This is a genomic window from Nostoc sp. DedQUE09 (assembly GCF_034530915.1).
Taxonomy (GTDB): domain Bacteria; phylum Cyanobacteriota; class Cyanobacteriia; order Cyanobacteriales; family Nostocaceae; genus Nostoc.
In genome coordinates, this window is record NZ_JAVRCE010000040.1 from 1 (window position 1) to 57,671 (window position 57,671).

At 41.6% G+C, this 57,671-nt stretch carries 46 protein-coding genes and 1 tRNA gene; 20 read left to right on the forward strand and 27 right to left on the reverse strand.

The window, feature by feature from the left end:
- Window positions 1-215, forward strand: a 215-nt coding sequence (locus RMY27_RS22585; RefSeq protein ID WP_322666981.1) for a hypothetical protein, incomplete at its 5' end; no start/stop codon positions are given.
- On the opposite strand, the gene RMY27_RS22590 is transcribed toward RMY27_RS22585, so the two are convergent.
- The gene (locus RMY27_RS22590; RefSeq protein WP_322666982.1) at window positions 200-4,360 is read right to left on the reverse strand and encodes a PAS domain S-box protein; all 4,161 of its coding nucleotides are present in this window, start codon (window positions 4,358-4,360) and stop codon (window positions 200-202) included. The two genes, RMY27_RS22585 and RMY27_RS22590, sit on opposite strands and share 16 nt — an antisense overlap.
- A 1-nt stretch (window position 4,361) precedes the next feature.
- Window positions 4,362-4,682, reverse strand: a complete 321-nt coding sequence (locus RMY27_RS22595) for a helix-turn-helix domain-containing protein (RefSeq protein ID WP_322666984.1) — start codon at window positions 4,680-4,682, stop codon at window positions 4,362-4,364.
- A gap of 472 nt (window positions 4,683-5,154) precedes the next feature.
- On the opposite strand from RMY27_RS22595, the gene RMY27_RS22600 reads away from it, so the two are divergent.
- Window positions 5,155-6,186: a 1-acyl-sn-glycerol-3-phosphate acyltransferase gene (locus RMY27_RS22600; protein WP_322666986.1), complete on the forward strand. Its 1,032-nt coding sequence runs from the start codon at window positions 5,155-5,157 to the stop codon at window positions 6,184-6,186.
- Between the two features lie 737 nt (window positions 6,187-6,923).
- Here the strand turns inward: RMY27_RS22600 and rppA are convergent.
- Window positions 6,924-7,622: a two-component system response regulator RppA gene (gene rppA, locus RMY27_RS22605; RefSeq protein ID WP_322667078.1), complete on the reverse strand. Its 699-nt coding sequence runs from the start codon at window positions 7,620-7,622 to the stop codon at window positions 6,924-6,926.
- A gap of 76 nt (window positions 7,623-7,698) precedes the next feature.
- Here rppA and hisG point away from each other — a divergent pair, with 76 nt between their 5' ends.
- The 3 genes from hisG (at window position 7,699) to RMY27_RS22620 (ending at window position 11,367) form a co-directional block, all read left to right on the forward strand.
- Entirely contained in the window at window positions 7,699-8,343 is a 645-nt protein-coding gene (gene hisG, locus RMY27_RS22610; RefSeq protein WP_322666988.1) for an ATP phosphoribosyltransferase, read from the forward strand.
- 536 nt (window positions 8,344-8,879) lie between these two features.
- A complete protein-coding gene (locus RMY27_RS22615) occupies window positions 8,880-10,334 on the forward strand; it encodes a sensor histidine kinase (RefSeq protein ID WP_322666990.1) in 1,455 nt (484 codons plus the stop codon).
- A 337-nt stretch (window positions 10,335-10,671) separates the two neighbouring features.
- Complete coding sequence (locus RMY27_RS22620; protein ID WP_322666993.1) at window positions 10,672-11,367, forward strand: hypothetical protein; 696 nt, start codon at window positions 10,672-10,674, stop codon at window positions 11,365-11,367.
- 97 nt (window positions 11,368-11,464) lie between these two features.
- On the opposite strand, the gene RMY27_RS22625 is transcribed toward RMY27_RS22620, so the two are convergent.
- Both RMY27_RS22625 and RMY27_RS22630 read right to left on the reverse strand, forming a co-directional pair.
- Window positions 11,465-12,544, reverse strand: coding sequence for a tetratricopeptide repeat protein (locus tag RMY27_RS22625; RefSeq protein WP_322666994.1), 1,080 nt, complete (start codon window positions 12,542-12,544; stop codon window positions 11,465-11,467).
- An 89-nt stretch (window positions 12,545-12,633) separates the two neighbouring features.
- The gene (locus RMY27_RS22630) at window positions 12,634-13,272 is read right to left on the reverse strand and encodes a sigma-70 family RNA polymerase sigma factor (protein WP_322666996.1); all 639 of its coding nucleotides are present in this window, start codon (window positions 13,270-13,272) and stop codon (window positions 12,634-12,636) included.
- Between the two features lie 196 nt (window positions 13,273-13,468).
- On the opposite strand from RMY27_RS22630, the gene RMY27_RS22635 reads away from it, so the two are divergent.
- Window positions 13,469-14,065, forward strand: a complete 597-nt coding sequence (locus RMY27_RS22635) for a glyoxalase-like domain protein (protein ID WP_322666999.1) — start codon at window positions 13,469-13,471, stop codon at window positions 14,063-14,065.
- 81 nt (window positions 14,066-14,146) lie between these two features.
- Here the strand turns inward: RMY27_RS22635 and RMY27_RS22640 are convergent, their stop codons facing one another.
- The 5 genes from RMY27_RS22640 to RMY27_RS22660 all read right to left on the reverse strand — a co-directional run bounded on the left by RMY27_RS22640 (window position 14,147) and on the right by RMY27_RS22660 (window position 20,072).
- Window positions 14,147-17,554: a CHAT domain-containing protein gene (locus tag RMY27_RS22640; RefSeq protein WP_322667001.1), complete on the reverse strand. Its 3,408-nt coding sequence runs from the start codon at window positions 17,552-17,554 to the stop codon at window positions 14,147-14,149.
- Between the two features lie 38 nt (window positions 17,555-17,592).
- The gene (locus tag RMY27_RS22645) at window positions 17,593-18,069 is read right to left on the reverse strand and encodes a hypothetical protein (protein ID WP_322667003.1); all 477 of its coding nucleotides are present in this window, start codon (window positions 18,067-18,069) and stop codon (window positions 17,593-17,595) included.
- A gap of 64 nt (window positions 18,070-18,133) precedes the next feature.
- The gene (locus RMY27_RS22650) at window positions 18,134-18,829 is read right to left on the reverse strand and encodes a hypothetical protein (RefSeq protein ID WP_322667005.1); all 696 of its coding nucleotides are present in this window, start codon (window positions 18,827-18,829) and stop codon (window positions 18,134-18,136) included.
- Between the two features lie 134 nt (window positions 18,830-18,963).
- Complete coding sequence (locus RMY27_RS22655; protein WP_322667007.1) at window positions 18,964-19,668, reverse strand: helix-turn-helix domain-containing protein; 705 nt, start codon at window positions 19,666-19,668, stop codon at window positions 18,964-18,966.
- On the reverse strand, window positions 19,668-20,072 hold the full coding sequence (locus tag RMY27_RS22660; RefSeq protein ID WP_322667010.1) for a type II toxin-antitoxin system RelE/ParE family toxin: 405 nt from the start codon (window positions 20,070-20,072) through the stop codon (window positions 19,668-19,670). The genes RMY27_RS22655 and RMY27_RS22660 overlap by 1 nt, the downstream gene beginning before the upstream one ends.
- Window positions 20,073-20,219: 147 nt before the next feature.
- Between RMY27_RS22660 and RMY27_RS22665 the strand changes: the two genes are divergently transcribed.
- Window positions 20,220-20,786, forward strand: coding sequence for a Uma2 family endonuclease (locus tag RMY27_RS22665; RefSeq protein ID WP_322667012.1), 567 nt, complete (start codon window positions 20,220-20,222; stop codon window positions 20,784-20,786).
- Between the two features lie 46 nt (window positions 20,787-20,832).
- Here RMY27_RS22665 and RMY27_RS22670 read toward each other — a convergent pair whose 3' ends face one another.
- The 5 genes from RMY27_RS22670 to pstS all read right to left on the reverse strand — a co-directional run bounded on the left by RMY27_RS22670 (window position 20,833) and on the right by pstS (window position 25,278).
- Window positions 20,833-21,114: a hypothetical protein gene (locus RMY27_RS22670; RefSeq protein ID WP_194044112.1), complete on the reverse strand. Its 282-nt coding sequence runs from the start codon at window positions 21,112-21,114 to the stop codon at window positions 20,833-20,835.
- 125 nt (window positions 21,115-21,239) lie between these two features.
- A complete protein-coding gene (gene pstB / locus RMY27_RS22675) occupies window positions 21,240-22,046 on the reverse strand; it encodes a phosphate ABC transporter ATP-binding protein PstB (protein ID WP_322667016.1) in 807 nt (268 codons plus the stop codon).
- Window positions 22,047-22,102: 56 nt separating this feature from the next.
- Window positions 22,103-22,984, reverse strand: coding sequence for a phosphate ABC transporter permease PstA (gene pstA, locus RMY27_RS22680; protein ID WP_322667018.1), 882 nt, complete (start codon window positions 22,982-22,984; stop codon window positions 22,103-22,105).
- 19 nt (window positions 22,985-23,003) lie between these two features.
- Window positions 23,004-23,954: a phosphate ABC transporter permease subunit PstC gene (gene pstC / locus RMY27_RS22685; RefSeq protein WP_322667020.1), complete on the reverse strand. Its 951-nt coding sequence runs from the start codon at window positions 23,952-23,954 to the stop codon at window positions 23,004-23,006.
- A gap of 142 nt (window positions 23,955-24,096) precedes the next feature.
- Window positions 24,097-25,278, reverse strand: a complete 1,182-nt coding sequence (pstS, locus tag RMY27_RS22690) for a phosphate ABC transporter substrate-binding protein PstS (RefSeq protein WP_322667022.1) — start codon at window positions 25,276-25,278, stop codon at window positions 24,097-24,099.
- A 588-nt stretch (window positions 25,279-25,866) separates the two neighbouring features.
- Between pstS and RMY27_RS22695 the strand changes: the two genes are divergently transcribed.
- From RMY27_RS22695 to RMY27_RS22710, 4 genes are all read left to right on the forward strand, one after another.
- Window positions 25,867-26,454: a biotin transporter BioY gene (locus RMY27_RS22695; protein ID WP_322667024.1), complete on the forward strand. Its 588-nt coding sequence runs from the start codon at window positions 25,867-25,869 to the stop codon at window positions 26,452-26,454.
- A 94-nt stretch (window positions 26,455-26,548) separates the two neighbouring features.
- Window positions 26,549-27,025: a signal peptidase II gene (gene lspA, locus RMY27_RS22700; RefSeq protein ID WP_289795760.1), complete on the forward strand. Its 477-nt coding sequence runs from the start codon at window positions 26,549-26,551 to the stop codon at window positions 27,023-27,025.
- Between the two features lie 218 nt (window positions 27,026-27,243).
- A complete protein-coding gene (locus tag RMY27_RS22705) occupies window positions 27,244-28,005 on the forward strand; it encodes a hypothetical protein (RefSeq protein WP_322667026.1) in 762 nt (253 codons plus the stop codon).
- 401 nt (window positions 28,006-28,406) lie between these two features.
- A complete protein-coding gene (locus RMY27_RS22710; protein ID WP_322667028.1) occupies window positions 28,407-30,677 on the forward strand; it encodes a transglycosylase domain-containing protein in 2,271 nt (756 codons plus the stop codon).
- A gap of 178 nt (window positions 30,678-30,855) precedes the next feature.
- Here the strand turns inward: RMY27_RS22710 and RMY27_RS22715 are convergent, their stop codons facing one another.
- Window positions 30,856-32,289, reverse strand: a complete 1,434-nt coding sequence (locus tag RMY27_RS22715) for a DUF4335 domain-containing protein (protein ID WP_322667030.1) — start codon at window positions 32,287-32,289, stop codon at window positions 30,856-30,858.
- The gene (locus RMY27_RS22720; protein WP_322667032.1) at window positions 32,286-32,912 is read right to left on the reverse strand and encodes a DUF3038 domain-containing protein; all 627 of its coding nucleotides are present in this window, start codon (window positions 32,910-32,912) and stop codon (window positions 32,286-32,288) included. Before RMY27_RS22720 ends, RMY27_RS22715 begins: the two co-directional genes overlap by 4 nt.
- A gap of 499 nt (window positions 32,913-33,411) precedes the next feature.
- Here RMY27_RS22720 and RMY27_RS22725 point away from each other — a divergent pair, with 499 nt between their 5' ends.
- Together RMY27_RS22725 and RMY27_RS22730 are read left to right on the forward strand one after the other, a co-directional pair.
- A complete protein-coding gene (locus tag RMY27_RS22725) occupies window positions 33,412-33,930 on the forward strand; it encodes an adenine phosphoribosyltransferase (protein ID WP_322667034.1) in 519 nt (172 codons plus the stop codon).
- Between the two features lie 113 nt (window positions 33,931-34,043).
- Entirely contained in the window at window positions 34,044-35,090 is a 1,047-nt protein-coding gene (locus RMY27_RS22730; protein WP_322667036.1) for an ABC transporter permease, read from the forward strand.
- Window positions 35,091-35,352: 262 nt separating this feature from the next.
- Here RMY27_RS22730 and RMY27_RS22735 read toward each other — a convergent pair.
- The 3 genes from RMY27_RS22735 to RMY27_RS22745 all read right to left on the reverse strand — a co-directional run bounded on the left by RMY27_RS22735 (window position 35,353) and on the right by RMY27_RS22745 (window position 40,261).
- Window positions 35,353-35,423 (reverse strand) — tRNA-Gly (locus RMY27_RS22735).
- Window positions 35,424-35,474: 51 nt separating this feature from the next.
- A complete protein-coding gene (locus RMY27_RS22740) occupies window positions 35,475-36,662 on the reverse strand; it encodes a hypothetical protein (protein ID WP_322667038.1) in 1,188 nt (395 codons plus the stop codon).
- A gap of 68 nt (window positions 36,663-36,730) precedes the next feature.
- On the reverse strand, window positions 36,731-40,261 hold the full coding sequence (locus RMY27_RS22745; protein ID WP_322667040.1) for a response regulator: 3,531 nt from the start codon (window positions 40,259-40,261) through the stop codon (window positions 36,731-36,733).
- Between the two features lie 1,030 nt (window positions 40,262-41,291).
- Here RMY27_RS22745 and RMY27_RS22750 point away from each other — a divergent pair.
- Window positions 41,292-41,930: a GNAT family N-acetyltransferase gene (locus RMY27_RS22750; protein ID WP_416211720.1), complete on the forward strand. Its 639-nt coding sequence runs from the start codon at window positions 41,292-41,294 to the stop codon at window positions 41,928-41,930.
- An 897-nt stretch (window positions 41,931-42,827) separates the two neighbouring features.
- Entirely contained in the window at window positions 42,828-43,382 is a 555-nt protein-coding gene (locus RMY27_RS22755; protein WP_194043947.1) for a hypothetical protein, read from the forward strand.
- An 8-nt stretch (window positions 43,383-43,390) separates the two neighbouring features.
- Here the strand turns inward: RMY27_RS22755 and RMY27_RS22760 are convergent, their stop codons facing one another.
- The 4 genes from RMY27_RS22760 to RMY27_RS22775 form a co-directional block, all read right to left on the reverse strand.
- A complete protein-coding gene (locus RMY27_RS22760) occupies window positions 43,391-44,539 on the reverse strand; it encodes a histidinol-phosphate transaminase (protein WP_322667079.1) in 1,149 nt (382 codons plus the stop codon).
- A 105-nt stretch (window positions 44,540-44,644) separates the two neighbouring features.
- Window positions 44,645-45,280, reverse strand: a complete 636-nt coding sequence (locus RMY27_RS22765; RefSeq protein WP_322667044.1) for a YqiA/YcfP family alpha/beta fold hydrolase — start codon at window positions 45,278-45,280, stop codon at window positions 44,645-44,647.
- 111 nt (window positions 45,281-45,391) lie between these two features.
- Complete coding sequence (gene gor / locus RMY27_RS22770; protein ID WP_322667046.1) at window positions 45,392-46,768, reverse strand: glutathione-disulfide reductase; 1,377 nt, start codon at window positions 46,766-46,768, stop codon at window positions 45,392-45,394.
- A gap of 330 nt (window positions 46,769-47,098) precedes the next feature.
- Window positions 47,099-48,541 (reverse strand): FecR family protein, encoded by a 1,443-nt coding sequence (locus tag RMY27_RS22775; protein ID WP_322667048.1) that lies wholly within the window; start codon window positions 48,539-48,541, stop codon window positions 47,099-47,101.
- Window positions 48,542-49,100: 559 nt separating this feature from the next.
- On the opposite strand from RMY27_RS22775, the gene RMY27_RS22780 reads away from it, so the two are divergent.
- The gene (locus tag RMY27_RS22780; protein WP_322667081.1) at window positions 49,101-50,402 is read left to right on the forward strand and encodes a hypothetical protein; all 1,302 of its coding nucleotides are present in this window, start codon (window positions 49,101-49,103) and stop codon (window positions 50,400-50,402) included.
- Window positions 50,403-50,478: 76 nt separating this feature from the next.
- Here the strand turns inward: RMY27_RS22780 and RMY27_RS22785 are convergent, their stop codons facing one another.
- The gene (locus RMY27_RS22785; RefSeq protein ID WP_322667050.1) at window positions 50,479-51,324 is read right to left on the reverse strand and encodes a sulfurtransferase; all 846 of its coding nucleotides are present in this window, start codon (window positions 51,322-51,324) and stop codon (window positions 50,479-50,481) included.
- 26 nt (window positions 51,325-51,350) lie between these two features.
- Here RMY27_RS22785 and RMY27_RS22790 point away from each other — a divergent pair, with 26 nt between their 5' ends.
- The 4 genes from RMY27_RS22790 to RMY27_RS22805 all read left to right on the forward strand — a co-directional run bounded on the left by RMY27_RS22790 (window position 51,351) and on the right by RMY27_RS22805 (window position 56,146).
- On the forward strand, window positions 51,351-52,274 hold the full coding sequence (locus RMY27_RS22790; RefSeq protein ID WP_322667052.1) for a tRNA (5-methylaminomethyl-2-thiouridine)(34)-methyltransferase MnmD: 924 nt from the start codon (window positions 51,351-51,353) through the stop codon (window positions 52,272-52,274).
- Between the two features lie 507 nt (window positions 52,275-52,781).
- A complete protein-coding gene (locus RMY27_RS22795) occupies window positions 52,782-54,026 on the forward strand; it encodes a two-component system response regulator (RefSeq protein ID WP_322667054.1) in 1,245 nt (414 codons plus the stop codon).
- A 202-nt stretch (window positions 54,027-54,228) separates the two neighbouring features.
- On the forward strand, window positions 54,229-55,608 hold the full coding sequence (gene glmU, locus RMY27_RS22800; RefSeq protein ID WP_322667056.1) for a bifunctional UDP-N-acetylglucosamine diphosphorylase/glucosamine-1-phosphate N-acetyltransferase GlmU: 1,380 nt from the start codon (window positions 54,229-54,231) through the stop codon (window positions 55,606-55,608).
- A 115-nt stretch (window positions 55,609-55,723) separates the two neighbouring features.
- A complete protein-coding gene (locus RMY27_RS22805; protein WP_322667058.1) occupies window positions 55,724-56,146 on the forward strand; it encodes a DUF29 family protein in 423 nt (140 codons plus the stop codon).
- Here the strand turns inward: RMY27_RS22805 and RMY27_RS22810 are convergent.
- Together RMY27_RS22810 and RMY27_RS22815 are read right to left on the reverse strand one after the other, a co-directional pair.
- Complete coding sequence (locus RMY27_RS22810; RefSeq protein ID WP_094350217.1) at window positions 56,137-57,090, reverse strand: isoaspartyl peptidase/L-asparaginase; 954 nt, start codon at window positions 57,088-57,090, stop codon at window positions 56,137-56,139. The genes RMY27_RS22805 and RMY27_RS22810 overlap by 10 nt on opposite strands.
- Complete coding sequence (locus RMY27_RS22815; RefSeq protein WP_289799005.1) at window positions 57,090-57,284, reverse strand: DUF2256 domain-containing protein; 195 nt, start codon at window positions 57,282-57,284, stop codon at window positions 57,090-57,092. Before RMY27_RS22815 ends, RMY27_RS22810 begins: the two co-directional genes overlap by 1 nt.
- Window positions 57,285-57,671: the final 387 nt, after the last annotated feature.

The following is a 57,671-nucleotide window of genomic DNA, read 5'->3' on the forward strand; positions in this document are numbered from 1 at the left end:
GCGGCAACGATAGTTTAGGGGTTGCCCTACGCAAAAATAGCTCGATGCCAGGTCTTATTATTCATACAAAAGCCCCAGTCCTTCTAAGGATGGGGCTTTTTGTTTATTACGACTTGTTGGGTAATCTAATAAGCTCAAAAATCCTTGAAACCTTCCTTGAAGTTAAGGAAAGAGTTATAAAATTAATTGAGTCTCTAAATCAACAATTACTATAACTATAAACAAGGTTGGCGATCGCACGAAGTAATTTAGCTGGCTCCACTGGTTTGGTGATATGCTGGCCAAATCCGGCGGCAATTGCCTGTTGATAATCGACCTCACCAGCATAAGCTGTAAGGGCGATCGCTGGAATTTCCCCTCCTTGTTCTGGAGACATAGCTCTAATTTTACGAATTAGCATATAGCCGTCTACTTCCGGCATTCCAATGTCGCTTAACAGCAGATTTGGCTGGAACTGAGGCATAACTTGTAGTGCTTCCATTGCACATGCGGCCTGGATTACTACCGCACCAGACTGCTCCAAAATGAAAGCAATTAACTCTCGCGTATCACGCTCATCATCTACAAGCAGAACTTTCAACCCATTGAAATCGGGCAAATCATCAGGTAGAGAGGCAATCTGATGGCTATTTAGATCGACCTGGTTCAGCGGTAACATGACTGTAAAGGTTGCTCCCTGTTCTTCACCCAAACTTTCTGCCTTAACTGTGCCACCATGTAGCTCGACAATGTGACGAACAATAGCTAATCCTAAGCCCAGTCCGCCGAATTTTCTAGTGGTTGCACCATCAGCTTGTCGAAAGTAGTCAAAGACGAATGGTAAAAAATCAGGGCTAATTCCCTTACCTGTATCACTGACTCGAAGTTGAACTTGAGAACCAACAGACTCTAAACTGATTTCTACCTGTCCACCTTGGGGTGTAAACTTAATAGCATTGGAAACTAGATTCCAGATAACTTGCTGCAAGCGACTGGAATCACCTCTGACTAAAAATTTAGAATTTGAAGTTTGGCATTTTAAATTGTTAAGTTGCTTATTAAAATCGATAGAGTCTAAATTGATTTGGTAATTGTCTAATCCAAAATCGTTCGATGGTTCCTGAGCCTTGTCATTCGCGTAGCGTCCCGCAGGGAAGGACTGAGCGCTTACACCAAAGTCTAAAATCGTAAATCGTAAATCGATCGATTTGGCTTCAGCGGCTAGACGTACAGTTTCTATTGCTGCGGCGATCGCAGTTTCTAGATTTACAGGAGCAATATTCAAACTCAGCTTACCTTGCAGAATACGAGAGACATCCAGTAAATCTTCAATTAATTGGGTTTGCAGCTTGGCATTGCGCTCAATGGTTTCGAGAGCGCGAGTGGTGGTTGCTTCGTCATACTTTTTCGTTTGCAGTAACTTCGACCATCCCAAGATCGGGTTTAGCGGTGTGCGAAGTTCGTGGGAAAGCACTGCCAAAAATTCATCTTTGATCCGATTAGCTTGAATTAATTCTTCTTTCCGTCGCTGTAATGAAGCCATTAACTGAGCGCGTTCCAGAGCAACTGCCACCTGATCGGAGGTTGCTTGTAATAAAGCTATTTCCCCAGAAGTAAAATGAGTACGGGTGCGACTGGCAAAGGAGAGGACACCAAGCAGCTTTCCTTGAACAATTAACGGTTGACCTGCATAGGCTGTAATTCCTAAAGCATGGAGAGTGTGGGCATGGGGATGAGTAGAGTGCCGCACATTATTAACGACGATTTGACGGCGTTCTTGCACCACTAGTCCGCATATCCCTTGATTAAATTCCACGTATTCAATTGCTTGAAATACTTCATCAGTAATGCCGTTCCAAGCTACTAACCGGAGTTTCTGCTTATTTTCGTGTGTATCGATTAAATAGTGAAAGTAACAATGCAAATCCATTTGCGCCGAGAGTTTGCTAAACAAGCTGTTCATTAGATCCAAGGGGCGCTCGGTTGAAAGCAAATCACTGGTTGTTTCCAAAAGCAGTTTAAGTCTTTCACTGCGCTCTTGTAAGGCTTGTTCTGCAAGCTGACGTTCGCGAAGAGCACGTTCGCGTTCGGTAATGTCAATTGCAACCCCTCCTACCAGGCATTGGCTAGACGCATCGGCAATGGGAAACTTATAGACCAAAAATTCGCCAAGAGTGCCATCTGTGCGTGGGGCAGACTCAATCGTTTGAACAACTTGATTCCTCTCGGCAACTATTCTAATGTTATCCAGAAGGGGTTGAGCGATTTGAACTGGGTATAGGTCAACAATGTTTTTATTGATCGCCTTATTTGTTGGGACATTGAATGTGCTGAAATAAGTTGGACTGAGGTAAAGTACACGTCCCTCTGCATTCGTAATCCATGCAGCAGCGGGAATATTGTCCATAAAAGCTTGAAATTGCTCTTGACTCTGACTCAGCGCTTTTTTAACTTGTTTGAGATCGCTAATATCCAGAATGAATGCGACTGATTTGTGCCGAGATTCTCCTAAAAGGGAGTAGCCAACTACAACTGGGACGCTGGAACCATCTTTGCGAATAAATTCCTTCTCGTAAGGAGTACAGGTTCCCTTTGCTGTTGCCTCGGCAATAGCCAGTTCATCTAAATATTGATACTCAGATGGCGTGATATCAGTCCAGCTTAATCTACCTGCTTGGATATCTTCTTGGGTATAGCCGACAATTCGCAAAAACTCGTCATTGGCTTCAGTGATGCTACCATTCACATCACCAAAGAGAATGCCAACTATATTCGCTTTCACAAAACTCCTGAGCCGTTCCTCACTTGCTTGGATTGCTGCTTCTGCCTGTTTGCGTTTGCTGATATCTGTAGTGCTGCCAACTAAACGTAACGGGTTTCCATCTGCATCCCGTTGCACCACTATCCCTTGATCTAATACATAGATATACTGATTGTTTTTGTTGCGAATTCGGTACTCGGCAGCATAGCGATCGCTATTTCCCAAAGCAAGTATTGCTTCTTGTACGCTTGGCAAATCTTCTGGATGGACAAGCTCAAACCACCAATTACCAGTTGCTTCAGCTTCTGCGAGGGAATAGCCCAAAATTCGAGTTAATCCTTCGGTTCTTTCAACGCTATCCTGTTCTATATTCCAGTCATAAATCAGACAGTTTACCGCAGATGCTGCTAACTCAAACCGTTCGTTAGCTAACTTTAGACGCTCTTCTTTCTCCCGCAAAGTTCGTTCTACTTGTTTGCGTTCGCTGATATCGCGGAAGAAAATGTCAAGACCGTCTTCACTAGGATAGGCGTGAATCTCCAGCCACAAATCATACTTGGGCGGTAAGTAGTAGTGATACTCGAAGTGGACGGGAATCTGTTCTGCTACTGCCCGTCGGTACTGACGCTCTAAATTCGTACCTAATGATATAGACCACTCCTCCCAGTGTGACTTACCAATGATCTCTGTGCGGGGTTTACCATTAATTCGCTCTGCTTCGGCATTTTGGTAGATAATTCGCCAGTCTCGATCTAGAGTAATAAATGCATCACTCATGTTTTCTAGAGTGCGTGTGTTGCGCTGATTGGCTTGCTGTAATGCCGCTTCTGCTTGTTTGCGTAAGCGAAGCTCGTCGTAGACATTGCGTAGTGCTGCTTGCTGTTGGCTCAAATCAACAACAAAAGCAATGACCGTTTCTTGAGTATCTCCCAGCATCACAGAACCGAGCAGAACGGGAATGCGATCGCCATCTTTACGAATGTATTCTTTCTCAAAAGGCTTACATCTTCCAGTAGTTCTCACTTCTTCCACTGAACGTTCGCTCAAAAGAAGATACTCCGGTGGGGTAATCTCCCGCCAGTTTATTTTGTTAGCAGAAAAATCTTCTCGCGTATAGCCAATCGTGTTCAGAAAAGCATCATTGGCTTCTATAATGAAGCCGTTATTAATATCAGTGACAATGACTCCAATGATGTTGGATTCTGCCAGTTGCCCAAACCGCATTTCGCTATTTTGCAACAACTTAAGGCTTGTCTCTGCCTTGCGTCTAGCAGTTCGTAACTCTGAAGAGAGCGCAGTAATTAAGAAGGATACTAGTGAGAATGTGGTTAATCGTACCAGGACTTTGAAGCTGAGGAAATCGAAAGAGTAGACTGGATCGATCAAAAAGTAGAGCGCAGTTGTCACAGATAAAGCGATCGCTAGCACTCCAAGCCTCATACCGCCATACCAAGCGCTGACTGCCACAGCAGCATAAAATAACGTAAATACGCTCGGATCAAAAACTGGCAGTAAGACTTTTGTCAAAAGCAGTGCTGTTGTGACTGCTAAAATCATCACACTAAAAGCTATGAACCGATAACGCATTATCAAAATTTTTTCAGGTACTTTCACCGTCATCCTAAGAGTCCTCCCGTTGCTCCGATTTTGGGAGATACTCCTTCACTAATCTTGTATCTGCTTTGCCCATCCTCTCTAACATTTCTTCAATCAGCTTTAGTGCCATCTGTGAAGGCACTGTAGATCCGTTCTCCCAACGATTGATTGTTCGTAGAGAAACTCCTAACTTGGCTGCAAACTTTTCTTGAGAAAGATGGAGTTGCTGCCGAAGTTCACGGATCAAATCTGGAATTTTGAGTGATTTTCTTAGTTCCATAGTAGGAAGAGTAGGACAGATGTCTCGCCATTCGTCTCCAGCTTGAGGATGAATTTTAATAATCATCAGTCGTTACCAATTTCATCTTTTGGCGGAATATTAATATTCAGTTATCAGTGTTCGCGGCTTACTGTTGGCTGTAGAAGGTATATCTAAAATAAATATTAAGTTTTGCCCGATATAAGATTCACAATAGTATTATTTAAGACGATTTAATTAAATGATTACCAGCGATCGCACACAGCCAAAAAATTGGTAGTGCGTGATATCTTCATAAAGTGCATTGAGATTAATTTTTCATATTTTTTATATAAAAAGTATCTATAGACAAGCTCGTTTTGTATTTAATGAAAGCTTTTATATCGCTAATTTGGCAACTACGGCAGATTGCCAAATGGTGAGTTACAGATAATCGTAGGGGCACAATATATTGTGCCCCTAGCCGCGTACTTCTATGGTAAGATGGCAGTTACAAAACTAAGAAGTTATAATGCGGTTTTAATAAAATTATTTTGCCTAACCAGAATCTTTAACTGTTTTGATTAATCAACGCTCCGAAAAGTTAGTAAACAGTCAACTAGAAAATGCACCAGGTGAAGGCTATATATTTAACTGGTTTGATTGGTTTTGTCTTTGGTATCCTCCAGGGTGGCTAATTTTATTCAATCGCCATTGGCAGCACTATCACCCAGATCCAGATGGTTGGAATTGGCTAGAATATGGATTATTTTTAATTCCTGGCGGATTTTATCTAGCGTTGCTGAGTCGTTGGTTGCGTCTGGGTTTTCGTTCACCCCGAAAAGAAGTTGGTGAATTCGATCCTAAATATCAACAAGCTTTTGGCAAAGAAATTCTAGCCCCTATCGTTAAATACTATTTTCGGGGAGAGTTGCAACAAGTTGAAAACTTGCCGCCAACAGGGCCATTGATTGTGGCAATGAATCATGCAGGGATGTGTTTTCCTTGGGACTTTTTAACCTTGGCTTATTTATTAAGTGAAGCTAAAGAATGGGTAGTGCAACCCATCGCAAATCCAGTATTATTTGAGCATCCTTGGATGATTTGGTGGCTACCACCTCAATGGTCGCAGGTTTTAGGTGGTGTGCGAGCCGAATTAGATGATTTTGAGTCAGCTATCGCTCAAGGTAAAATTCTTTTATATGCACCCGAAGGTATTCGCGGGCCTGGTAAAGGTTGGAGAAGACGCTATCAACTAGAAAAGTTTAATGTCAGCTTTATTCAGTTGAGCGATCGCTATCATATTCCCATTCTGCCAGTATTTTGCATCGGCAGTGAATCTCTGCATCCTTGGGCTATTAATTTCACCAGATTACAACGACTAGTCAAACTACCATTCTTACCTTTGTCGCTTTTAATGTTTGCCCTACTTTTGTTTCCCTCAATGGGAGTTTGGGCAATGAAAACTCGTTTGCGTTACTTTATTCAACCTTTGGAACCAGTGGAATTGGACAATCACTCAAAGAAAGGGCGTGCAGTAGCCTATGAACAAGCGCAACAATTAAGAGAAAAATTGCAACTTCAAATTAATCAGTTTTTGGGTAAATTTTAATAGTACAAGCTGAATTTTTTTGATTTTAACAGGTTTACACTGTGGTTCAATTAAATCAAAACTGCTGTAAGTTTGTAGTGATGAGGAATGTTGGGAGTGCGAGCGCCACTATACTGTTGACTAAACCAGTAGAGAAAATTGTTGCAAACATTGGTAATCCTGTATGGACATGTTGTTAGGAATGAAGTTATTGTTCCTACCACAACTTGTTCGTTCGTTACCAACACAACCTGTTTTGTTACCAATGCTTATCCGTTAGTAACGACACTTATGCGTTTGTTACCAACACAACCTGTTTTGTTACCAATGCTTATCCGTTAGTAACGACACTTATGCGTTTGTTACCAACACAACCTGTTTTGTTACCAATGCTTATCTATTTGTGGAAAATGCTGATGTCTTTGTTTTCCGTCAACCCTTATGGAAGATTCCGAGATTTTTCTTGGGTTTAGTAAAGAAGATATGGGTGCGAATAATCAGCTTCGTGTCTGAAAGGAGATTTCACAAATTATGATGCCTGTAGATTTATCCCTCTACAACAAAAGACCTCTTACAAAAATATATTTTTGCACTCTTAGGGAAAAGGGAAAAGGTTAAAGGGAAAGGATTTTGAGTTTTTTTACCCTTTTCCCCTTCCCCTTTACCCCGACAAATGCCAAGAAGTCTAAACAGTCTCCTGGGGTGTTAGATTATTCTCCTAGACAATTAACCAAATCTTTGTGAGTCGAAGCAGGCGGCTAAACTGACTCCACTAAGGAAGCGCCGAAACGATAACCTTTGCCGTAGACTGTGTGAATCAGCGTAGTTTCCCTACCTACCTCAATCTTACGGCGCAGCAAACGAATTAATGCCGCTATCACATTGCTACTGGGTTGTTCTTCTTCTTGCCACAAATTTTGCATAATCTGGGCATGAGTCAGAAGTTGTCCGGTGTGTTCCATAAAATATTGCAACAACTGGCTTTCTTTTTGGGATAGCTCAATTATTCGTCCTTGGCGATAGGCTACTTGATTTTCACAATCCAGTTCTAAATCAGCGACAGTTAAACGTCCGGTGGTGGTTTCATAAATTTGAGAACCGGAACGACGCAATAAAGCACGGACTCTTGCTAATAACTCTCGCAATTCAAAAGGTTTAACCAAATAGTCGTCCGCACCAGCGTCTAAACCTTGTACGCGGTCATCAAGAGTATCTTTAGCCGTGAGAAACAGAACGGGAGTGGTTTTGCTTTGGCGTCGCAATTCCTGACAAATCTCTAACCCCGTTTTTCCTGGCAGCATCCAATCTAAAATAAGTAGGTCATAACTGCCTGTCTGTGCAAGTTCGCTGCCAGATGTCCCATCATAAACGGCATCTACAGCGTAACCCTCACGAGTTAACAAGCGGCTCAAAGGTTGAGTTAGTTCAACTTCATCATCAACTAATAAAATTCTCATGCTGCTTGTGGTAAGCATATAGAGATATTCTCAATATTATTCAACTGCCAAGACGCTAAGGATACCAATAAAAAAAATGCTGACTGTTGCATTGCCAAAAGGGGAACTACTTAAAAATAGCATCCGCTTGCTACAAGCTGTCGGATTAGATTTTAGTGCTTTTTTAGATTCAGGAACTCGCCAACTTCAAATTCCTGACACTAAGGGAGTTGCAAAAGCTTTACTGGTGCGGGCGCAAGATGTGCCTGTTTATGTGGAATATGGTCAAGCACAACTAGGGATTGTTGGTTACGATGTGCTGCGGGAGAAGCAGCCGCAAGTTGCCCACTTGGTAGATTTGCAGTTTGGTCATTGTCGGATGTCAGTGGCGGTAAAAGAATCAAGCTCTTACCGATCGCCTTTAGATTTACCACCGCATGGTAGAGTTGCTTCAAAATATGTGAATTGCGCTCGTGAATATTTCCATAGTCTGGATTTACCTGTGGAAATAGTGCCATTGTATGGTTCAGTAGAGCTAGGCCCAATTACTGGAATGTCAGAAGCGATCGTAGATTTGGTTTCTACAGGGCGGACTTTACGCGAAAATGGTTTGATTGAAATTGCTAGTCTGTATCAAAGTACGGCGCGGTTGATTGCCCATCCTCTGAGTTACCGCCTGAATACAGGTAATCTGAGTGATGTGATTGCCAAGTTGCGGGAGACCGTTTTAGTAGAAGTTTAATATCAATTTGTAATTCGTAATAACGCTTCTACAAATGCTCGTTCCTAGCTAACGCTGCACTATTGGTTCGTACAGCGTCTCGTCTTCAAGCGACTTCCAGATAAAAAATACTCAACTGTTGCTTGTGGGGTGGACATCTAACTACAGGTGTTAACTTAACTTAAAAACCAGTCTAGACAAAGCTTTGAAAGATTGCTTCTTTCGCAGCACCAAACTGGGATGCTGCTCATTGGGCTGACAACAACCCAATGAGCAGCATTTCTAACTTATGGCTAAAAACTAGGTTTTAAAAGCCCTTACCTTTTGTTGCATAAGACGCATATAAACTCACCGTATGCAAAGATTAAATCTTTTCTTAACCTCTTAGCAAATGGAATCAAAGTTATATCTATAATGATTTTTCCAGACAAAGTAATCTTTTTTTTAGCTTTAAAATTATTTGCGATCGCAAATAATTAAACTAGTATTGTTTTGACCAAAATTGTTAATAATAAAAATCGCTTTCCAATTATTTTTAACACGAAGTAGGTGGAAATATGTTTCAAGCTACTCGCCGCCGTCTTGCAATTTGGTACACTGCCGTCACTGCTGTATTACTGCTACTGTTTGCCAGTGGCGTTTATTTATACGTTCGTACTACACTGATTGAGCGGATTGATGACACCCTCAACCATGTAGTAGAAATAGTAGAGCGTTGCCTGACAACCAGTGGTTGTGCATCTACACTAATATTTGAGCCAATTAATGCTGATGCAGATAAATTTCGCATTAATGTAGAAGCTAGTTTTGGTGAGAATCCCGACACTGTAGAAGATGACCACATTGACCTAGAATGGTTTAGCCCAACTGGTGAATTACTTTGGTCAACGCTATCTGAGCCCCTAAATATTCCCATTCGTGTCAATCGTACTGGTGAAACTGTACGCGTAGTCAAAGCAGAGAGTGAAAATTCAAAATTTAAAATTCCTAACTCCCCACTCTTATTACGACAAGTCACCCAACGCGTAGAAGTGAGACGACAAGTATTAGGATATCTGCGCGTTAGTCATCCCTGGTTTGAAGTTACTAAACCTAGTCGCCAGTTAATTTTTGATTTGGCATTAGGTATTGGGTTAATGGTGCTTTCCGTAGGCGCAAGTGGTTGGTTTCTTTCGGGTAAAGCGATGGAACCGGTGGGTGAATCTTATCAACGTCTTAAACAATTCACTGCTGATGCTTCCCACGAACTTAGAAGTCCGATCACTTTGATTCAAACTAATGTGCAAGTTGCCCTTGCTGACTTGGATTTAGCAGAGACAGAAACGACTAGTTCTTTGCAATATCGACAACAGTTAAAGGTGGTGGAACGGTTAACGCAGCGTTTAGGTAAGTTAGTAAATGACTTACTCTTCCTAGCACGACAGGATAGTGGTATTAGCAAAGATACTTTTTCACCTTGTCCGTTGGACGCTTTGCTAATAGAGGTGGTTGAAGAACAACAATTGTTAGTCCCTGAGAAAGAAATTGGCCTTTCTCTAGACTTAGTTGACCCTCCTGTTTCTGAAACTAGCCCCGAATTACTGGAAAATTGGTTTACTCTTGTAGGTAATTGGGATCAATTAGTGCGGCTGTTCACAAATTTAATTGCTAACGCTTTGCATTACACTCCAGCAGGTGGACAAGTGAAAGTGGAATTGGCGCGCATAGAAGGAATAAATCGTGTTTCTGGACTACGTAACACCAGTGCCCAGTTGCAAGTTAAGGTGAGTGATACCGGAGTTGGAATTCCAGCCGAAGCGCTACCACGTTTGTTTGACCGCTTTTATCGAGTAGATCCGGCACGTACTCATAGGACGGGGAATACAGCTACAGCCAGCGCTACAGGTTCAGGATTGGGATTAGCGATCGCTCAAGCTATTGTCGAACATCATCACGGTCATATTCAAGTTGAAAGTACCCAAGGCATTGGCACTACCTTTACTATCACTTTACCAATAACTCTTGAGTCTTAATTTGCTAATAAATTTTTATTTCCTGTGATAGATGTAAGATTCTAGTCCATTCAATTGGACTTTAATTTTTAGTGAATAAACTTATTTTCTAGCGGTATATTGAATTTTACTGTTACAAAAATGTGCTTAATGACAATGGTTAAGATTGTAAATCTTGAGAATGAAATATTTCAAGTTTTTTAGATTATTTATTTATCCTTAGCTAGATGTGATAAACCGAGTAGTTTGTTAAATGTTTAGATGTACTCAACAACCGATAAAACCTAATTTAATTCCCGGTTGGAGAAATCTTTAGTAAGAAAACAAATTAATTTTTTTTTAGGAATCAAGAACGAATATGAAGTCTCAAAATTTTCGCAAGTCTAGCAAATTATTTGGCGCTCTTTGTGGGGGATTGCTAATTAGTCTGCCAGCAATTCCTCAAGCATTAGCACAAGAATCTACTGTCAAGGTTAACCCCAGTCCCAGTATTTTTAGCGAACCACCCTACAACCGCTCTCAGGCTCCTGTATCACCAGAGCCAGGAGCTAGACCACCACGCCCAGCTACTCCAGCTGAGGGGCAAGTGTCTCCCGTACCACCACAACCAGTTTCTCCGGCTGAGGGTCAAGTATCTCCCGCACCACCACGCCCAATTCCTCGCGATCAAACTCAACAGCCTTCATCACCTGCGGTTTCCAATGACCAACAACCACTGCTACAACCACGGCAAACCCCCAGTGCGACAATCGTACTTACTAATGGGATGGTGAATATCAGGTTGGTTAATAATACTGCGGCTAAGATAACTTTCCAAGTGATTGGCGATACGGCACCGCGATCGCTAGAAGGTAAGTCAGATGTAACACTGCAAGCTTTAAAAGCACCAGTAACAGTAACATTTGAACGACAAGATGGCGGACAGTTAATAGTGACTCCACAAGCAGCTTCAGAACCAGGAAGCTTGGAAGTTACATTTAAGGAAGCCACCAATGCAACACAGGGCAGAAGTGCTATGAGAATTGAACAAAACGGTTCAGTGTTCTTGAATTAGTAGAGCTAAGGTGTAGGTTAACTTATACAAAAGTGTAGGGGCAATTCATGAATTACCCCTACTTTGAACAATGCAAAAGATTTTCGGTGTCTTACTGCTACTTTCCCTGAAGCATTTTAGTTAATTGATCCCGCAATTGCACTTCTTGCCTGCTATCTTGCAATGTCCGCGCCAGTATAATTGCCCTTTCGTAAAAATTGCGGGCAGTTAGGTAGTTACCTTGTTGTTTATATAACTGGGCATAAGATTCAAAAGATTTTAATTCTTCGCGTAAATTTTGTAATTCTTTAGCGAGTGCTAAACGCTGCTCTAGTAAGTCAAAGGCGCGTTCGTAACGTCCTACAGCAGTATGAGCCGTAACTAAACCATCAATTGCCCGTAATTGATTAGTGCGATCGCGGTTGGTTTTAGCTGTCCGCATTGCTTCACCATAAGTAGCAATGGTATCTTGATAATTTCCAGATCCTAAATAAGCATCTCCTAAATTATTCAAGGTATTTGCTTCACCGATGGCATCGCCAGTCTGACGGCGGAAAACTAAAGCATTTTCATACAGTTTAATCGCCTTGTTATAATCTCCTAACCTGGCATTTACCAAGCCCAAATTACTCAAAGACAGTCCTTCACCTTCAATATTTTTCACCCCGTGAGCAATTGCGAGTGCATCTTCAATTGTTTGACCAGCAGCAGCAAATTCGCCTTTTTGCAACAGAAATGTAGCAATATTATTCAGCACAAAAATCTGAGATTGGAAATCTTTAGTATCACGAGCGATCGCTAATCCTCTTCTGAAAGCATCTTCTGCCTCTTTTGAACTACCAAGCTGCACATAAGCCTTAGCAAGCAAATTGTATGTCAAACCTTGTGCTTTCAGGTCGCCAATGGAATGATATAGTTCTAATGCTCGCAAACAAGACGCAATTGTTTTGTCGGCATATCCTGAAGCGTATTCTTGTTGACCAATACGCAGCAAGCTGTCTGCTTCATCTCTTGATTGTCGCCCAACGGAATTATTTAAAGGGCGATGGAGTTGTTCGGAAATATCAACCGCACCCGCTACAGGACTCAGCAAAAAAGCAAACAGTAAAAAGCTGTGTAAAAGTACCTGGGGAGAAGAAATCGCACCTACACAAATTAAGCCTACCTTTTGGCAGGGAAATACAAGCCGTTGTTTCATAAAAATTACCCGTAAAGTTGCGGGTTTAAGTAGAAGGTCTAAGAAAAAGTTTTAAGTTTTAAAATTGAAGACAAGTAATATACGCATTTCTACTTAAGTTTTGATTGAGCTAAATCTTCTCCAAAGTATATAGCGCGGATATCTGTGGGCAATTTGTCCTCTAGCATACGATAGCCTTCTTGGAGAAAATTGGCTACTTCGTTAGGAGCGATCGCTTCTCCTTCAGCTTGTAGATAAGCAGCGATTCTAGTTTCACTCCAATGGAAAGTTTGAGCCATTAATACAATTAATCGTAAAACAGGCGGTAGTTGGTCTAACGCCTGTTGTACATAGCACCATAGCGGCGGTGAAGTCGCTTGCAGAGAATAATGAATTGCTTCTGTGGGTGGTAGTTTAATCTCATTTATACAGAAAGCTGTCATATTAATTAACCAATTCTGCATAGTCAAGGCTTCCTCACCTGATTCAGAGTCAGTTAACTTGAGTCCACCGAGTTCGTAATAGATATGTCGCCAGGTAAGGGCAAACAGATAATCTGCCTGCACAGGCGATCGCGCCGAATGCCGAATTAAGGTGTAGACTATGGGGCTATAGCGGCAAAAAATCACCGTAAAGTACTTTCCGGCATCTGGATAGCGCTGAAACAGAGTCAGTAGTTCATGGTCGCTGTGATGGAACAGCGACTTCACCAGTGGGTGATTAGCTTCGGGAAAATGAGGAATTTGCACAAGTCTTGGAGTTGATAATTGTTAAAATAGTTTTGGGAATTGCACTCCCCTAGTTAATCGCATAATATCTTGGTGTTGCTCAGTTTGTAGATGAGACTCAGACTAGTTGAGTATTGATAAACTAAAAACAAGGACTTAATTTTAGTCTTAATCGACAATCATAAAATCAACTCTCTTAAAGAATCCTTATTTGTTCATGGTTATAGAAGTTAGCGTGGTATCGTTCCTGCTCAGTCCCCTTACTTTAGGCTCCTTTCTGCCTTCCCTGCCCTTAGATAGCCTATTCTCCACCCAAGGCATTATGGTGATGCTGCTAGCAGCTTACGCTGGTGCTATGTGGATGTTTCTCACCAGTGCCCCAAAAGTACACACTGTAATGGTGTCAGATTTGGAGATTGCCCGACAGTTGTATGAAGGACTGCTAGATTTGCCAGCAGCTGAGGTGCCATTGCACTACTACTACAACTACGAACAAACTATAGGCGCAACTGGCATCGATCCGTTATATATGTCTACTGGGCCGAGCTTGTCTAGCAAAATGATGAATAATGCCAATGATGGGCTGTGGTATCAATTGAAGAAAAACACTCAGCTACACGTCATTACTGGTGCGAGTTTAGGTAGCAAAAATCAGCAACGCCACGTTTGTTTTGACCACGACTGCCTGGAAATGATTTTAATGCGAGTCGAAATGCGCGGTTTGAAATTAAAGATTCGTAACCACAAACCCCTGAACTTTTTAGTCAAGGACTATGAAGGGCGAGTAATTGAGGTGGCTGAGGTAGCGAATTAGTTCTGAGATTTTAGATTATTTGAGGTTGGGTGGGGCGTAGCTTGTCGTCGTAGGCATCGCACCACCCAATCTTTTTTTATATCACCGTAAACCGTAGCAAATAAAAGCAGCCCAGTAGTGAGGATGTGAAAAAGGGAATTGCTCTATGGAATTTTCTAGCACCTCAATCTGATTTTTAAGCTTCCCGTAGTTTATAAATTTCTGAGTCCATTTTAACCACTCTGCTGAACCTCGCTTGCATTGGCTTCTTTTATTATGTGCTTCTTCATATTCAGTTTTTGCGTGATTGTACAGTTTTTTAATATCCTCCCACCTCAATAATTCTTCTTTTTGAAGTTCACGCAGTTTTATTTGTGCTTGCTGCAATGCTAGAGGACGGTTTCTACCTTCTTGTCGCTGCTGATAATAAAAGATGGAAAATAATGCTGTGGCTAAATCATTGACTGACCACAAAGTACTAACAACGCTTCTAGCACCAGCACACAAAAAGCCTGTGGAGAGAGTAAGAATATCGTCAGTTAAGGAAGGAGTACCCAAATTAGTTTCGCAGCAAGACAGAAATACTTCTACAAGTTGAGGTAAACGCCAGCTTGGTGTCATCAACTGCCCCAAGGTGATGCTACCATCAGCTAATTTTAACTGTGATTCTAAGGGATTATCGAGGCGAGATTGGGCATGGTGGCAGGAATGAAGTACTTGAACTTGTTGTGCTAACTGTCGATACTTGTTAGAGGTAGCTTGACTGCTGCCAATTAATCTGTTTTCTGGTGGAATGTTGTACATTTGGGCGAGTTTTTCGCCTTCAAATCTGGCAGAGGGAAGGTTATCTTCGGCATCTTCTACAATTCCATATTGTAGAGACATTTCATTAAATGTCCCTACAATGTCACGTTGTTGACAAAATTCTAAAATTTGGCAGCTTGGGGTATAAAGAATGATAAATTTATCTCCTAAGTATTCCTGATATTCTCCTGTAGGCAAAGCAGCAAAGGGAATTTGATGTAGTAATATGTGAGGTACTAAGATTAACTCTTCTATTCCTTCAAGATGTTGGTAAATGAGTTCAGATATTTGTAGGCGTTCAGCTAATTCGCGGAGAATACTATTAATTTGAGTTTCCCATTTTTGGGAATCATTCATATAAGGCAATAACCAATTCTGGTTAATCCAGCCTTGTAACGTATATAATCCTTGTCCTGTGCAGGTGTGGAGAGTAATTTGGTTTTGCTGCACGATAAAAATATGAGTGTCGCTGTTGGTAGTGTAGAAACTGAGGATAGCTGTATTGGGTTGGTCAATTAGCTTTTGAATTTCTGACAAGCTGAGGGGGTTAACTTGAATTTCGCCAGCTAATACTGGATCTTCGCGTCTGAGATTTTCCCAAACTTGTTGTTTTTGGGTTTCTAAAGATGCGATCGCTTCATTATAAGCTTCCCAAGCAGCGCGTGTGTCACTACGGCTATTTTCAGATTTATGGCTTTGGCGTTCTCGATCAATTTGCCGTTGCAGTGCTTCATATTGCTGCAATAATTCTTGGACTTTTGGGGGGATTTCTTCGCCTTGAGAGAGATTGTAGCCTGCCATTAAGTCTACAAGAAGTTTGGAACGCGATCGCTCTGAGTATTCAAAGGCTTTTTCTATTTGTCCAGCATTGATGCAGGCTTGCACCATTTTTTGGTAAACATCAATAGCTTCTTCTATAATTTCTTGACGGCGTGATTCAGAAGTTACCCAATTACGGCTAGTTTCTACTGCGTCAATAGCTGCTTCATAGCCTTGGATAGCTTTATCCCAATTATCATTGGAGAAAGCTGTGTTACCCAAGTTACGTCCTGTTATAAAGCAATCAAGCGGAAATATGTTGTGTTGATAGACGGTTAAGGCTAACTGGAAAGATTCAATTGCTTTCGTAAAACATCCATGCAAGTTATAAATATGACCAATATTACTATGAGTTAATGCCCAGTCTTCCGGGAAAGCTTCTTGAGTACGAATTTGTAAAGCAAATTGAAAAGCAGTGATAGCCAGTTCTAAGTTGTTTGTGTAATCTTCTTTAAAATACTCACCATAGCAAATTCCCAAATTCATTTGTGTCATAGCCCAGTTTATAGGATAAAACTCTTTGGTAAAAACTTGTAAGCTTTTTTGTAGAGAAATAATAGCTAAATCCAAATTTTCTGATCTAGTACCGCAAATTCTATCCAAATAAGTAATACCTAAGTTATTTTGAGTTATTGCCCATTCGTTAGGAAAAGCTTCTTTAGTAAAAATTTGGCAAGCTTCTTCAAAAGCAAATATAGCCAATTCTATATTTTGCTCTTTGTCTTTTTGAATACGTTCTAAGTAAGCAAGCCCTAAATTGTTTTTTACATCAGCCCATCCTTGAGGATAATCTGTCTGGCTAAAAACTTTCACTGCTGCTTGATAACAGGCAATCGCTAATTCTATATTTTCTGCTTTGTCTCCTTTAATACGATAGCGATAGCTATTTCCTAAATTATTTTGGGTTTCAGCCCACTCCTGTGGAAAAGCTTCTTTAGTAAAAACTTGTAAAGCAGATTTGCAGGCGGCTATACCTAATTCTAGATTCTCTACTTTGTTTCCTCGGATTCGGTCACGGTAAGCAACTGCTAGATTATTTTGAATAGTAGCCCATTTTTGAACAAATGCTTTTTGGGTAATGATTTCTAAAGCTGCTTGCAAAACAGTTATAGCCATTTCCAGATTCTCAGCTTTGTCTCCTTGGATACGCTTGATATAGGCAGCAGCTAAACTGTTTTGGGTCATAGCCCATTCTGTAGGAAAGTCTTGTCTGTTAAAGACTTGCAAAGCTTCTTGCAAAGCAGTAATGGCAATTTCTATATTTTCGTCTTGATATCCTCGGATACGCTGGATATAAACAGCAGCTAAACTATTTTGAGTCATAGCCCATTTTTGGGGAAAGGCTTCTAGAGTAAAGACAGTTTGAGCTACCTCATAGCCAGCAATGGCAATTTCTATATTTGATGCTTTACTTCCTAAGGGAAACTCAGCGATACGGTTACTGAAATTAAAAATGTCAGTTGCTAATATTTCTGCTGGGATTAGGTTCTCTTCCATTAAAATATCTATAGCCCAAGCCTTCAACCAGCAAGGAAATTCATCATCAAGTTTGTCTAGGTTAGCTTGCAGAAATGGGTAAACCACTTGTGGGTCAGCATGACTAGTATCAACTGCTTGTAACAGCATTTGAATAAGTTCTACATAAGTTTCTGCTGACGATGGCTTACCTATGGTAGCGGAAATTGTAACAGCAACCCTACGCATAAAAATTGCATTTTCTTCGTCTCCCTGCTCCGCTAGTGTTACAGCTACCTGCTTCATTGTCTCTACCAAACCAGCATCTATCAGGTTTTTATGAACCTCTAAAATTCCCGGTTCTTGTCCTTTAGAAGATTGGAGAAGTTCTTGTATTAGCTTTAAATAAGCATCAAGGCGTTTTTCTTCCACTCCAAATAAATTCCTGCTTATAAGTTTGGTTTATGTATTTATTTATATCGCTCACAAAATTCCTTAAACTTTTCTAGCAATTCTTCTGCTAAATCTAACAACTCAATTTCATCAATTTCATTACTGGATTCGCGGTTATTTTCTCCAACTGCCACACTACCCGCTAATACATTTTTCACAGCAAAAATCTGGTCTTCTTCTTCAGATAAACTCAGACATTTTTCCAAATTAACAGCAATCTCTTGGAACGATTTATCTTTTAGCTGCTTTCTTAGCCTCACCGCTACCAAGTCATCACTTTGAAGGAAACTAGTCACTAACTCTACAAAACTTTGCTGCCCATCTTCGTCTTCTCCCCATGTTTCTAGCCAATCTCCATCAACATCATCACAATATAAATGAGCGGCTTCAAGCCCATACTTCATGATGTCATCCTGCAGTTTCTGAGCAGCTTCTACAGCTTGTAAAAAATTGTCTAATCTCTGTTGACGGTTAGATTGTTTTTCCTGAACCATAAGGACTCACTTTGTTAAGTAATAAGGTGGCTATACCAATCCAGTAAATGCAATTGACCGACAACTATAAATTAAATTTTAAATAACTACCTATACTGAGATTATCGCTGTTAGATAATAATATGTTGACTATCTGATTTACAAAATCAGTTGCACGGGGATTGTAACTTAAAAATAATCCTCTATCTATTGCCCAAAAAATTAGGGTATTTTCCCAATCATCAAACTTTTCTTGAGAAAATTCTTCTGAGACGCTAGTGAGTTGAATACATAGTGGACTCTCTTGCCTACTGCTAACAATTATATCAGTTGCCATAGACAGGTCGGCAACATAGCGTAATACAGTCGTACCGCCACAACTTTTAATATTATTAGCAATAGAGCCAATTAATTTGGCATCCTCCTGATTGAACTCCCCCGCCATCAGTTTTCGTTTCCAGATATAAAATTTAGGGTCGTTTTCACTCAACCATTTAGGAAACAAGTAGCCATACCAATATTTTAGAGTTGGATTCAGTACTCTTAACGCTGATTGCTGCTCTTCTTCAGATGCTAATGATTTAAGTCTCAGCCAAACTTCAGCATCTTGGAGCATTTGTTGCAAAAACAGAATGACAAATCTTTTAGCAGTCAGCGAACCCGGTTTGACATCTTTCACCCAGCGATTGATCTCTTCTAACCTTTTCGCTAAACCAGGATCTATGACAGATGCTTCATCTATTAGTAATCTTAATTGTGTTTTAATTTCTTTGGCTTGCAAATAATGATAAACCTCAAATCTGAAGTAGGTTGCCGAAATTTTAAAATTATTTTATCAGTCTAAATGATAAATGGAAAACTCTCTATCTTTAGATTAGAGATGTAGCACCAAGGTAGACTGTAGTCTGTGTCATCCTAAATCTTTGCCAACTTTTCTAGCAATTCTTCAGCTAAATCCAACAACTCAATTTCATCAACTTCATCACTACTGCCACGATTACTTTCTCCACACGCGACATTAGCAGCTAAAACATTTTTCACAGCAAAAATCTTATCTTCTTCAGATAGACTCAAACATTTTTCCAACTCTATAGCAACTTCTTGGATTGTCCTTGAACCTAAACGCTCTCTTACTTTCACCGCCACCAAATCGTCACTTTCGAGCAGTTTTATCAAAACTGTTCTCAGTCCATCATCCTCGCCAGAAAACTTCTCAACGGCGACACGCACATATTCCCGCACGCTCATGTTTGCCGCCAATGCTTTTTGGAAAACTACATCTGGTACATCTACCAGCAATACACCTTCGTTATCACTAGCTTGATATAAGTCATCCCCTTGTTTGACGGCTACCAGCAAATCTGCACCCAAAGTGTGTAAATAGTGCAACACCGATTCCAACTCATGTTCCTTTAACGCCGACTCCAATTTGGACACAGCCGCTTGTTTAACTCCCAGTTTTTGGGCTAGCTGTGCCTGGGTCAATCCTGCTTTATTACGTATTTCCCGCATAGCATCGGTAAGATATAAGCGCAGATACTCTAACTTTCCCGCCAGAATCACTTCTGGTTCGTCGCTTACCTTCTGCTGCAACCAAGTTTGAAAATTAGGTTTTTTCATCAATTTTCCCTCTGTTGCAATTCACGTAATCTTACTCTTGCAGGCTCTTTGTCTCTATCTTTAATAGCGTTGTCGTACTTCTTCATAAAGGCGTGCAGCACTACAAATCGCTGAGGAGTCGCAGCCGTTAAAATAAACCTTGGATTATGTTCGCTCTTGGTCATACGTAACTCATACAGGTCATCTTCGAGTTTTTCAAAAATGCCACTGGTGAGTGATGCGAGTCCTTTGTTACACAGATAGCCAAGGTTAACTTGCAAACGCCTGGTTTCGGAAAGACTCAGTAATGGCTTTGGTGGATTTTCTGGTTGCTCCTCTTCAGGAATCATCCTAATGAAAAAAGCAAGCAAATCTTTGGGGATTTCTCCATTGACATCTTGATAAAGTTCCCAAGTCCAATTCACTTCCTACCTCAGAGTATAGTATTCCTTATAAGGAATGTCAAATATTATTCTCTATAAGGAATATCACATAGATTATTGGGAGTGCAACTAAAATGTTCCATTTCCACTCAGGCTAAAATTAGGTAAATCCCCTAACAAAGATAATTTATGAACCAGCCAATATCTGAGAGAGTGCGCTGGACTACCGCCGATTTAGAGTTGTTTCCAGATAACGGGAATCGCTATGAAATTATTGACGGAGAATTGTTTGTGACTAAAGCGCCCCACTGGAAGCACCAAAAAACTTGTGTCAGAATTAGCACTTCCTTGGATAACTGGTCACAAACTACTGGTCTGGGAGAAGTTGTGACTGCTCCAGGAATAATTTTTGGTGATAATGATAATGTTATTCCTGATGTTGTCTGGGCTAGCAACGAGAGATTGCCTTTACTTTTAGACGAGGCGGGGCATTTGACTGGTGCGCCAGAACTGGTTGTAGAGGTACTATCTGCTGGTATTGAAAATGAAAAACGGGACAGAGAACTAAAACTTAAGCTCTACTCATCACGAGGTGTCAGAGAATATTGGATTGTAGATTGGCGTAAGCAACAGGTGGAAGTATATCGACGCGAACAAGCGAGTTTAAAGTTAGTTGCTACGTTATTCAATGGTGATGAATTGAGTTCACCAATATTACCTAATTTTACTTGTGCGATCGCACAACTATTTAATTAATATAAAATTACGAATTACGAATTACGAATTACGAATTACGAATTAGTTAATTGTGCTGTAAAAACTCAACTTTGGGTAACAACGGGTCAGTCACAATACCCACACCGCTAAAACCCCAGCGTTTGAGCAAGTTTCCCAACTGTGTACGCGCAATAGATTCAACCGCAAAGCGATTTGCCACTTCTGCTGCGTGGGTGTTGAGATAGCTAAGGGCGTCAAAGTTTTCTTGAAACAACAATAAATAACCCGATGTTTCAGGATCGGGACGAGCTATAAGATAATTCCCATCAGTTTTTGAGCGCACTAAGTAATAAACATCAGACAGCATGGAAATGAAGTTTGTTGGGGAGAAAAAAGTCCTTCAAATAAAAAACATAGAGGAATATCGCACAACTTTAATTTCCGAATATCCCTCATTGCTTTAATATCAACAATGTAATGTGAAATAAATATTTATCCAAATTTGCCACTTACGTAATCTCGCGTATCTTCCTGCTGAGGATTGTTGAAAATTACTTCTGTTGCATCATACTCTACCATATAGCCATTACGGCTTCCTGTTTCTGAAGTCCGAACATTAAAAAAGGCTGTCTTATCAGAAACACGCGCTGCTTGCTGCATATTATGGGTGACAATGACAATAGTATATTGCTCTTTAAGTTCGTGAATCAGTTCTTCAACACGCAAGGTGGAAATGGGGTCAAGAGCAGAGCAAGGTTCATCCATCAGGATAATTTCAGGTTGTACTGCGATCGCGCGAGCAATACATAACCGTTGTTGTTGTCCACCAGATAAAGACGAGCCACTTTGCTGTAGTTTATCTTTGACTTCATCCCACAAAGCTGCTTTTCTGAGACTGCTTTCTACCAATTCATCCAAATTACCTTTATAGCCGTTGATTTTGGCTCCAAAAGTAATATTGTCATAAATTGATTTGGGAAATGGGTTTGGTCTTTGAAACACCATCCCAATTCTTCGACGCACTTCTACAGGGTCTATGTCGGATGCATACAAATTTCTATCGTAAAAAAGTATTTTACCTTCTGCCCGAAATGACTCAATCAGGTCATTGAGACGGTTATAGCATCGCAACAACGTACTTTTACCACAACCAGAAGGGCCGATAAAAGCAGTCACCTGATTTTTCGGTATATCTAGCCAAATATTTTGTAAGGCTAAAAACTTGCCATAGTAAACGTTGAGATTTTCAGTGCGTAAAACGGTTTCAGTGTCATTCACTGTCCTAGTGTTGGTAGGCATAAATTAAATCTAGTGTTTGTTTAAGCGATAGAATATGCACTGTGGATGGTTGCTTACTAAGCTTTTTTACGAGTTACCCAGCGAGCGATGATACTTGTGATTAGAACCATCAATACCAAAATCAAAGATGCTGCCCAAGCTAGAGATTGCCAATTTTTAAATGGAGAAATGGCGTATTTATAAACCAAAACAGCCAGGGAAGCTGTTGGTTGGAATAAACCATCTGGCCAAAAGTTAGAAAATAAAGCAGTAAATAGCAAAGGTGCGGTTTCTCCAGATGCTCTGGCGATCGCTAGCGTTGCCCCAGTTACAATAGCTGGTAAAGCTGCTGGTAAGACTACTTGACTTACAGTTTGAAAGTTAGTCGCTCCCAACCCTACAGATGCTTGTCGCAAATCTTGCGATACTAACTGTAACGCTTCATCAGTAGTTCGCAGAATAATTGGCAACATCAAAATTGCCAGTGCAAACCCTCCAGCTAGAGCTGAATACGATCCTAAGTTCAACTTTACCATTGTCAAAACTACAATCCCATAGGCAAATACCCCAGCAATAATGGAGGGGACTCCGCTAAGGACGTTAGCCGCAAAACGCACCCATGTAGCTACTTTTGCCGAACTAAATTCTGTGATATAAATCGCCCCTAAAACTCCAAAGGGGATACTAATTAAAGCAGCAATTCCTACCATCAGTAGCGTGCCTAAAATTGCATTACCAAAGCCTCCTCCTTTTTGGAGAGCTTTGGGTGGCAATTCAAAAAACACGGCCAGATTCAGACTGCTAAAGCCTTTAATAATAACGTAAGAAAGTACTGCTAGCAAAGGAATAAGTGCCAATACTCCGCAGGTAAAAGCGATTACGGTCATCACTGTATTAAACAGTGTTCTTTGAGACATAGCGGAGCGAGTTAAACTGCGCTCTGGAAAATTAGAAGTCATAATTCAACCCAAAACTAAGCTATATTCGCTTGACTCTCAGAACGATCAACTCTGCCAGAATATTGACTACTAGTGTCAAGAAAAATAGAATTAAAGCCGCATACATTAAAGCCGAAACTTGCAAACCACTAGCTTCTGAGAATTGATTTGCCAGTAGAGAAGAAATCGTATTGGCTGGTGCAAAAAGAGACAGACTGATGTTGTTGGAGTTGCCAATTAACATCGTTACAGCCATTGTTTCTCCCATTGCCCGGCCAAGTCCTAACATCACAGCACTAACTATGCCCGAAAAGGCTGCTGGAATAAGAACCTGCAAAATCGTTTCCCAGCGGGTTGCCCCTAGTCCTATGGAGGCTTGGCGCAAGCTGGGGGGTACAGAAATCAAGGCATCACGGGATAAAGCTGTGATGATGGGCAAAGTCATAATCGCTAATATGACTCCCGCCGGCAACATTCCTGGCCCTGTAGGAGAAGTGCTAAAAAATGGCAGCCAGCTAAAGTAACCATTGAGCCATTTTCCCAGGCTGGTTAGTATTGGCACCAAAACGAAAATACCCCACACGCCATAGACAACGCTGGGAATAGCTGCGAGCAGTTCTACCGCAAAAACCAGAACCAGTCTCACTTTTGCAGGTAAAAAATCCTCGCTCAATACAATAGCAGTACCAACGCCAATTGGGACTGCTATCAGCAGACCAATAAAAGAACTCACGAGAGTTCCATAAATTTGAGGTAGCACCCCATAGCTATCATTAACCGGATTCCAAGTGGTATTGGCTAAAAAGCTGACACCAAACTGTTGAATGGCAGGCCAAGCACCAATTGCAACCTGTGACCCGATCCATAATAAAGTGCCAGCAACCCCAAAAGCGAAAATTTTAGTCAGCCAAATAAAACCCAAATCTAGGGATTTTTCGGCGTCAGAGCGATTTTTCATCGCTGATGACAGATTTTGAGAATTTGTAGTCATGAATACCGACTTTCAGAATTAAATCAGAGAAAAATATGGGAGGCAATCATATTAAATTGTCGCCTCATCATCTATTTAAACTGACTTATACAATAGTAACTCCGTGTGCAAAGTTACTACTGCATAGGCTATTTTTTATTGCTTACTTGCTAGCGCTAGTACCACTGGCAACAGAAATTTTGTATTCTGGACTGACTTGGTCAGCAGCAGCAGCTACCTTTGTGATTACATTTGAGGGTAGAGGAACATACCCTAGTGGAATAGCTTGCTTCTGACCTTCAGTTAAAGCGTATTCGATGGCGGCTTCTATTGCCTTAGCTTTTGCTGCATTAGGATATTTTTTGTAAACTAAGAGCCAGGTATAGCTCACGATAGGATATGAATCAGCCCCTTCGGGATCTGCAATAAAGGCCCGAAGATTTTCTGGCAAGGTTACTGCTTCTAAAGTTTTAGCCGCTGACTGCTCGGTATCAACAATAAATTTTCCTGCTTTATTTTCCAAAGCAGCAAACTTGAGATTGTTTTGTTTGGCGTAGCCATATTCAATGTAACCAATAGAACCTTGAGTTTGTTGGATTTGGGCTGTAACACCCTCATTACCCTTCGCGCCAACTCCTACAGGCCAATTGACACTTTTTCCTTCGCCAACCTTGCTTTTCCACTCCGGGCTGATAGCACTGAGGTGTTTTGTAAACACACCAGTGGTTCCGCTACCATCAGAACGATAAACAACTGTTATTGCCTCTTTAGGGAGTTTTGCACCTGGGTTAGCCTTGGCAATTTGGGCATCGTCCCAAGATTTGATTTTGCCTAGTAGGATATCAGCATAAACGGCTCTTGGCAACTTAAGTTCTGGAACATCAGGCAAGTTGTAAGCCAGTACGATGCTACCAGCAGTCACAGGTAGTAAAATAACACCCCGATCTGCTGGTACTTTCTGAATTTCTTCATCCTTCATAGCAACATCGCTGGCCCCAAAGTCTACAGTGCCTTTGATAAATTGCTCAACTCCAGAACCGCTGCCAACTGATGCGTAGTCAACTTGCAGATTTGGATATTTTTTGTTTAAATCAGTAAACCAGGTATCGTAAAGTGGTGCCGGAAAAGTCGCACCAGCCCCGCTTAACTTTACGGTTCCGCCAAGGTCTAATTTAGCTGGGCTAGAGGCAGTAGTATCTGTAGCAGTACCAGAAGGCGCATCCTTGGTAGCTGTACTATCTGGTGTTTGCTGTCCGCCACAAGCTGCTAGGCTGATTGTCAGTGCTAACACTGAAATTGAACCTGTGAGGCGATGAGTTTTTATTGCACTAAGATGTGAGAGCATCGCTATCAATTTTTTAGTAACTTTTCAGGTGAGCGTTTCTAAGATACTCCCAAAGCACAACAATAGAGATTAACGAAAGGTTAACAAAGCAAAAAAACACTTGTTTTTTTGATGAAGAGCAAACTCTTGTTTCTAGTTTTTATTGATAAATTTTATACTCTTACTTTAATTCGAAGATAGAAATATTACTATAGTGAGTTTGTTATACTTATTTACAAAAATTTATTGGTAGTGTATTTTGGTTGGTCAATTCATAAAAAAGGTATATAAATATTAATTAAGATTAAGCGTTAAAAACTTTGTAGCCAAACTTAGGCACTGTTCTGCAAAACTAGTATAAATACTAATATCGATAATGTTAATTTACCATATTTTAGGTTAAATACCAGAATTCACAGTACGCCTCAGCCAAGAAAAGCAGATAATAGACACCTCAGCTACAATTCGTAGAACTGAAAAATTACATACCAAAAAGGCAAAAGAAAATATGTTAGTTCTTAAGATGTAAGCACAAATTTCATTTCAATATTAATGAATATGCTAGTTGCTGTTGGTTTTCCCTTTTGCTTTTCTTTGGTTGCCTGATAAATGTTTGCTGCTTCCAATCAATTACTGTGGTCTATGATTGGCTTACTCCTGACAATGGGTGGTACCTTTTTAGAAGTTTATGGCATCACCTTACCTTGGACTTGGAGTCAGCACGGAATTCAGACTTTTTCTTTAGGTGTCACTTTTCAAATTGGCGCAGTATTGTTGGTGGGTTGTTTAGGAGGCAAAAATGCGGGTGCGCTCTCGCAAATTGCCTATTTAGTCATGGGGTTAACCTTATTACCAGTATTTGCCGATGGCGGTGGTATTGGTTATGTCAAGCTGTCTCAGTTTGGCTATCTACTAGGCTTTATTCCTGGAGCTTGGATTTGTGGCTTAGTTGCCTTTAAAGCGAGACCTCGACTAGAAACTCTTGCCTTTAGTTGTATCTGTGGCTTGTTAACTCTCCACATCTGCGGTATTACTTATTTGATTATTAGCTATTTTTTTCAGTGGAAAGGCACAGAAAATCTACCCTTGATGCAAGCAATTCTTAGATATTCCTGGTTTGCACTACCAGGTCAACTAACCGTGGTCTGTGCAGTTACTGTAATAGCATATATATTGCGTCACTTAATGTTTTATTAGTTCATTGCCTTTCGTCCTTTGTCATTTGTCAAAAGCTCATGACCAATGACCAATGACTAATGACCAACGACCAACGACCAATGACTAATTAGCTATGCATTTAAAAAATCGTCTTTTCTGGATTGCTGCCTTCATCGCTTTTTTCTTAGACCAAATAACAAAGTACTGGGTAGTACAAAGCTTTAGCCTGGGGCAGACACTACCACTTTTACCTGGCATATTTCACTTCACCTATGTCACTAACACTGGTGCGGCTTTTAGTCTGTTGAGTGGGAAAGTAGAGTGGTTGCGCTGGCTATCTTTAGGAGTGAGTTTAGTATTGATAGCGTTGGCGTTAATTGGCCCAACATTAAATTTGTGGGATCAGTTAGGCTATGGCTTGATTTTAGGTGGAGCTATGGGCAACGGTATTGATCGTTTTGTTTTAGGCTATGTTGTTGATTTTCTTGATTTTCGTCTGATTAACTTTGCTGTATTTAATGTGGCAGATTCATTTATTAGTATCGGTATTGTTTGCCTGTTAATTGCTTCCTTGCAAAAAACACCGACTTCAACTGGCAGATCCCATTAAACTATTAAGCCTGGGATGATTAATCCCAGGCTATTGATTTAGTGAAACCCTTGTTTAGTCTTATATGCGAAGACTTTACGTATAAGGTTTTATCAACTTTTATTTGTCACCTGACACCAGTTTGTATAACTAGTGCAAGAGTTCACGAAAGATGCACTGACGATCGCTGATGGCAAACCATTATTTAGATTATGCCCCAGCTTTGAATTTAGTTACCTGTGGTAGGAGTTTTTGGCGAACTAGAGCCGGGAGTACTGGGAGAGCTACCTGGTTCAGTAGTGCTGCCAGGAGTGCCAGGTTGTTCAGGGGTGGTTGAGCTTCCTGGTTCGGTAGTGCTACCAGGAGTGCCAGGTGCGCCTTCAGGAGTGGTTGAGCTTCCTGGTGGAGTTAAGTTGCTAGGTGCGCCTTCAGGAGTGGTTGGGCTTTCTGATGGTGGAGTTAAGTTGCTAGGTGCGCCTTCAGGAGTGGTTGGGCTTCCTGGTGGAGTTAAGTTGCTAGGTGCGCCTTCAGGAGTGGTTGGGCTTCCTGATGGTGGAGTTAAGTTGCTAGGTGCGCCTTCAGGAGTGGTTGGGCCTCCTGGTGCTGGAGTGGTTTCGGGAGTACCAGATTCAGAAGGAGCGGTTCCTGGTGTAGTTGTGCTATCAGGAGTGGTGGTGCTATCAGGCGTTGTTGTTTCTGCTGGTGCTGTTTCTGCTGGTACTGTAGTGCTACCAGGAGCGCTAGGGGTGAGTGCTGTGCCGCCGGGACAACGTGAATTAAGCGGAGATTTCTCGCACAGAATTTTCTTACCTTCTGGCGATAGCTTAATTTCCGCTGGTGCACTACTAGTGGAGTCGCTACTAGATTGGGCTATGGGGGATTTACTGGATTCGGCTACAGCAATATTAGTGGTAAGTGCCAAAGATAAAGCTGTACCAATCAAGCTCAGAGATTTTCCCATCATTCTGAAATTAACCTCAACGGAACACTCGCCCCATTAAAGCAGATAACCAAGATTTAGAAAATCCTCCTAAATGAAGATATTTAGGTTTGTTTCAGAATATGTGGATATGTAAAATTGGTAACAATTAAATCAGCTGTTTATTGCTAGCTAGTGTTTAAAAAGACAAAATGGAAAATTGTACTTATAGTTAAGTTATTGAACGAATATTAGATTATATAAGCCTTTGAGAATATAGAAAAAATCTTTTCTCCTATAAAGAAGTGACTAAAATCACAAATAAGTTCTAACTATAATATAAGCTTAAGTATAAATTGAATCAATAAAGCCCCGTATAGCTAATTTATGCTTTGGCTTATGAGTAAAATGATGAAAGATTAACATCTAAAATTGATTGTAATTCGCCCGATTCTTTATTAAAAACTGTGATGTGAATAGCCGATGAGTTCTCCCCAACCCCCTCACAAGCCACAAACGTTACTAGGTCAACTGACTCAAGCAGTACATACGATTCAAGCTAGGGTCGATTTTTCAAAATTGGCGCTCAAGCCTAATGCCAAAGTACCAGAACTTTGGGTGCAGGATGCGGGGGCGGATAAAGCAGAGGTATATCCACTGTTGGGCGATCGCTATATTCTCGGTCGTAGTTCCAAATCCAGCGATATCGTCATCCGTAACCCTGTTGTCAGCCAAATTCACCTGTCACTATCGCGTAATTCTACTCAGCGCACACCAGTTTTCACGATCAAAGACGAAAACTCTACCAATGGCATTTATCGTGGCAAGCGTCGTGTTAATTCCCTAGAACTGCGTCACGGCGATATTCTGACTCTGGGACCCCCAGAACTCGCCGCTTCTGTACGCTTGCAATATGTAGATCCACCAGCATGGTATGTCAAAGCTGCAAGTTGGACAGCTTATGGTGTCGGTGGTGTCAGTGCCCTGTTAACATTAGTGATTGGCGTCGAATGGCTGAAATTTTCAGTCAAACCTCTACCAACAGCGACACGCGCTCCAGTAGTTGTTTATGCCCGTGATGGAGCCACTCCTCTGAGAGAGCCTCGGACAATCTCTCATATAGACATGAAGCGATTAGAGGAATTTGGCCCTTATTTGCCTGCTGCGGTAGTGGCTTCAGAGGATAGTCGTTATTACTGGCACTTTGGAGTTGATCCTTGGGGGATTTTACGAGCTGTGCTGATTAATAGCCGCAGTGGAGATGTACAACAAGGAGCTAGTACTGTAACCCAGCAAGTTGCCCGCAGTTTGTTCCGCGAGTATGTAGGCAGACAGGATACCCTTGGCCGGAAATTGCGGGAGGCAGTTGTCGCCCTAAAGCTCGAAACCTTTTACAGCAAAGATGATATTTTGCTGATGTACTTAAATCGGGTTTTTTTGGGAGGGGATACCTCTGGCTTTGAGGATGCAGCCCGATATTACTTTGAGAAGTCGGCTAAAGAATTAACTTTGGCAGAAGCAGCAACATTAGTCGGAATTTTACCAGCACCCAATGCTTTCGATTTTTGTGGAGATGGGCCAAATAAACTAGAAGCGGCTGAATACCGAAATCGTGTGATCAAGCGGTTGCTGGAAATGGGCAAAATTAAAGCAGAGGATGCGAACCGAGCTAGACGTTCCACTGTTCAAATTAGTCCTAAAGTCTGCGAACAGCAAGCTAAAACGATCGCACCTTATTTTTATAGTTACGTTTTCTCTGAACTGGAATCAATCTTGGGAGAAGGAGCAGCAAGAGAAGGAAACTATATCATTGAAACCAAGCTCGATCCAGCGATACAGAGACAAGCAGAAGCAGCGTTGAATAATTCAGTGAACAACTCTGGTAGAAATTTTAATTTTTCTCAAGGAGCAGTAGTCACTCTTGATTCTAGTACAGGCAGTATCCTGGCAATGGTAGGCGGAACTGATTACAAAAAAAGTCAGTTCAATCGTGCTGTTCAAGCCAAAAGACAGCCAGGTTCCACCTTCAAAATCTTTGCTTATACTGCTGCTATTCAACAGGGAATTCCAGAATCAAAAAGTTATTCTTGCGCCCCTTTAACTTGGCAAGGCTTTACTTATAAACCCTGTCGTGCTGGTGCTGACACTAGTTTAGATATTGCCACCGGGCTAGCGCTTTCAGAAAATCCCATCGCCTTGCGAGTTGCCAGACAAGTCGGGCTAGATAAAGTTGTGGCAATGGCGCAGCGTTTGGGGATAAAATCAAACCTCGATCCGGTTCCCGGCTTGGTACTGGGTCAAAGCGTAGTCAATGTTTTGGAAATGACTGGTGCTTTTGGCGCTATTGGCAATCGCGGCGTATTGAATCCTCCCCATGCCATCAGCCGAATTTTAGACAGTGGTGATTGCAGCGATCGCAATGATATCAAAACCTGTCGTGTAATCTACTCCTTCGACCAAGATCCAGGTGCCAACAAACGAGTATTGACAACTAATGTCGCCGATGAAATGACTAGTTTGATGCGTGGTGTAATCACAAGGGGTACTGGTCGTAGTGCTGCCATTGGACTAGGGGAAGCTGGTAAAACTGGCACGACTGATAAAAACGTTGACTTGTGGTTTATTGGTTTTATTCCCAGTCAGCGACTTGTAACTGGCGTTTGGTTGGGAAACGATAATAATTCCCCGACATCTGGTAGCAGCGCTCAAGCAGCTCAGTTGTGGGGAAATTATATGCGGAGAATTACAAGGTAATTGGGCATTGGGGACTGGAGACTGAGAAGAGTTTTCAATTCCCAATCTCCGGTAATGATTTCAAAATGATTAGACAATTAACACTAGACTCTTGACTAGCAATAACTTGACCGCAAAATTTGTTCAACTGGAGACTAGCGAAAAAACTTAATTCCCAATCCCCAATTCTAATCCCCAATTACTGATATCCCTTCCAAGGAGTGACTTCCAGCTTGCCGTTAGGCTTGAATATCACTTGAAAGTGGGCTAGAGGTTCTTTGTCATTAGGAGCAGCTACATTAGAACCATAGATGGCGTTAAACATCTTAGGAAGAGGTGTTTCTCGGAAATAATCAAAGGCGACTTGATTAAGTGGTTCATAGTCAGCAATTACACCATCTTTGTTGAGTGCTACCCGATATTTCAAATCTCGCGTAAAGGTGGGGGTACCACTCCAGGTTTGGCGAACTGTATTATAAAGTTTTTTATTTAAACCTTTAGTGATATTGGAGTCAGTAATTTTTGCACCGACTACCTCTGGTGTTTTAGCATATCCTCGCCAAGGGCTAACTTGTAGCACACCATTTGTAGTAAACACTATTCGGAATTGGGCGATTGGTTCATTAGAAATGGGAGCGCGGTTAGCAGGATTATAAAGTAGGTTAGGCAGAGGAGTTTGCTCGACTCCTTGATTAGCGTCTTTATTCACCGCTTTATAACCAACGATCGCTCCATCCGCAGCTACACCCAAACGATAGATCAAATCCTGTTGCAATCCTGAACGCTTAGTCCAAGCTGGATGAACTTGGTTATACACTTGACGATTCAATGCACGTAGCTGGGATGGGTCGGTAATTTCTGGAACTGTATTTAAAAGTGCTTCTAAATCTTTGACTACTGGCTTTTCATTAGCTGTGGGTGTTTCTGTAGGTGTTGCAGCCTCGATGGGTGTTGCAGCTGCTGATGCTGGAGGATTAAGGCTCTTTGTTGTAGAGCTAGTTTGCTCATCTGGCTTAGGTTGCGGTGGACGAATTTGGGGAGGTGGAATCAAGTTAAATGCGATCGCTGCTACTGCTAAACTTGATACTCCCACAGCCGCAGGAACAGCTTGCCTAATTACAGCCTGACTAGCACCACCATAACGTCTAGTAACTGGTTGTAGTTCTAGGGATAATTCCGGTAAAGTCTGAGTATCAGCAAAAAACTGATCCACTGCTTCTACCAAATCAAACAACTGTACCGTATTCAAATCTATTTCAATAGGCGGACGTTTAGAATTATTAGAGTGAGACTCGAATCCCTCTGGAGCATTCTCTGAATGTATGATTAACCTGTGGCGGTTGCCGTCAATTTTTTGAAACTCTACTAGCTCCGATTCCTGGTTGTGTGCTTGCGGATTGGGTACAGTACTCAGAAATTCTTGGGCGTAACCACTAACAGCCCTCACCAAACTTTCAAAAAATTCCCGCCCTCCTGTTAGGGGTTGATTATAACCAGATAAATAGCATTCTGCATTTACCAATATTGATAATTCTGGGCGTATTTCCTGGAACTGTGCAGCCCTAGTAACATCACTTAACCCTTCTAAAAGAAGAGTACAATTAGGTAGACTGTACTTACGTTGAATATTCATTCCACTTCACCGTCAAAAAGACTAATCCAGAACCGCTGCATTCCAGCAGTACCAGTACAAAATAGTAATTGTCCTAACAAATTTATTGCTAGCGCATCTAATTTTTCATCAGAAGTTAATGCTAGTGCACCAGAACGTCGAGCATTCATCCGGCTTTTAAAATGCGCTCTAAACCGCTCTAAATAATTAGATAACCGCAAATTCTGTTCTAATGGAATCTGTTTTTCTTCCATTTGTTGACATATCATTAATAACTGGCGGATGACAACAGTTAAACGCCGTGCTATGTAGCAAGCAATGACCACCAAAGCTTTTGCTTCCATAATAGTTAAGGGACGGCGCATGTGCGCTCTTCGTAGCGGGTTAGAGCTACGCATCCGCCATAAATTCACCCTATCTTTAACAATTCCTTTAAGATCCAACTCTTGAGCAAAAGCCAGGATTGCTTCCGAACCACCAAGTTCTAAAGCTTCAATTGCCAGTAAAATCAGGTCAATTTGCAACCTGGTTCTCCGAGGACACGTTTTGGAAGCGATCGCAGGATCTGGTAAAGTGTCCAGAATCATCGGCAGTGAATCTTGGGTTGGACTGTTGAACGGCGTTAAACTTGCTGAAACATTCATTCTATAAATACCTTGTGCGGTTCCAACAGACTAGATAAAACAAATTTAAGATCGGTAGCCAAGACTTGAGCCTTAGACTTGTGGCATGGCAGTAGCATGACTACCTGATATATACATTACTTAACTCTTTCTACTCAAAGTTTTCCCTATATTGAAATCAAAATTTTAAAACATAACTAAATTCACCTCATTTATTAGTGAAATACCTTTTATAGCTTGGTTTAGATTCTAATTATCGTCAATGAAGAGCGAAGCTTTAGCCTCGACCTCCGATTGACCCCCAGCGTATGACATTATAGTGTACGATTTTTCAGGTATCTGAAATTGGGCACTTGTACTGAGCGTATCGCTAAAGCGAAAGCTCCGCTAACGCGTAGCGTCTCGTAGAGAAGTCGTTGGCACAGCCTCTTTAAGAGTTGTATTGGGTATTGCTTATTAATTTTTCTACCTCATTCCCCATGCCCCATTCCCCATTCCCTACTCCTTTATTCCCCATTTTATGGATTTAAAGTCTCTCGTTCGTGACATTCCAGATTTCCCGAAACCCGGAATTTTATTTCGGGATATTACTACGTTACTGCGCGATCCAGAGGGACTGCGCTACACTATTGACTTTTTAACACAAAAATGCAAAGACGCAGGAATAACAGCTGATTATGTCATTGGTATGGAGTCGAGAGGATTCATTTTTGGTTCGCCTCTGGCTTATAAATTAGGAGCTGGTTTTATTCCCATCCGTAAAAAAGGGAAGTTACCAGCAGCTGTTCATTCAATTGAATATGAATTAGAGTATGGTACAGATTGCCTAGAAGTGCATCAAGACGCTCTACACCAAGGTAGCCGAGTTTTGATTGTGGACGATTTGATAGCCACAGGTGGAACTGCAAGTGCGACAGCAAAATTGTTACAGAAGATTGGCTGCGAACTAGTAGGATTTGGGTTTATTATCGAGCTACGGGATTTACAAGGGCGTACACATTTACCGGACGTGCCGATTATCTCTTTAATTGAATATTAGTCATAGGTCATTAGTCATTAGTCATTAGTCATTGGTCAATAGCAAAACAACTGGCAAATGACAAATGGCAAAGGACAAATGACGAAAGACAAATGACAAAGGACAAAATATAAATGACATCTACGAAAATTTCCTTGGAGACAGGTCGGGATTGGCTAATCGGGCTAGTCACGAGCGAAACTTTTGTTTATGTGGCAAAGCGACTATTGCAAGCACTGCTAACTTTGTTGTTGGCGTCAGCGTTGTCGTTTTTCATCATTCAACTCGCACCCGGTGATTATGTAGATACGCTACGGCAAAATCCGAAGATATCTCCTGAAAGAATTGAGGAAATCAAACGGCAGTTTGGTCTGGATAAGTCTTGGCCAGAGCAATTTGGGTTATGGCTATGGCGAATCTTAACCAAAGGGGATTTTGGTACGAGTTTTATTTATCAACGTTCAGTGGCATCACTGTTGTGGGAACGAGTACCAGCGACTTTGCTATTAGCGATCGCATCTTTAATTGTCACATGGGCGATCGCTATCCCTCTAGGGATCTTTGCCGCCGTTAAACAAAATAAGCCAGCAGACCGCATTCTACAGGTGATTAGTTATGCTGGACAAGGCTTTCCCAGTTTCATCACTGCCTTAGCCCTGCTGGTTCTAGCCCAAATCACCTCGCCACTATTCCCAGTGGGTAGTATGACTAGCATCAATCACTCGGAACTGTCATGGTTTGGCAGAATCTTAGATATCGGCTGGCACATGATCTTACCCACGATCGCACTCTCAATTACCAGTTTTGCTGGTTTGCAACGCATCACTCGTGGCGAATTATTGGATGTGCTGCGTCAAGACTACATCCAAACGGCTCGTGCCAAAGGTTTGCCAGAAAACCGCGTCATCTATGTTCACGCACTCCGCAACGCTATAAATCCTTTAATTACCTTATTGGGTTTTGAATTAGCTGGTTTATTAAATGGTGCCTTCATCGCCGAATTTTTCTTCAACTGGCCTGGTTTAGGGAGATTGGCTTTACAAGCTTTACAAGCTCAAGATTTATATTTATTAATGGCAAGCTTGATAATGGGCGCAGTACTGCTGATTGTTGGCAATTTAATCGCCGACTTGATGCTCAAAGCAGCCGATCCACGCATTCGCCTAGAAAATCTTAATTAGCAGCAATTATAAATTCAAAAAATCAAAACTTATTAGGCGTTTTTCAGAGTTCTGTCAACTACAAAACAACAAAGAGTTAGCCAAAGTGCGGATGTTGTTGAAGAAAGTGTTGCTTATTCCTCATCATATCTTGAATTTGGCTACTCTCAGTTTCAAGCTATTTCTGCACGCTGCAAAAAATTGTGAATTGCTGTTTAACTAATTATTTTACTAAGATTTAGGCTTAGCTTTTTGCACTCGTATATTTAAGAGTTTTTTTCTAAGCGGGCGGCGGGAATCGAACCCGCATTAATAGCTTGGAAGGCTATAGTTTTACCACTAAACTACGCCCGCAAATTTCCAACCCTATAAGCTTAACACAGCTTCTTTAAAAATTCAAGTCATTTAGTTGGAATTTGCGGGTTGCATTTTGATCCTCACATACAAATTGCTCAATTCTGGTTTTGTGCCATCGTTATTGTGGGCAGCAAGAAAGTTTTCTGTTTTGAAAACTTCGCTCAGGACTTGCTCGTATGTACTTTTTTCACTTTGCAGTTTTGCTGGTTCTATTTCTAGAACTACAGCCTGTTGAAAGTTGCCATTCTGATCAATTATCAAGCTAGCCAAGAGTTGTGCTGGCTCAAGTTCCGAATTATGGACAAGAAAACTTGGGTCTAATTGTTTTGTGTTGCTTCCCCTGTATAAAGCGATAACGTCGGGTAAAGCATCTTGTCGGAATCCTTTTGATTGTATCAAGCTAATCACTTCATCTCTAGATAAGGGAGTTACTATTGCTACCGATGCTCCTTGAGTCGAAGTCGCTGGAGTTTCTGTAGTCGAAGTTGCTGGAGTTTCTGGAGTCGAAGTTACTGGAGTTTCTGGAGTCGAAGTCGCTGGAGTTTCTGGAGTCGAAGTTGCTGGAGTTTCTCTAGTGGAAGTCGCTGGAGTTTCTCTATTTTCAGGTTCTGAAACTGGTCGATTTGATGGAATACCTGTTGGTAGTTGCGTTCCCTTTCCCAGTTTTATTTCTTGACGACGGTTCCAAGGTAAATTACCGACTGGAACTGTAGGTGTCGGTGTGACTTTAGCTATAGGTTTCGGCGTGGCTTTAGGTGTCGGTGTCGGTGTGACTTTAGCTATAGGTTTCGGTGTTGGTGTGGGGACTATCTGCTGTCTAGAAGGTTCGCTATTAGGTTGAGAGGCGTAAATTCGGCTCTTTTTCTGGAGATTGTCAGGAGAATTTATTACGCCAAAATCTTGATTTATAGGCGTAGTTCGTGCTGTTTGTGATGAACGTGCTGGTACAGACTTTTGACTAGAGGATAGTGGCTTTGACGAAACTATTTTGGCTGTTGATTTTGATTTTATTGATGTTGTTTTAGGAGCAATGTCTATCAATTCAACGGGAACAGCAGATTGATTTTGCTGGGGAAACCACAGACCAAATGCATTAGATGAGCGCATCAGCCAGAACACCAGCAAGTGCAGAGAGACTGAACTGACAACGACAAAAATCCACAAACCTGGTGGATCGGTGTGTCGTCTCCAGACCTTGGCTGGAATTGGAGTTTTGTCTGCAACCGATGGTGTCATATTATATAAACTGGATATGATTATGCACTTTTACTCATTGGTAATGCTTTAAAATACCAGTCTAAATTTTAGCGATTAACCATTACCTCTGGTGAAACAGCGAAAGTCAAAACTGTTTCATCTACTCCTTTAAGTTCTAGCGGACTACCTTTAGTAATTTCTCCTTCCTGCAAATAATCTGCTACGGCAGCAGAAACCAGGATTGTACCGGGAACAGCGGCAGCTTGCAACCTGGCGGCAATATTCACACTTGGGCCAATAGCAGTATAATCGGCGCGTTCAGCGCTACCAAACATTCCCACAACAGCAGTACCTTGGTGAATACCACACCGGAACTGTACGCTAGTAAGTTTGTCGCTATCGAATACACCTTGCTCTCGCCAACGCTGGTTTAAGTCAGCCAGTGAGCGGTGCATTGCTCTTGCTGTATTAATGGCACGACGCACTTGTTCGTTAGGGGTTAGTTCTTCCGGCGCTCCATATAAAGCTAAAATAGCATCTCCCATAAATTTATCTACAGTGCCACCATTACTAAAGACAACTTTGGTCATGGCTTCTAAATATTCATTTAGCAACTCTGCAACTCGTCGGGATCTGAGAGTATTTGCTAGCTGTGTAAAACCCACAATATCGCTAAACAAAACTGTAATTAAACGTGGTTCTGGGCGCAAATCTAACGTTAAATCTCCAGTTGCGGCTTTTTGCACCAATACAGCAGGTAAAAAGCGCTTTAGCACCGATTCTGTTAGATAAGTATTTAACTCCACAATTCGCCGTTCATTTTCTTTCAACGCTAAAAGATTGCGAACTTCCGCCAAAAGTTCCCGATCGTTGAATGGTTTTGCTAAATAAGCGTCCGCGCCATGTTCTGTACCTTCGATGCGGGTTTCTTCATCTACTTTCGCTGTCAGCAGAATGATTGGTGTTCCTTTCAACGTCTCCTCATTGCGAATCATCTGAATCATCTCAAGTCCGCTTACTAATGGCATCATTAAGTCAGTCACAATCAAGCTGGGTAGAATTTCCTTCGCTCTACTGTGCCCTTCATGGCCGTTACGAGCCGTCTGTACATGATAGCCATTGCGGCGGAAAATCTCAGATACATAGGTTCGCAAATCGGGATTGTCATCTACAACTAAAATTGAGTGCTGAGTCTTATGTGCTGAGTCTTGAGTATCAACACTGGGGGAGAGGTTTATTGTAATATCTTCAATATTGTCTGTTGTTGACTCTACTAGTTCTAAATCAGCTAATTCTACACTAGCGCGGCTTGTATTCACTTCGGTAGGCGTTTCTAGTACTTGCTGTGCAGGTAAATGAGCATTTCCAGTCACCAGCCATAAACTAAAAGTAGTACCTTCACCATAAACTGATTCCACAGTGACTTGACCACCATGTAATTCTACTAATTCTTTAACTAAAGCTAAACCCAAACCACTGCCTTCATAGGAGCGGTTTGCTGAACCTTCAGCTTGGCGAAAGCGCTCAAATAGGTGGGGAATTTGTTCTTTAACAATACCAATTCCAGTATCTTGCACTTGTAAGATGCAGCGATCGCGCTCAGATTTTAGCCTGACACTGATGGTACCACCCTCAGGAGTAAACTTCATGGCATTTGACAAGAGGTTATAAACCACCTTGTCAAATTTTTCCATGTCCAAGTACACCGTCGAACACTCATCTAACTGAGTAACGAGATGCAGTCTCTTTTTCTCACAGTAAGGACGAAAAGATTCAACTATTTGGCTGACAAATTCGACTAAATCACAAGGATGGAAGCTAGGCTGCATTCTCCCTGCATTCAGGCGTTGTAAATCCAGCAGTTGATTTACCAGTCGCAGCAGGCGGCGGGAGTTACGCAGGGCGATCGCACTTTGGGAGTAAGATAATCCCTCACCAGCCGCTACTGCCGACTCTAAAGGCCCTTGAATCAAGGTAATCGGTGTGCGGAACTCATGGGAAATATTTTGGAAAAATTCAGTTTTTTGTTTGTCTAATTCTAGTAAGCGTTCAGCTTGTTGGCGAGTTTTTTGATACAAGTGTGACTGCTGCACAGCGATCGCGGCTTGCGCTGCCACTGCTTTTGCCAAATCGATATCAGATGGCAACCATTGGCGTACTTTTTTACCTTCATGCAACGTAATACTACCGATGCATTTACCATCTGCCAGTAATGGCACAAACATTAGCGATCGCGCTGGCATTTTTAAAGGTAAATCAAAACCCCGCACATCTGAAGGAGAATGGCTTACATTACCAATTACCACAGGTTCATGTGTCTGTAGCATTTGTTGGAGGATGGGATTTTCTTGAATCGATGCTTGAGAATAGGGTAATCTCTGGTTTGATAGGTGATGATTGCTACTTGAATTATTCTCTGGGGCTGGCGCTCTTAAATTTTCTAGATGTTGAAAACTATCATACAAACCCACACATTCAACAAACTCATCTTCCTCTGTCCACAAAGACAAGACACACCCATCAACTTGTAAAGCTTGTCCCAATTGTTGGGTAATAGCCGCAAAGATATCTTGAGGATCTAAGCTAGAGCGAATCGCGCTAGTAATTGTATTAATCAAGCTCTCTCGCTTGGCAAGAGCACGTACTTGTTCGTAAGCATAAGCTTGAGATAAAGCTAAGGCTGCCTGATCCGCTACCATCAACACTAACTGCACCTCATCCTCACCCCAGAAGCGAGGAACAGAACACTGGTGCAGTGCTAGTACTGCCATCAGTTCTTGTTGGCAGATCAATGGCACAACCAAACTAGAACAAATGTTAGCAGCAGCAAAAGCTTGCCCACGTTCACGCAGTTCGGGAGTGTTACCGTGAATGCGCTCATCATCGATCGCATCGTGAATCACTTGAACTTCACGGGTTTCCCACACTGTCTGAGCCAAAAGAGGCAGAGAAGTTGCAGAGGATATAGCGGGCACAGAGGAAAGACTTACTGCTACTTCTGCTCCGATCTCCTGCACCTCTGCTTCTTCAGAAAGAGGCTTTTGATAAATAAACCCTTTATCCGCTAACTGCTCATCTTGGAAGGGACGTAGCAGACAAACATCCACCTCTAACATGTGACCGACTGTATCTACAATTGCTTGCAAAATTTGTCTGTAGTCTAAAGCACTGCGAATCGTATTGGTAACGGTATTCAGCAGCGATTCTTGACGGAGTGTGCGGGTAAGTTCGCGGGTTCTAGCTTTGAGGACATTGTGGGTATCCAAAGCTTGCCGTACCACTGCTTTTAGTTCTTCCGCTTCCCACGGTTTCGTTACATATTTAAATACCTTGCCAGCATTGATTGCTTCCACCAAGTCTTCAACATCGGTGTAGCCAGTTAAAATAATCCGGATAATATCTGGATATTGAGTTGCTGTCAGGCTCAAAAACTCTGTACCGCTCATCATTGGCATCCGTTGATCGGAGATGATCACCGCGATCTCTCCCTCTTGGGCCAGCAGATCGAGGGCGGCAGGGCCAGAGGTTGCCCTTAGCACCTTATAATCACGATAGAAAGTGCGGTAAAGCAAGTCAAGGTTGTCTGGTTCATCATCGACAACCAAAATTTTAGGCTTACTGTTTGCTTGGGATTTCATGCACCGCTTTCCTGCTGCAACGGCAGTCGGATAAAGAATAATCTGATCAGGTAAGGATTTTTCTGAGTCAGGTAAGAGCAGAGCATTTCGACCAATAGGGCTGTTTGGCTACATGACTGCTGAGTGTAGGAGCGTTTACTCACAGTAATTCGTCTCAATTGCTTGTGCCGATTACCGTTTGCGTTGGTGCAGTGTAATTGCGTTCATTGTCAGTTTTAGTGTTACAGAGTCGACCTTTGCTTGCCAAATCTTTTTTCACCTCCTGTGAGCAATGTCTGATGATACATACAGCGCTCATAGCCAGCTGAAAAATCCAGATAAAGCTGCATATTAAGTTTTCCCTCCACAACTGTTGTAATAACACTTGCAGGTAAATTTTATTTATGGTAGTCATGGTAGAGTCAGCGAAATTAAAACAAAAAGATTTAAAGCCAAAGTATACTATTAGACAAATACCTCTTTCTAATTTAGCAATCAGAACTATCATTAAGACAAGTGGTCGTGGTTGAGGAGTTAGAGATTAGGGATTAAGGAACCTTACAGATTCTTGTCCCAGAAGCTGTACAGCCTATTTGGATGGACTCGGTAGCAAAGTAGTGTCAGTGTAGCGGCAACTGCAAAAACAAGTTCAGTACTGCAACCAAGGGTAGTTTGAAACCAGAGTTTGCCAATAGTGTACTTACTTAACAATTTTGGAGATGCTGCTTACAGACAAGTTATGCTATTCCTCTGGCCACTCGCTTAAAGCTCTATCAATTTACAGATGTTTTGTGGCAATCAGTTTGATATTGTGGTTACCTAAAAAAAGGGATGCAATGAATATACTGAATTTAATGTTATAGATTTATGAAGTTCTAACTGCTAATACTCTTTCAAAAATGCAGGTTCTAAAATTCCAAGCCAAAGTGTAAAAATTTGTTTAATCGACAATAAAAAGCGAATTAGCAATATTGGTTTAGTTAAATCTCCTGGGCAACTCTATAAGTTCTGATTTAGTTTAAATCTTGTTTTAGGATATTTGAGAAAATTTTTGTTGAATAAAATCAATACTAAACTAGCCTTGAAATATCGGTTTTTTCACCCATACCACCAACAGCCAATCGATTCAGCTTTTTGCCAATTCCAAATTCGTACAGCTACACCTGCTGATTTGATTGATGTTGCCCAAATTATTACTGAAAGCTTTCACTCCCACAAGGGTATATGGGGATGGGCTTTCCCGTTGCTACGTCTAGGTATTTACGAAGACTTAAGACATCGGATGGCATCACCTGCGCCACGTCATCTTTGCTTAGTTGCCCTTGAAGCTACTACTGGTGAGGCTAATAACTTAGTAGGAAGTGTGGAAATGGGTGTACGCTACAGTAGTGATTCATGGAGCCAGGTTGGTGTAGGTTTTCCTTACTTGTCTAATTTAGCGGTTCACCCAAAATACCGTAGACATGGTGTGGCTTCAGGATTACTTACTAGCTGTGAAAAAGTCTCTCGCGAGTGGGGATTTCAAGACTTATATCTCCATGTTTTAGAAAATAACCATCAAGCACGACAGCTTTATTTCAAGCTGGGATATCGAGTGCATAAAGTCGAATCTAATTGGAATACATTTATTTTAAGACGCTCAAGCCAGATGTTATTGCACAAGCACCTGAGTGCGGATTCTATTATCTGAATTTTGTTTTGCCAATTGTCAAACTTTGTCTTCCATTCCAATTAATTCGATAAAATCTGTAACTCATAAAGGTAATCAAACACAAACTAAGCTAAACCACGTCTAGCTTTGGAACCATAGTTATTTTGACTTAGAGAAAGCTCAAAACTCAAGCCAGGACTAAATAATATACTTTTCTTAAAAACTCGATATTTTTCAATAGATGGGGTTTAATTAGAAATCTAGCCAATCTTAGCTAAATATCCATATAAATCCGCTTTGATTTCAAGGACTGACTTAGTTTAGCAGGTAAGAACTAAGGATAAAGAGGCTCTTTGAGTTATACTGAGGGGTTTTTTGACTTAATCAAATAGGAGTCCTATAAATCAAAACTAAAACATGTTTATGAATTTACGAAGTAAGTAAATAGCTTTTTATAATTTTTTATCAAAAGAATATTTGATTTAAACTTTTTACGAAAAATTCCCTCGTTTCTATAAACAAATTATCTTTTTGGTAAATATTTTTAATATTAAAAAATGTTAAATTTATTTTTTGGGATTTATAGTTAACAAATTTTTTAAAGCATTTGATATAGATGAAAATGGACTATAATGGGAACATACGCTAAATCGTGTTGAAAGAAATCATTACTTCCTCATAAGAACTTTGTAATTCATTTATTCATCTTTATAAAAACTTTAAAAAAACACTAGTATAGTTTACAGACAAATCTAGTTATATCTCATAAAATATAATCACCCGAATTACTGAAAGAACGCCTATATATTGCTATTTTTAGTTGGATTGACCAGAAATATCTTGATAATAAAAGAATTCAAAAACTTGATTTGATATAACAGCTAATTCCGTTTTGAAGTGCATACTACAACAACATTCATTAAAAGTTTAAAAAACATGGATAGCGAACAGCATCGACGCTATCAGACCTCTATGGTATCAACTTATTACCCTGAAACTACTTTCCTTGACTCTGTTGTCATGTCAGACGGAACTGAGCAATCGCAAGGCTCGGATATCCTTACACGTTTGCACAGTGGAGAAGTTTTCATCGTCAATAGTCGTAGGCGAAATGGATTAATACTCTTTAAACGCTACCATGCAGAGTTTGCTGGGCCTGGGGCTGCTGTGGGCGGGGATTACGATTGTGATTGCCAAAGGGCACTGCCCATAGGTAATCTTTCTTTATTAACTCCTGAATCTAATGAAGAACGCCAGAAGGCTTACTTGATTAGGCGACAGTGGATTCGATTGATCAAACAAATTACAGAAAATCCACTGCCTGGGCAGCGAGTCCAGAAAATTCTCGATCAATTTGAACAATACTTTCCACCAGAAATAGTGGCTCTTTTGCCGGATGTTGCCTTTGCTCTTTTAGTAGGTGTGCTGCCACAAACAGTTGGAGTAGTACGCCGTTTGGGCAGTGAGGTAAATAGCAGGTTTAATTACTGAGTAAATTGCTAAGATGACAAATTTGCCAAAGCAGCTTTTACTCGATTAACGGTGCGGGCGTTTTCTTCTATCGTTCCGACAGTAATTCGTAATCCTCCGCTAATGTGCCGTACAAGAGTGCCGAGTGTTTTAAGTTTCTGGTGGAAAGTTTTTAAAGCAGCTTCTTGTGAATTAAAGCCATTTGGTTTAAGACGCAGGTAAATAAAGTTGGCAGCACTTGGAGTAATTTGTAGTTCCGGTTGCTGGGATAAAATTTCGATGAGTTTAGCTCGTTCACTCAGGGTCTGGGGAATCGATTCCAGCAAGAGTGTACGATTTTGTAAACCAACTAAGGCAGCTGCTATAGAAAAACTGGGGAGATTGTAGGGTAAGCGAACTTTTTCTAAAATGGCGATCGCTTCAGGATGAGCAACGCAATAACCAATACGGAGAGATGCCAATCGGAAAGCTTTAGAAAAAGTGCGTAATATTACCCAATTAGGATGCTGTACTAATTCACCTACTAGGGTAGTTTGGCTGAATTCAAAGTAAGCTTCATCAATTACTACTAAAATATGGTGTGGCAAGCTTCTTAACCACGCTAACTCTACCTCAGTTAAGCTGTTAGCAGTCGGCGAATTGGGATGGACTACGAAAACTACGCGAATGGGGGGATTTTGAGTTTGTTCGATCGCAGACTGTGCGGCGCTTATGTCAATTTCAAAATTTGTTTCATTTCTCCCCACCGCCACCACAGGAATGCCCAAAGTTTGCGCCAAAATCCCGTACATCGAGAAAGTGGGATTGGAGACAAGAATTGACCCTTCTCCTCCTAGACAAGTGGCGATTAATAAAGAGCGGATTAGTTCATCTGAACCATTACCAACAGAAATATTGGCAGCAGTAAATAACGATGATGAGAGGTCGGCTGACTGATTAATGTACTCAGCGATCGCATCCTTAAGGGTTTCATGTCCGCCATCAGGATAACGATTTGTTTCAATTACTTGCTGATAAGTCCACGCCAGCTTCTCTTTTAACTCAAGAGGTAAATCGTAGGGGCTTTCATTTGTATCTAAGCGATCAAACTGTGTGGCGACAGAATTGGCTGTATCGCTGCTAGGATGAGGTTTATAGGCGGTGAATTGGGCTAAATCTGACCGGATGAAGGGAAGCATAGTTTTAGTCATTAGTCAATGGTCATTAGTCATTGGTCATTAGTAACTAACAAAGGACAAATGACTAAGGACATTAGTTATGTGTGAGTCTAATATTTTACAACTTCAAGGTAATTGGCAAAAGAGGCGAATTGCCTGCCAAATTTCTTCCATAACATTACCCAAGGCGTGGTCACTGTCGAGTTCAACTAACTCCACCCAAGAACGGGAGTGCGCAAAGTGCCGACTAGCTTCTATTGGAATGACTTCATCCTTTTTTCCGTGCAAAATTAGCGTGGAGATAGGGCGTTGCAAAAGTTTTTCTTGGTATTGGGCAGCATCTATGACGAAATCGTAACTTAAAGGAATTAATCGCTCTTCCCCGTAGTGGTAGACCATGATATATTTTTCTTGCTGCCAACGCTGTACTTCTTCATCTCCTAGTTTGGGCAACCAATGGGATAAAAACCCAAAAGCTGGTGCTAGCAAAACTAAGCGTTGCACTTGTAAATTTTGTTGTCCCAAGTGGGCAGCGGTCAAACCACCCAAACTTGAGCCAATTAGTGTTACTGGTGTAAAATCATTGCTGAATTCTGCGGCAACTTGAGTGAGCTGACGAGTGATTGTTAATTGGGAAAAATCGCCAGCATTGAGATCGGGGATTTTCAGCTTTGTCTGAATTTGGGTAAAGCGATCGCCTATATCCTGCGCTTTGGCAGATTTAGGGCTGGAAGCAAATCCGTGAAGATATATGTAGTCCAAAGTTGTAAATAGTTAGGAGTTAAAAATTATTGAGTGTTGATAAATTTTTATTTATCATTTTTTGTGGCACACTTATAATTCATAACTCAAAACTCCTTACTCCTAAGTTTTTTACCGCATTGTGACAAATTCCTCTGCGGATGAGGGATGGATACCCACAGTGGCATCAAAGTCTTTTTTAGTTGCGCCCATCTTGACTGCGATCGCTACACCTTGGATAATCTCTGCGGCACTTTCACCTACCATGTGAGCGCCTAGAACTTTGTCGGTGTTGCTATCAACAACCAACTTCATCATTGTTTTCTCTTGCTTACCAGTCAAACTGTGATACATAGGGCGAAAGCGAGTGCGAAAAATTTTGACGGCATCACCAAGTTTTTCCCGTGCTTCGGCTTCTGTCCAGCCGACTGTTGCAGCTTCTGGGCTAGAAAATATGGCTGTGGGTACAGTTTCGTGACTGAATTCGCGGCGATTATTCCCAAATTCGCTATCGGCAAAAGCGCGACCTTCGCCAATAGCTACGGGAGTTAAATTGATTCGGTCTGTGACATCGCCAACAGCAAAAATATTCGGTTGACTAGTTTGACTATATTCATTGACTGCGATCGCACTTGTGGTTGCGTATCCAGGCCCTTCCATAGAAGTAGCGACAACATCAACCCCAGCGTTTTCTAAACCTAGTCGATCTATATTGGGAGTTCGACCGGTGGCTACTAAAAACACGTCGGCAATTATTGGTTCTTGGTCATCCCCTGATAAAGTTAGCTTCAACCCTTCTGGCACGCGTTCAATTTCTTTCACCACATTATTTTTAATCAACCGAATCCCGTGATTTGTCATTCCCTCTTCAATTTCTGTGCGGACATCTTCATCAAACCCATTCAAAATCTTGTCACCTCTAGTAATTTGTGTCACCTTAGAACCCAAACCGCGCATAATACAAGCAAATTCCGTGCCGATATAACCAGCGCCAATAATAACGATATGTTTTGGTTGTTCTTTTAGATGAAAGATTTCGTTAGAGGTAATGCCATGTTCCATCCCTGGTAAATCTGGTTTGACGGGACGCCCACCAACAGCAATTAAAATTTTGTTTGCTGTAACCTTACGTCCATGTACTTCTATGGTGTGGGGATCTACCAATGTGGCGCGACCAGAAAATAGTTCTACTCCGGCTTTTTCCAAAAAGTTGATGTGTAGTTGTGACAGTCGCCGAACTTCCTTATCTATAGATGTAATGAAATATTCCCAGTCAAACTCAGCATTACCTACTTTCCAGCCATAGCCTGAAGCGTCACTGAATAGTTCGGGAAAGTGAGAGCCATAGACCATGAGTTTTTTGGGAACGCAACCGCGAATCACACAAGTGCCACCAACTAAATCATATTCAGCGATCGCCACTTTTGCGCCGTAGCTAGCCGCTCGTTTGGAAGCCGCCAAACCTCCAGAACCCGCACCAATTACAAACAGGTCGTAATCAAAAGTCATAAGTTTATGTTCTCTTTAGCAACAAGTGAGTTCCTGGGAACTTACACACAGAACGTGATTGAACTATATAAGGATATTTGGTGAACGCTGTGTAAGTCCTGTCCTTGATTTAATCTAGCGTTAGCAGATGCTATCTGGTCGTAGGGAATATCACTTTTTGCTTTGGCGGCTGTAAAGGCAGTAGTTAACAGTTGTATAGTTTTGCCCCTAGTCGAGCATAAGTCTGTGCTACCGCATTGGAGCAGCTAAATTCCACAAGATTTACGTAAAATTATGACAAAACGTACTGCCTTCGGCGTTCGCAGAGCATTTTGCCCTCATTAGCAATTTTTATGTACTTGGAGAGTCAGTTGGAGTTACAGGTGTTGGATCTGTTGGAGTAACGGGTGTTACGGGTATTGGATCTGTTGGAGTGACGGGTGTTGGAGTTACAGGTGTTGGTGTTATGGGTGTTACGGGCGTTGGATCTGTTGGAGTAACGGGTGTTGGAGTTATAGGTGTTGGTGTTACGGGTGTTACGGGCGTTGGATCTGTTGGAGTAACGGGTGTTGGAGTTATAGGTGTTGGTGTTACGGGTGTTACGGGCGTTGGATCTGTTGGAGTGACGGGTGTTGGATCTGTTGAGGTTACAGGCGTTGGCGTTACGGGCGTTGGATCTGTTGGCGTTATGGGTGTTGGATCTGTTGAAGTTACAGGTGTTGGCGTTACGGGCGTTGGATCTGTTGGCGTTACGGGTGTTGGATCTGTTGGCGTTACGGGTGTTGGCGTTACGGGTGTTGGATCTGTTGGCGTTACGGGCGTTGGATCTGTTGGCGTTACGGGCGTTGGATCTGTTGGCGTTACGGGTGTTGGATCTGTTGAGGTTACAGGTGTTGGTGTTACGGGTATTACGGGTGTTGGATTTGTTGGCGTTACAGGTGTTGGATTTGTTGGCGTTACGGATGTTGGATTTGTTGAGGTTACGGGTGTTGGATCTGTTGGGGTGTTGAGTAATTTCTCAGTTTGGCCAACTTGTGGAGTTAACTGCACAAAAGAGGGGTTTTCAATTACTCCCTCGCCTTTTATAGGTGGCTGTGCTTTCAAAGCCGCAGTAGTTTCGGCTTGAACACTGGTGATTGCAGGATCAGGTGTAGGCACAGGACTCTGCCTGTTCAAATCAAGTTCCCGAACCATCTGGCTCGTTTCATAAAAATTTCTGAGATCAAAATCATATAACCTCTGAAATTCGCCTTTAACTATAATCACCATTTGTCCTGCTTCCAACACCTGAGTTTGAGAAGCTTTCTTGTTAGAAACTTCAATGCCGCTATTTGTCAGCGCACCCACAATCGTGGTGTCAGTTTGTTGGTCGTAGCGTACAAATAATGCTGAACCACGAATTGCTGCTGCTGCATTTGGTGTTTGTATACGTGTTTGCCCCTTTCCTGGTGGGATGAGCAACAACACAGTCCCGTTTGTCAGTTTAAAGTCACGAGTCTTCGGCAAAAATTGAAATAACGCCTGTTCTCCAACTCGTGCCAAAGAGCCATCATTAAAACGCAAATCTGCTAGGGAAGCTCGACCAGTTGACAACCCGTCCCCAGGGGTCATTGCATCTAATTTGCGTGCAGGACGTTTCTTCAATTTATCTTTGGGTATCAGTTGTACGATGTTGCGGAGGTTCTGAATTTGTGCTCGCGTTAGAGGAGTTATAGCGCTTACCCGATCTGGCAGAGGCAGTACTATAAGTCCCCATAAACCAATCACCAATAATGGAAACGATTTATAAAACATAGTTTGAGAAATTTTTACCTTCAATTAATATCATAAAAATTAAAGTTTATGCTAATGCTAATTGTTGTAAGAGTTTTTTAGGTAAATTAGTTTAAATTTTAATTTAGATTTAATGCATAAAATAAATAATAAATGATATATATATTTACTTGATTTAAGTTTTTCTTATGAAACTGAAATTGTATGTAATCAAGTCTGTAGGAAATTGAGAAGCTAGTATTTGATATAAAAAAATAAACGAAAAGTACTTTACATATAACCCTTTATAATCACTTCAGGCAGAAAGTCATTAATTATGGTGGACAATAACTTGCTAAAATTTGTTGTGAAATTATCCACTAGCTGTATTTCACTAAAATTTAAGCAGGTATTTTATCGGAGCATCTCAGTTTTACATAAAAATCTGGGAAAAATCCGAAAAGAAGCAATTTTAGTTTGTAGTTTCAGTATATACCTACAAAGCTAAAATAGATGCAATCAACTGTATCTTTGTAGTCGGAACTTCCGATACAGCTTGTGGGTCTACATTTGCCAAACGCAATTAATGCGATCTAACCAGATGCGACTCAAGAACTGGAAAAATTTGTTTTTTTGTATTTTGTTAACGTCCAGTGGTGGAAGCTGGTGTTGCATTAGAGTAGATGCGGCAGAATCTGCAATTACAGATGTTTTACATCCTAATCATTTAGCAACTACACAGTTAATTCATGAGCAGTTATGTCATAAGTTAGAGCAAAAAGCAATTAACTCTTTGTGCAAGCTGTCGAGTGAGTCACATACTTTAGACTCTCGGATGCCGTTAAATCTGGCACAGCAAACACCAGAAACGACTCAAATCCCAGATCAAACCGAAGAACCTATAGATACTCAAAAGCAAAATGAACCGCCGCAGCTAGAATCGCAGCCAAATAATTTGCCCATATCTCCTTCAGACTCAAAGGAGCAACTATTAAATTTGCCTGAAAGAGAGTATTCTCAAAGGCGAGAGAGGTTGCTAGAACTGCTACGAGCGCCAAAACTACCATTTGAATCTAATAGCGATCGCGAATTGGGGTTACGGGTGCGGTTACGGCCCCTAGAACAACAGCTACCACTACCGACAGAACAACCTGTACCTCAGTTTAAACCTATCGGCTATCTACAAGGACGTGTCGGCTACTTCCAAACGAGTAACATATTTTCCTCAAATGATATTCCCATAGAAGATGGTTTAATTATTTCTGGACTGACACTAGCCTCTACATATTTCCCTTTGGGATCTAAAACTTTTTTAAATGGCTCAATTGATGGCAATCTGATTCGTTATATAAATCAGTCAGAATATCATTACAATCAGGTGAGATTCAATCTCGGTATTTACCAGCAGCTATCCCAACGAATGTTTGGAGAAATTAGTTGGAGCAATCAACATTTATTTTATGCCAACAGCAGCGATCGCCCGGATAGCTTCAAAGCAGGCGATCGCTTTTTAAATGAAAATTCCCTACAACTGTCTTTGGGACGCCGAGATCCTTTAACTTCAAGATTAACCCTAGATAGCTTCTACGAATTGAGTGTAAATTTTGCCGATCCCCAAAGTCGTGATCGGATAATCAATTCCTTGTGGGTGTCTCTGAACTACTACTTGCAAAAGCCTCTCCAGGTTGGTATTGGCTACCAAATGTACTTATCAGACTTTACACAGCGCGATCGAGAAGACGAATTTTATCGGCTATTCGGACACTTAAATTACCGAATATCCGACAGCATTAATATGAATGTCCAAGCTGGAGTAAGTTTAGGTAGTTCAACCGCCGAAAACATTGATTTTGATGGCTGGTTCTTCACTATTAATTACGGTTTTCAATTAGGTAAATTTTGAAATTTGTCCTTTGTCATTAGTCATTTGTCCTTTATTATTTATCCTTTATTAAAAACTAATGACCAATGACTAATGACTATAAATAGGAAATCCAATCACTCCAGCTACCAGCATAAAGTTTACCCTTGTTAATACCAGCTAATTCTAAAGACAGTAAATTCACACAAGCAGTAACGCCAGAACCGCAATATACCAATATTTCTTCGGCTGTTTTTAGCTTTTCCCACCGATGGCGTTGTTCTTCTTGAGGAAGTAGGTAGCCGGAAGAGTCTGTAACTTCTTGCCAGGGATAGTTGACTGCACCGGGAATATGTCCGGCAATTCGATCGATTGGCTCTCGTTCGCCTCGGTAGCGATCGCTCTCTCTTGAATCTACCAATACTACCTCGTGGCTATCTTTCCGGCTTTTCACGGCTGTAATATCTACCACCTTTTCTGTTTGTACTTGAGCGACAAATCTACCCATCCGCGGGGGAGGAATAACATCTGTGACAGAATATCCAGCTTTTTGCCATCCAGCCAAACCGCCATCTAGTACTGCTACTTGCTCATGTCCTAGATAGCGCAACAGCCACCATAGACGAGCCGCAAAGGCAAAGCGCGAATCATCATAAGCTACAACTAAACTTTTTTGGTAATTTACCCCAATCGCTGCCAATTTGTTAGCTATATCATTAGGGTTAGGTAAAGGATGTCTCCCGCCATGCTTACCCACTGGACTGGAAAGATCCTGATTCAAATCCAAGTAATACGACCCCTCTATATGACTTGTTTGATACTGTTGTTGTCCTAGTTGTGGATCGGCTAAAGAAAAGCGACAATCCACAATAACGACTTGTGGATCTTCTAGATGTTCAAACAGCCAAGCTGGCGAAACAACAAATTGGGGACTTGTACTGAGCGAAGCCGAAGTATTGGGCATTAGTCATTATTTAGTTTTTTTGTAAGATGTCAGACTTAAAGAATTTTACACCTAAGTTAACAGCAGATGGTTCTTTCACCTTTGTCTCTCAAGAGTTTGGTGAATCCTTTCACAGCCATTCTGGAGCTACTCAGGAAAGTTTTTGCAAGTTTGTAGAACCCACTCAACTGGCTACAGCAGCGCAAAAACCGATCTTGCGACTATTGGATGTTTGTTATGGTCTGGGATATAACACAGCTGCTGCTTTGCAAACAATTTGGGACGTGAATCCTAGTTGTTGTGTTGAAATAATCGGTTTAGAACTGAATCCAGCAGTGCCACAAGCAGCGATCGCTCATCAGTTGTTCGATAATTGGAACTCTAAGTATATTGAAATTTTGAAACAGCTAGCTTTTGAGCATCAAGTGCAAACACCTTGCCTGAAAGCGAAGCTACTAATTGGCGATGCGAGAACTACGATCACGCTAGTACGTCAGTCGGGTTTCTGGGCAGATGCAATTTTCCTCGATCCCTTTTCACCACCACAGTGTCCTCAATTATGGACTGTTGAATTTATTCAACAACTGTCATTGTGTTTACATCCAGATGGTTTATTAGCCACCTATTCTTGTGCTGCTGCTGTACGCACAGCACTTTTGTCTGCTGGCTTGGTAATATCTTCTACCCCACCTGTAGGAAGGCGATCGCCTGGTACCGTAGCAACACATTCTAAAAATGCTGAGTCTAAAGACCACTCTCCACTTACTACTCTCTCAGAAGTTGAAAAAGAACACTTGCTAACTCGTGCTGCTATTCCCTATCGCGATCCTCAATTGAGTGATCCAACCGAAGTCATAGTCAGGCGGCGACAACAAGAGCAACAAATCTCTTGCCTTGAAACTGCCTCCCATTGGCGAAAAAGGTGGCTATTGGGAACACAAGGCAGGGATTTTCTGGGAACTAGTTTGTAGTTTGATTGCAATATCATACAATATGCTACGCCTATGGGCTGCAAGCCTAATTCAACGAGTTTTTACGAGCCAAATAGCTTATCTTTATGTTAGTATTCAATACTACATATTTTTCCATAGTACTTAGTATTGCTATAACTGAGTAAGTAAAAACATTTATATCTAATGATTACAATGATTACTATAAAGACTTGAAACTCAAAATCCGATATCTTGATATAAAGCAGTCAAAATATAACGCTTTCTGACGCTATAAGGCTAAAAAATCTCCGTAAAAAACCTGATTTAACATTTGTGAGAATTTATCATACTGAAATTAGAAGCAAAAAATTTGACAACAAGATACACGGTGTTTGTAACATAAAAATACATACTGGGAAAAATTCATCTCGGCAGCTTGAGATCATGCATAATCCCTATGGAAACTCTGACTCAGATACAGTCAAATATTAAATTTGTTTTTAACATCTGACACTGTTAACTTGTGCAAAAACTTGGAGTGCCTTTGTGATTCAATGGAAATCCAACCATACAGGCTTTACAGAAAAAATAGTTAATGGGTCCAACCCCATTAGCACAGTGAAGAATATCGGTTCAAATCATGCCGTGGAATCGCAAAATGCGGAGGGTTATTCTTTAGGCTTATCTCAAGGAGACCTTATGCTTGAAGATCGGCAAGCAATTTCTTCTTGGATAAAATCTGATGTTAATTGTGGTGATGATTCATTGGTCTCTAGAACACTACAAGCCAAAGGTTCTAAAGTGAATGGGTTTGATTTAGATCCGCCAAAGGTTTTAGTAGTTGACGATCATGCCGCCAGTCGGATGACTGCTGTTGCCCTCTTGGGGATGGAAGGATACGAAGTGATTGAGGCGGACAGTGGTTCTATTGTTGTGGGATTGGTAACTCAAAAACAACCAGATTTGATTTTGCTGGATGTAATGATGCCAGGAATGGATGGATTTGAAGTCTGCCAATTGCTTAAACAGGATGAGCAGACTAGGCTAATCCCAGTAATTTTTATTACAGCGTTAAATGACAGGCGATCGCGCATTCGGGGAATTGAAGTTGGGGCAGATGATTTTCTCACCAAACCTTTCGATCGGGTGGAACTAGCGGCGCGTGTGAAGTCCTTGGTGCGGCAGAAGCGTCTGAACGAAGATTTAGACCATGCCGAACAAGTACTGTTTTCCATTGCCATGTCCATTGAAAGTCGCGACCCCAATACAGGCAACCATTGCGAACGTCTAGTAAAACTGGGGCAATTTTTTGGTGAATACCTCAACCTATCACGCTCTCAAATTCGAGATTTGATGTGGGGTGGTTATCTCCACGATATCGGTAAAGTGGGTATTCCCGATGCGGTGCTGCTGAAAAAAGGCAAACTTACCCCCGAAGATTGGCAGATCATGCAGCAGCACGTTTTGATTGGAGAAAAAATCTGCCAACGACTACGCACTATGCGGGGTGTAATTCCGATTATTCGTCATCACCACGAACGTTGGGATGGCTCAGGCTACCCCGATCAACTCAAGGGGGATGATATTCCTTACCTGGCACAAGTGTTTCAGTTAATTGATATTTATGATGCCCTAACCAGTGAACGACCTTACAAAAGAGCTTTTACTTCAGCAGAAGCACTTTTAGTGATGCAAGAAGAAACTGATTCCGGTTGGCGTAATCCCCAACTAATGCAGCAGTTTGCAGAGTTTATTTGCTCTTGTCAGGAAAAAGGGAAGAGTGGAGAATAGGGAATAATAATTTGTAGCTACTGTAATGAACGCTGATTGGTATTATCATAATCTCTGCTTTTGAGGAGTAAAGTTATACCGACTCCAGAATTCCGACTCCTTTAATATTTTCAGTCTTCTATAATTAGCTGGTATGATTTGAGCCGAGATTTTAAAGTACCAACAGCATTAATCACATTTCACTGATAGCTGATAGCTAATTATGGTAGTTGTAGCAATTCTAGCGGCAGGACGCGGCACACGGATGAAATCACGCTTACCCAAAGTTTTACATTCTTTGGGTGGGCGATCGCTAATAGAGAGAGTTCTCGAAAGTGTAGAACCACTTTCGCCCTCACGGCAAATCGTGATTGTGGGATATCAATCCGAAGAAGTGCAAGCCGCCATGCATTCAATTCCCAGCTTGGAGTTTGTCGAACAGACTGTGCAATTGGGGACAGGTCATGCTATCCAGCAATTACTTCCTCACTTGGAAAATTACACTGGAGATTTGCTGGTACTTAACGGCGATTTACCGTTAATACGCAGCGAAACTCTTAAGCAGATGTTACAAACTCACGTCCGAAATCAAAACTCTACCACTATTCTCACCTCGCACCTACCTGACCCCACAGGCTACGGGCGGGTTTTTTGTAACGATGAAAATATTGTGCAGGAAATAGTCGAACACAAGGATTGTACAGCTGCTCAAAGACAAAATCAGCGGATTAACGCTGGAGTTTACTGCTTTCGCTGGCCAGATTTGGCAAAGGTGCTTCCTCACCTCCAGGCAAACAATGCCCAAAAAGAATATTATCTTACCGATGCTGTGACTCAGGTGGGACAAGTGATGGCAGTGGATGTGAAAGATTACCAAGAAATTCTCGGCATCAACGATCGCTTGCAACTGGCAACAGCATACGAAATTTTGCAAAAACGAGTCAAAGAAAAATGGATGCTGGCGGGTGTCACCCTCATCGACCCCACAAGCATCACCATTGATGAAACAGTGGAATTACAGCCGGATGTAATTATTGAACCCCAAACTCATCTGCGGGGAAATACTACGATCCAAACAGGAAGTCGCATTGGGCCGGGGAGTTTAATTGAAAATAGTCAGTTAAGTGAAAATGTCACGGTGCAATATTCAGTAGTTATAAATAGCACCGTGCAGGCCGGAAGCCGAATTGGCCCTTATACTCATTTGCGCGGTCAGGTACAGGTGGGTGCTGGTTGCCGTGTGGGGAATTTTGTGGAATTAAAAAATACGCAATTAGGCGATCGCACCAATGCAGCACATTTGTCATATATAGGCGATACTGTTGTCGGCAATCAGGTGAATATTGGTGCTGGTACAATTACTGCCAACTATGACGGCGTGAAGAAACATCGCACCAAAATAGGCGATCGCACCAAGACTGGTGCCAATAGCGTTTTAGTGGCTCCGCTCACTTTGGGAGATGATGTCTACATTGCAGCTGGTTCTACTGTGACAGAAGATGTTCCTGATGATTCTCTGGTAATTGCCCGTAGTCGTCAGGTGGTAAAACCAGCTTGGCGAAGGAAAAATGTTGAAAATGAAACCACAGATCAACATAAATAATTTATCGGTGTTAATCGCGGTTGATCTGTGGTTTATAGTCTAAAACCACGATTTTTGCTAGATGTCTAATCTAGCTAGATTAGTAGTATAGGCAAAATCTCAACATATAACATGCATGGAAGAACTGCTAGAACTTAAGCAATTTCTAGAACAAGGCAAAATCCATGAGGCGTTGCTGTTAGTGGATGAGTTAGAAGAAATGAGCCTCAGTGACAAAATCAATAAAATTGATAGTCATGGTGTGATTCTGCTCATCCATTTAATTAAACAAATGGCCGAAAAACGTTCTACTCGCTCTTGGGATGTTTCAATAGAAAATACAGTGCGGGAAATCAACAAAATAAACAAGCGCCGCAAATCCGGTGGCTTTTACTTGAATCAAGCAGAATTAATCGATATTCTGGAACAAGGATATCAAGTGGCACTGAAAAGAGCGACGCTAGAAGCTTTGGAGGGGCATTATAAAGCCCAAGAATTGGCCGCAATGGTTGACCAGCAAGAAACTTTAGCCGAAGCCCTGAAACTGATTCAACAATAGCCGATCAGTTCGTTACCAGTCCATTCCAAAGTATCACCAATTTTTTCGCCGTCATGGTAGGCAGCGAGTAAGATTTCGCTAGTTTTCCCCCAAGCGATCGCTCCACTAGCATCTAAGGCGATCGCTCCCAAATCGCGTTTGTTCTCGTGGGCTTCCCCAAAGGAGCGCTGCATGGCCTCCTTCAGTGACATCCCATCAGTGACACGCACTACAATCCGTGCGGCTAAACACTCATCAATGATATCTTCGCCAATGCCAGTACAGCTAACACCAGCATTACTAGTAGCATAATTACCTGCTGGCATCGCCGAATCACTTACCCTGCCAATCCGTTCAAATCCCTTACCACCAGTAGAAGTGCCAGCAGCTAGCTTACCAGATGCATCTAAAGCTACTACACCGATGGTACCGCGTCCGGCATTGCTGGTTTCTAGCAGTTCGGGTTCTGCTACCACACCAGCCATTGTGCTTTTAAAATTATCCTGGCGCTCTTGTATCCACTCTTGTAACCGCAAATCAGTTAAAGCGTTATAGCTGGGAATTTGCATTTCCCGCGCCAACTCAGCCGAACCGAAATCTGATAGCACTCGGTCTGGCGAGCTTTGTAAAAATTGCGCTAAATCAATCGGATTTTTTACCCGCGAGATATTAATCACACCACTAAACCGCCCTGATGCACCATCCATCAGGGAAGCACTCATGCGGATTTGTCCATCGGATTGCAATACTGAACCAGTACCAGCATTAAAACGGGGGTTGTCTTCGAGCATTAGACAACCCTGCACCACTGCCTCTGAGGCAGTTGCTCCTGACAATAGCAGAGAATAAACTTCTTCTATTACTGTATGGAGCGATCGGCGCACCGCCTCTAATCCGCCTTTACCGTGGAGAGAACTACCAGCCCCTCCATGAATAATTAATTTAGGTTGCACCTGTAACTCCATTAATCTCTTGCGCTATTTGCGTCTGTATCGCGGTTGGTTTCATTTTGAGCTTCAGAACGGCGACGACGACAACGTTCTGAGCAATATTTCACATCGTCCCAACAATCTTGCCACTTTTTACGCCATGTGAAAGGACGTTGACATACCGGACAGATTTTTGTAGGTAGGTCAGATTTAGAACGAACACGTCCCATATAAATGCTGTGTAGATGAGAATTTGATTTCTGAGGGAGATGGAAGATAATTATAACCAGTTTGCTATGAAGGCAGGATAAATTCGACGAACAAATATATTGTCAATCTATCCTTAGACTTAGTTGCAATATTTTTTCTCAAAAGAGAGAGGCTTTGAATCTTACTAGCCTTCTCTTTTAGGGACTTGCAAAAAATAAATTATCCCAAATTATTTCTAGATTTATAGGCGCACAAAGACTTTAGCAGATTATCTCATTGCCTGTCGGAGACTGGGAATGCCTAATTGAGAGGCTGGAAACGAGATTTTAAAGGAGTTTTAGCTTAAGTTGACTCATACCAATGAAAACCATGAAACACCCCTGACGGATTAGGGATGTTTCATTGGC

What these genes read in the sequence shown, in the direction of transcription:
- RMY27_RS22775 (WP_322667048.1), bottom strand. Translation starts at nt 48,541, where the DNA reads ATGTTTTATAAATCGTTTCCATTATTGGTGATTGGTTTATGGGGACTT.
- pstS (WP_322667022.1), bottom strand. Translation starts at nt 25,278, where the DNA reads ATGCTCTCACATCTTAGTGCAATAAAAACTCATCGCCTCACAGGTTCA.
- RMY27_RS22670 (WP_194044112.1), bottom strand. Translation starts at nt 21,114, where the DNA reads ATGCTGTCTGATGTTTATTACTTAGTGCGCTCAAAAACTGATGGGAAT.
- RMY27_RS22780 (WP_322667081.1), top strand. Translation starts at nt 49,101, where the DNA reads ATGCGACTCAAGAACTGGAAAAATTTGTTTTTTTGTATTTTGTTAACG.
- pstC (WP_322667020.1), bottom strand. Translation starts at nt 23,954, where the DNA reads ATGACTACAAATTCTCAAAATCTGTCATCAGCGATGAAAAATCGCTCT.
- RMY27_RS22745 (WP_322667040.1), bottom strand. Translation starts at nt 40,261, where the DNA reads ATGAAATCCCAAGCAAACAGTAAGCCTAAAATTTTGGTTGTCGATGAT.
- glmU (WP_322667056.1), top strand. Translation starts at nt 54,229, where the DNA reads ATGGTAGTTGTAGCAATTCTAGCGGCAGGACGCGGCACACGGATGAAA.
- gor (WP_322667046.1), bottom strand. Translation starts at nt 46,768, where the DNA reads ATGACTTTTGATTACGACCTGTTTGTAATTGGTGCGGGTTCTGGAGGT.
- RMY27_RS22645 (WP_322667003.1), bottom strand. Translation starts at nt 18,069, where the DNA reads ATGGTTCAGGAAAAACAATCTAACCGTCAACAGAGATTAGACAATTTT.
- lspA (WP_289795760.1), top strand. Translation starts at nt 26,549, where the DNA reads ATGCATTTAAAAAATCGTCTTTTCTGGATTGCTGCCTTCATCGCTTTT.
- pstB (WP_322667016.1), bottom strand. Translation starts at nt 22,046, where the DNA reads ATGCCTACCAACACTAGGACAGTGAATGACACTGAAACCGTTTTACGC.
- rppA (WP_322667078.1), bottom strand. Translation starts at nt 7,622, where the DNA reads ATGAGAATTTTATTAGTTGATGATGAAGTTGAACTAACTCAACCTTTG.
- hisG (WP_322666988.1), top strand. Translation starts at nt 7,699, where the DNA reads ATGCTGACTGTTGCATTGCCAAAAGGGGAACTACTTAAAAATAGCATC.
- RMY27_RS22655 (WP_322667007.1), bottom strand. Translation starts at nt 19,668, where the DNA reads ATGAAAAAACCTAATTTTCAAACTTGGTTGCAGCAGAAGGTAAGCGAC.
- RMY27_RS22715 (WP_322667030.1), bottom strand. Translation starts at nt 32,289, where the DNA reads ATGAATATTCAACGTAAGTACAGTCTACCTAATTGTACTCTTCTTTTA.
- RMY27_RS22695 (WP_322667024.1), top strand. Translation starts at nt 25,867, where the DNA reads ATGTTTGCTGCTTCCAATCAATTACTGTGGTCTATGATTGGCTTACTC.
- RMY27_RS22665 (WP_322667012.1), top strand. Translation starts at nt 20,220, where the DNA reads ATGAACCAGCCAATATCTGAGAGAGTGCGCTGGACTACCGCCGATTTA.
- RMY27_RS22755 (WP_194043947.1), top strand. Translation starts at nt 42,828, where the DNA reads ATGGATAGCGAACAGCATCGACGCTATCAGACCTCTATGGTATCAACT.
- RMY27_RS22710 (WP_322667028.1), top strand. Translation starts at nt 28,407, where the DNA reads ATGAGTTCTCCCCAACCCCCTCACAAGCCACAAACGTTACTAGGTCAA.
- RMY27_RS22595 (WP_322666984.1), bottom strand. Translation starts at nt 4,682, where the DNA reads ATGATTATTAAAATTCATCCTCAAGCTGGAGACGAATGGCGAGACATC.
- RMY27_RS22625 (WP_322666994.1), bottom strand. Translation starts at nt 12,544, where the DNA reads ATGAAACAACGGCTTGTATTTCCCTGCCAAAAGGTAGGCTTAATTTGT.
- RMY27_RS22725 (WP_322667034.1), top strand. Translation starts at nt 33,412, where the DNA reads ATGGATTTAAAGTCTCTCGTTCGTGACATTCCAGATTTCCCGAAACCC.
- RMY27_RS22740 (WP_322667038.1), bottom strand. Translation starts at nt 36,662, where the DNA reads ATGACACCATCGGTTGCAGACAAAACTCCAATTCCAGCCAAGGTCTGG.
- RMY27_RS22790 (WP_322667052.1), top strand. Translation starts at nt 51,351, where the DNA reads ATGTCAGACTTAAAGAATTTTACACCTAAGTTAACAGCAGATGGTTCT.
- RMY27_RS22785 (WP_322667050.1), bottom strand. Translation starts at nt 51,324, where the DNA reads ATGCCCAATACTTCGGCTTCGCTCAGTACAAGTCCCCAATTTGTTGTT.
- RMY27_RS22815 (WP_289799005.1), bottom strand. Translation starts at nt 57,284, where the DNA reads ATGGGACGTGTTCGTTCTAAATCTGACCTACCTACAAAAATCTGTCCG.
- RMY27_RS22635 (WP_322666999.1), top strand. Translation starts at nt 13,469, where the DNA reads ATGGTTATAGAAGTTAGCGTGGTATCGTTCCTGCTCAGTCCCCTTACT.
- RMY27_RS22810 (WP_094350217.1), bottom strand. Translation starts at nt 57,090, where the DNA reads ATGGAGTTACAGGTGCAACCTAAATTAATTATTCATGGAGGGGCTGGT.
- RMY27_RS22720 (WP_322667032.1), bottom strand. Translation starts at nt 32,912, where the DNA reads ATGAATGTTTCAGCAAGTTTAACGCCGTTCAACAGTCCAACCCAAGAT.
- RMY27_RS22615 (WP_322666990.1), top strand. Translation starts at nt 8,880, where the DNA reads ATGTTTCAAGCTACTCGCCGCCGTCTTGCAATTTGGTACACTGCCGTC.
- RMY27_RS22590 (WP_322666982.1), bottom strand. Translation starts at nt 4,360, where the DNA reads ATGACGGTGAAAGTACCTGAAAAAATTTTGATAATGCGTTATCGGTTC.
- RMY27_RS22760 (WP_322667079.1), bottom strand. Translation starts at nt 44,539, where the DNA reads ATGCTTCCCTTCATCCGGTCAGATTTAGCCCAATTCACCGCCTATAAA.
- pstA (WP_322667018.1), bottom strand. Translation starts at nt 22,984, where the DNA reads ATGACTTCTAATTTTCCAGAGCGCAGTTTAACTCGCTCCGCTATGTCT.
- RMY27_RS22730 (WP_322667036.1), top strand. Translation starts at nt 34,044, where the DNA reads ATGACATCTACGAAAATTTCCTTGGAGACAGGTCGGGATTGGCTAATC.
- RMY27_RS22805 (WP_322667058.1), top strand. Translation starts at nt 55,724, where the DNA reads ATGGAAGAACTGCTAGAACTTAAGCAATTTCTAGAACAAGGCAAAATC.
- RMY27_RS22620 (WP_322666993.1), top strand. Translation starts at nt 10,672, where the DNA reads ATGAAGTCTCAAAATTTTCGCAAGTCTAGCAAATTATTTGGCGCTCTT.